The 56,521-nt window shown below is 62.2% G+C and carries 55 protein-coding genes and 6 pseudogenes (1 of these 61 cut by a window edge); 23 read left to right on the top strand and 38 right to left on the bottom strand.

From position 1 onward, the window contains the following. Positions 1 to 272: the start of a dihydrodipicolinate synthase family protein gene (locus I6F16_RS34890; RefSeq protein ID WP_225174445.1), read on the bottom strand. It extends 694 nt beyond the left edge of the window; only the first 272 of its 966 coding nucleotides appear in the window; it begins with the start codon at positions 270 to 272; its stop codon lies off the left edge, out of view. A gap of 196 nt (positions 273 to 468) precedes the next feature. On the opposite strand from I6F16_RS34890, the gene I6F16_RS34885 reads away from it, so the two are divergent. The 6 genes from I6F16_RS34885 (at position 469) to I6F16_RS34860 (ending at position 7,036) form a co-directional block, all read left to right on the top strand. Next, positions 469 to 1,260 (top strand): FCD domain-containing protein, encoded by a 792-nt coding sequence (locus I6F16_RS34885; protein ID WP_225174444.1) that lies wholly within the window; start codon positions 469 to 471, stop codon positions 1,258 to 1,260. 485 nt (positions 1,261 to 1,745) lie between these two features. After that, positions 1,746 to 3,182 carry a sugar ABC transporter substrate-binding protein gene (locus I6F16_RS34880; protein ID WP_225174443.1) on the top strand — a complete coding sequence of 479 codons (1,437 nt, stop codon included), beginning with the start codon at positions 1,746 to 1,748 and terminating at the stop codon, positions 3,180 to 3,182. 61 nt (positions 3,183 to 3,243) lie between these two features. Beyond that, positions 3,244 to 4,167 (top strand): sugar ABC transporter permease, encoded by a 924-nt coding sequence (locus tag I6F16_RS34875; RefSeq protein WP_225174442.1) that lies wholly within the window; start codon positions 3,244 to 3,246, stop codon positions 4,165 to 4,167. Further along, positions 4,164 to 5,003, top strand: coding sequence for a carbohydrate ABC transporter permease (locus I6F16_RS34870; protein ID WP_225125208.1), 840 nt, complete (start codon positions 4,164 to 4,166; stop codon positions 5,001 to 5,003). Before I6F16_RS34875 ends, I6F16_RS34870 begins: the two co-directional genes overlap by 4 nt. A gap of 10 nt (positions 5,004 to 5,013) precedes the next feature. Next, entirely contained in the window at positions 5,014 to 6,114 is a 1,101-nt protein-coding gene (locus tag I6F16_RS34865; protein WP_225174441.1) for an ABC transporter ATP-binding protein, read from the top strand. A gap of 31 nt (positions 6,115 to 6,145) precedes the next feature. Further along, the gene (locus tag I6F16_RS34860; protein WP_225174440.1) at positions 6,146 to 7,036 is read left to right on the top strand and encodes an SMP-30/gluconolactonase/LRE family protein; all 891 of its coding nucleotides are present in this window, start codon (positions 6,146 to 6,148) and stop codon (positions 7,034 to 7,036) included. A gap of 45 nt (positions 7,037 to 7,081) precedes the next feature. Here the strand turns inward: I6F16_RS34860 and I6F16_RS34855 are convergent, their stop codons facing one another. The 5 genes from I6F16_RS34855 to I6F16_RS34835 form a co-directional block, all read right to left on the bottom strand. Then, entirely contained in the window at positions 7,082 to 8,974 is a 1,893-nt protein-coding gene (locus I6F16_RS34855; RefSeq protein ID WP_225174439.1) for a TRAP transporter large permease subunit, read from the bottom strand. Continuing rightward, positions 8,971 to 9,996: a TRAP transporter substrate-binding protein gene (locus tag I6F16_RS34850; protein WP_225125202.1), complete on the bottom strand. Its 1,026-nt coding sequence runs from the start codon at positions 9,994 to 9,996 to the stop codon at positions 8,971 to 8,973. Before I6F16_RS34850 ends, I6F16_RS34855 begins: the two co-directional genes overlap by 4 nt. A 178-nt stretch (positions 9,997 to 10,174) precedes the next feature. Beyond that, a complete protein-coding gene (locus tag I6F16_RS34845; protein WP_193374973.1) occupies positions 10,175 to 11,185 on the bottom strand; it encodes a transketolase family protein in 1,011 nt (336 codons plus the stop codon). Next, positions 11,182 to 12,021, bottom strand: a complete 840-nt coding sequence (locus I6F16_RS34840; RefSeq protein WP_036008392.1) for a transketolase — start codon at positions 12,019 to 12,021, stop codon at positions 11,182 to 11,184. Before I6F16_RS34840 ends, I6F16_RS34845 begins: the two co-directional genes overlap by 4 nt. A gap of 24 nt (positions 12,022 to 12,045) precedes the next feature. Next, entirely contained in the window at positions 12,046 to 12,795 is a 750-nt protein-coding gene (locus tag I6F16_RS34835) for an SDR family oxidoreductase (protein ID WP_225125200.1), read from the bottom strand. A gap of 108 nt (positions 12,796 to 12,903) precedes the next feature. Here I6F16_RS34835 and I6F16_RS34830 point away from each other — a divergent pair, with 108 nt between their 5' ends. Next, on the top strand, positions 12,904 to 13,800 hold the full coding sequence (locus I6F16_RS34830; protein ID WP_225125198.1) for a LysR substrate-binding domain-containing protein: 897 nt from the start codon (positions 12,904 to 12,906) through the stop codon (positions 13,798 to 13,800). Between the two features lie 107 nt (positions 13,801 to 13,907). Here the strand turns inward: I6F16_RS34830 and I6F16_RS34825 are convergent, their stop codons facing one another. The 12 genes from I6F16_RS34825 to nac form a co-directional block, all read right to left on the bottom strand. Further along, entirely contained in the window at positions 13,908 to 14,753 is an 846-nt protein-coding gene (locus I6F16_RS34825; RefSeq protein ID WP_225125196.1) for an ABC transporter substrate-binding protein, read from the bottom strand. A gap of 40 nt (positions 14,754 to 14,793) precedes the next feature. Beyond that, complete coding sequence (locus I6F16_RS34820) at positions 14,794 to 15,528, bottom strand: amino acid ABC transporter ATP-binding protein (RefSeq protein ID WP_225125194.1); 735 nt, start codon at positions 15,526 to 15,528, stop codon at positions 14,794 to 14,796. Between the two features lie 38 nt (positions 15,529 to 15,566). Then, positions 15,567 to 16,319 (bottom strand): amino acid ABC transporter permease, encoded by a 753-nt coding sequence (locus tag I6F16_RS34815; protein WP_225133420.1) that lies wholly within the window; start codon positions 16,317 to 16,319, stop codon positions 15,567 to 15,569. Between the two features lie 8 nt (positions 16,320 to 16,327). Beyond that, entirely contained in the window at positions 16,328 to 17,029 is a 702-nt protein-coding gene (locus I6F16_RS34810; protein ID WP_225125192.1) for an amino acid ABC transporter permease, read from the bottom strand. A gap of 14 nt (positions 17,030 to 17,043) precedes the next feature. Further along, positions 17,044 to 17,811: an SDR family oxidoreductase gene (locus I6F16_RS34805; RefSeq protein WP_225125190.1), complete on the bottom strand. Its 768-nt coding sequence runs from the start codon at positions 17,809 to 17,811 to the stop codon at positions 17,044 to 17,046. 89 nt (positions 17,812 to 17,900) lie between these two features. Continuing rightward, positions 17,901 to 18,689: a 5-oxoprolinase subunit PxpA gene (locus I6F16_RS34800; RefSeq protein ID WP_225125188.1), complete on the bottom strand. Its 789-nt coding sequence runs from the start codon at positions 18,687 to 18,689 to the stop codon at positions 17,901 to 17,903. Beyond that, positions 18,686 to 19,105: a biotin/lipoyl-containing protein gene (locus I6F16_RS34795; RefSeq protein WP_225125176.1), complete on the bottom strand. Its 420-nt coding sequence runs from the start codon at positions 19,103 to 19,105 to the stop codon at positions 18,686 to 18,688. Before I6F16_RS34795 ends, I6F16_RS34800 begins: the two co-directional genes overlap by 4 nt. Then, complete coding sequence (locus tag I6F16_RS34790) at positions 19,102 to 20,088, bottom strand: biotin-dependent carboxyltransferase family protein (protein ID WP_225125174.1); 987 nt, start codon at positions 20,086 to 20,088, stop codon at positions 19,102 to 19,104. Before I6F16_RS34790 ends, I6F16_RS34795 begins: the two co-directional genes overlap by 4 nt. Next, positions 20,085 to 20,744, bottom strand: coding sequence for a 5-oxoprolinase subunit PxpB (pxpB, locus tag I6F16_RS34785; RefSeq protein ID WP_225125172.1), 660 nt, complete (start codon positions 20,742 to 20,744; stop codon positions 20,085 to 20,087). The genes I6F16_RS34790 and pxpB overlap by 4 nt, the downstream gene beginning before the upstream one ends. Then, on the bottom strand, positions 20,741 to 22,093 hold the full coding sequence (gene accC, locus I6F16_RS34780) for an acetyl-CoA carboxylase biotin carboxylase subunit (RefSeq protein WP_225125161.1): 1,353 nt from the start codon (positions 22,091 to 22,093) through the stop codon (positions 20,741 to 20,743). The genes pxpB and accC overlap by 4 nt, the downstream gene beginning before the upstream one ends. 4 nt (positions 22,094 to 22,097) lie before the next feature. Continuing rightward, positions 22,098 to 22,538 (bottom strand): acetyl-CoA carboxylase biotin carboxyl carrier protein subunit, encoded by a 441-nt coding sequence (locus I6F16_RS34775; protein WP_225125123.1) that lies wholly within the window; start codon positions 22,536 to 22,538, stop codon positions 22,098 to 22,100. Between the two features lie 112 nt (positions 22,539 to 22,650). After that, positions 22,651 to 23,589, bottom strand: a complete 939-nt coding sequence (gene nac / locus I6F16_RS34770; protein ID WP_225125121.1) for a nitrogen assimilation transcriptional regulator NAC — start codon at positions 23,587 to 23,589, stop codon at positions 22,651 to 22,653. Positions 23,590 to 23,730: 141 nt separating this feature from the next. Between nac and I6F16_RS34765 the strand changes: the two genes are divergently transcribed. Then, complete coding sequence (locus I6F16_RS34765; RefSeq protein ID WP_225133379.1) at positions 23,731 to 24,939, top strand: aspartate transaminase; 1,209 nt, start codon at positions 23,731 to 23,733, stop codon at positions 24,937 to 24,939. 21 nt (positions 24,940 to 24,960) lie between these two features. Next, positions 24,961 to 25,626, top strand: a complete 666-nt coding sequence (locus I6F16_RS34760) for an RraA family protein (RefSeq protein ID WP_225125118.1) — start codon at positions 24,961 to 24,963, stop codon at positions 25,624 to 25,626. A gap of 525 nt (positions 25,627 to 26,151) precedes the next feature. On the opposite strand, the gene I6F16_RS34755 is transcribed toward I6F16_RS34760, so the two are convergent. Then, positions 26,152 to 27,243, bottom strand: coding sequence for a recombinase family protein (locus I6F16_RS34755; protein WP_346656595.1), 1,092 nt, complete (start codon positions 27,241 to 27,243; stop codon positions 26,152 to 26,154). An 18-nt stretch (positions 27,244 to 27,261) separates the two neighbouring features. Here I6F16_RS34755 and I6F16_RS34750 point away from each other — a divergent pair, with 18 nt between their 5' ends. The 3 genes from I6F16_RS34750 to I6F16_RS38110 all read left to right on the top strand — a co-directional run bounded on the left by I6F16_RS34750 (position 27,262) and on the right by I6F16_RS38110 (position 28,831). After that, positions 27,262 to 27,591 (top strand): hypothetical protein, encoded by a 330-nt coding sequence (locus I6F16_RS34750; protein WP_225133381.1) that lies wholly within the window; start codon positions 27,262 to 27,264, stop codon positions 27,589 to 27,591. A gap of 3 nt (positions 27,592 to 27,594) precedes the next feature. Then, the gene (locus I6F16_RS38275) at positions 27,595 to 27,768 is read left to right on the top strand and encodes a hypothetical protein (RefSeq protein WP_346656597.1); all 174 of its coding nucleotides are present in this window, start codon (positions 27,595 to 27,597) and stop codon (positions 27,766 to 27,768) included. A gap of 934 nt (positions 27,769 to 28,702) precedes the next feature. After that, positions 28,703 to 28,831, top strand: coding sequence for a hypothetical protein (locus I6F16_RS38110; protein WP_276573576.1), 129 nt, complete (start codon positions 28,703 to 28,705; stop codon positions 28,829 to 28,831). 176 nt (positions 28,832 to 29,007) lie between these two features. Here I6F16_RS38110 and I6F16_RS34745 read toward each other — a convergent pair whose 3' ends face one another. Next, entirely contained in the window at positions 29,008 to 29,460 is a 453-nt protein-coding gene (locus I6F16_RS34745; protein WP_225174438.1) for a hypothetical protein, read from the bottom strand. Between the two features lie 6 nt (positions 29,461 to 29,466). After that, positions 29,467 to 29,688, bottom strand: coding sequence for a hypothetical protein (locus tag I6F16_RS34740; protein WP_225125100.1), 222 nt, complete (start codon positions 29,686 to 29,688; stop codon positions 29,467 to 29,469). A 703-nt stretch (positions 29,689 to 30,391) separates the two neighbouring features. On the opposite strand from I6F16_RS34740, the gene I6F16_RS34735 reads away from it, so the two are divergent. From I6F16_RS34735 to I6F16_RS34725, 3 genes are read left to right on the top strand one after another with little or no spacing between them, the layout of a single operon-like run. Next, positions 30,392 to 30,676 (top strand): hypothetical protein, encoded by a 285-nt coding sequence (locus I6F16_RS34735; protein WP_225174437.1) that lies wholly within the window; start codon positions 30,392 to 30,394, stop codon positions 30,674 to 30,676. After that, positions 30,677 to 32,359, top strand: a complete 1,683-nt coding sequence (locus I6F16_RS34730; RefSeq protein WP_225133383.1) for a DNA polymerase/3'-5' exonuclease PolX — start codon at positions 30,677 to 30,679, stop codon at positions 32,357 to 32,359. A gap of 37 nt (positions 32,360 to 32,396) precedes the next feature. Next, positions 32,397 to 32,720, top strand: coding sequence for a hypothetical protein (locus I6F16_RS34725; RefSeq protein WP_225174436.1), 324 nt, complete (start codon positions 32,397 to 32,399; stop codon positions 32,718 to 32,720). A 369-nt stretch (positions 32,721 to 33,089) separates the two neighbouring features. Here the strand turns inward: I6F16_RS34725 and I6F16_RS34720 are convergent, their stop codons facing one another. The 3 genes from I6F16_RS34720 to I6F16_RS34710 form a co-directional block, all read right to left on the bottom strand. Then, the gene (locus I6F16_RS34720) at positions 33,090 to 33,509 is read right to left on the bottom strand and encodes a hypothetical protein (protein WP_225133385.1); all 420 of its coding nucleotides are present in this window, start codon (positions 33,507 to 33,509) and stop codon (positions 33,090 to 33,092) included. Between the two features lie 14 nt (positions 33,510 to 33,523). Beyond that, a complete protein-coding gene (locus tag I6F16_RS34715) occupies positions 33,524 to 33,718 on the bottom strand; it encodes a hypothetical protein (protein WP_225156309.1) in 195 nt (64 codons plus the stop codon). Positions 33,719 to 34,286: 568 nt separating this feature from the next. Continuing rightward, entirely contained in the window at positions 34,287 to 34,832 is a 546-nt protein-coding gene (locus I6F16_RS34710) for a TlpA disulfide reductase family protein (RefSeq protein ID WP_225133387.1), read from the bottom strand. A gap of 408 nt (positions 34,833 to 35,240) precedes the next feature. Between I6F16_RS34710 and I6F16_RS34705 the strand changes: the two are divergent. The 4 genes and pseudogenes from I6F16_RS34705 to I6F16_RS34690 form a co-directional block, all read left to right on the top strand. Next, positions 35,241 to 35,475, top strand: a pseudogene (locus tag I6F16_RS34705) (winged helix-turn-helix transcriptional regulator); the annotation flags it as partial. A gap of 405 nt (positions 35,476 to 35,880) precedes the next feature. Further along, positions 35,881 to 37,065, top strand: a complete 1,185-nt coding sequence (locus I6F16_RS34700) for a TlpA disulfide reductase family protein (protein WP_085969022.1) — start codon at positions 35,881 to 35,883, stop codon at positions 37,063 to 37,065. Positions 37,066 to 37,792: 727 nt separating this feature from the next. Continuing rightward, on the top strand, positions 37,793 to 37,984 hold the full coding sequence (locus tag I6F16_RS34695) for a hypothetical protein (RefSeq protein WP_225156303.1): 192 nt from the start codon (positions 37,793 to 37,795) through the stop codon (positions 37,982 to 37,984). Between the two features lie 81 nt (positions 37,985 to 38,065). Then, entirely contained in the window at positions 38,066 to 38,464 is a 399-nt protein-coding gene (locus I6F16_RS34690; protein ID WP_225174435.1) for a hypothetical protein, read from the top strand. A 995-nt stretch (positions 38,465 to 39,459) separates the two neighbouring features. Here I6F16_RS34690 and I6F16_RS34685 read toward each other — a convergent pair. Further along, on the bottom strand, positions 39,460 to 39,666 hold the full coding sequence (locus I6F16_RS34685) for a cold-shock protein (protein ID WP_036008407.1): 207 nt from the start codon (positions 39,664 to 39,666) through the stop codon (positions 39,460 to 39,462). A gap of 116 nt (positions 39,667 to 39,782) precedes the next feature. Between I6F16_RS34685 and I6F16_RS34680 the strand changes: the two genes are divergently transcribed. Next, positions 39,783 to 40,007: a hypothetical protein gene (locus I6F16_RS34680; RefSeq protein WP_225174434.1), complete on the top strand. Its 225-nt coding sequence runs from the start codon at positions 39,783 to 39,785 to the stop codon at positions 40,005 to 40,007. Between the two features lie 105 nt (positions 40,008 to 40,112). Next, complete coding sequence (locus I6F16_RS34675; RefSeq protein ID WP_050992071.1) at positions 40,113 to 40,871, top strand: class I SAM-dependent methyltransferase; 759 nt, start codon at positions 40,113 to 40,115, stop codon at positions 40,869 to 40,871. A gap of 38 nt (positions 40,872 to 40,909) precedes the next feature. On the opposite strand, the pseudogene I6F16_RS34670 reads toward I6F16_RS34675, so the two are convergent. The 12 genes and pseudogenes from I6F16_RS34670 to I6F16_RS34605 all read right to left on the bottom strand — a co-directional run. Beyond that, positions 40,910 to 41,349: pseudogene (locus tag I6F16_RS34670) on the bottom strand (hypothetical protein). A 178-nt stretch (positions 41,350 to 41,527) separates the two neighbouring features. Continuing rightward, a pseudogene (locus I6F16_RS34665) lies at positions 41,528 to 41,752 on the bottom strand (4-hydroxybenzoyl-CoA thioesterase); the annotation flags it as partial. Between the two features lie 459 nt (positions 41,753 to 42,211). Continuing rightward, complete coding sequence (locus I6F16_RS34660; RefSeq protein WP_225174433.1) at positions 42,212 to 43,099, bottom strand: hypothetical protein; 888 nt, start codon at positions 43,097 to 43,099, stop codon at positions 42,212 to 42,214. Beyond that, on the bottom strand, positions 43,096 to 44,643 hold the full coding sequence (locus I6F16_RS34655; protein WP_225174432.1) for a hypothetical protein: 1,548 nt from the start codon (positions 44,641 to 44,643) through the stop codon (positions 43,096 to 43,098). Before I6F16_RS34655 ends, I6F16_RS34660 begins: the two co-directional genes overlap by 4 nt. 193 nt (positions 44,644 to 44,836) lie before the next feature. Then, positions 44,837 to 45,835, bottom strand: a complete 999-nt coding sequence (locus I6F16_RS34650; protein ID WP_225174451.1) for a polyprenyl synthetase family protein — start codon at positions 45,833 to 45,835, stop codon at positions 44,837 to 44,839. Between the two features lie 154 nt (positions 45,836 to 45,989). Continuing rightward, positions 45,990 to 47,333, bottom strand: coding sequence for a cytochrome P450 (locus I6F16_RS34645; RefSeq protein WP_225174431.1), 1,344 nt, complete (start codon positions 47,331 to 47,333; stop codon positions 45,990 to 45,992). Beyond that, on the bottom strand, positions 47,333 to 48,178 hold the full coding sequence (locus I6F16_RS34640) for an SDR family oxidoreductase (RefSeq protein ID WP_036046362.1): 846 nt from the start codon (positions 48,176 to 48,178) through the stop codon (positions 47,333 to 47,335). Before I6F16_RS34640 ends, I6F16_RS34645 begins: the two co-directional genes overlap by 1 nt. A 4-nt stretch (positions 48,179 to 48,182) precedes the next feature. Then, on the bottom strand, positions 48,183 to 48,473 hold the full coding sequence (locus I6F16_RS34635) for a ferredoxin (RefSeq protein ID WP_225133389.1): 291 nt from the start codon (positions 48,471 to 48,473) through the stop codon (positions 48,183 to 48,185). Between the two features lies 1 nt (position 48,474). Next, entirely contained in the window at positions 48,475 to 49,764 is a 1,290-nt protein-coding gene (locus tag I6F16_RS34630) for a cytochrome P450 (protein ID WP_225174450.1), read from the bottom strand. 81 nt (positions 49,765 to 49,845) lie between these two features. Beyond that, a complete protein-coding gene (locus tag I6F16_RS34625; RefSeq protein ID WP_225174430.1) occupies positions 49,846 to 51,048 on the bottom strand; it encodes a cytochrome P450 in 1,203 nt (400 codons plus the stop codon). Positions 51,049 to 51,898: 850 nt separating this feature from the next. Then, positions 51,899 to 52,067: pseudogene (locus tag I6F16_RS34610) on the bottom strand (IS256 family transposase); the annotation flags it as partial. 69 nt (positions 52,068 to 52,136) lie between these two features. Continuing rightward, positions 52,137 to 52,496: pseudogene (locus I6F16_RS34605) on the bottom strand (transposase); the annotation flags it as partial. Between the two features lie 1,064 nt (positions 52,497 to 53,560). On the opposite strand from I6F16_RS34605, the gene I6F16_RS34600 reads away from it, so the two are divergent. Beyond that, positions 53,561 to 54,886: a DUF3422 domain-containing protein gene (locus I6F16_RS34600; protein WP_036008464.1), complete on the top strand. Its 1,326-nt coding sequence runs from the start codon at positions 53,561 to 53,563 to the stop codon at positions 54,884 to 54,886. A 147-nt stretch (positions 54,887 to 55,033) separates the two neighbouring features. After that, positions 55,034 to 55,297: pseudogene (locus I6F16_RS34595) on the top strand (transposase); the annotation flags it as partial. Positions 55,298 to 55,330: 33 nt separating this feature from the next. Here the strand turns inward: I6F16_RS34595 and I6F16_RS34590 are convergent. After that, a partial coding sequence (locus I6F16_RS34590; RefSeq protein WP_225174429.1) for a thioesterase domain-containing protein occupies positions 55,331 to 56,521 on the bottom strand: 1,191 nt, incomplete at its 5' end.

Raw genomic sequence — 56,521 nt, 5'->3', positions numbered from 1 at the left:
ATGGTTTCTTCCACCGAGGGACCCGAGATCACCACGGAAATCCCAAGGCGCCCCCCCGCCTCGTCCGCAATGACCTCTATGACACGCTTTCTCTCCTGCAGCGTGAGCGACCAGACTTCGCCGATCAGCCCATTGCAGAACACGCCCGCCAATCCGGTTGCGATGTAGTGGCGGACGTTCCGGCGGACTCCGGCCTCGTCGATGGCACCGGAGGCGTCGAAGGGGGTGTGAATCGCCGCCCAGATTTCCGGGATGTTCTGCCCGATCGACATGCTCGCTCCCCTCATCCGACCGGTCTATTCTATTTATCATGATAAACCGGATTTGCATGAATATGCCTATTATGAGAAAAGTGTCAATCAATGAGTCGGGTCTTTCTCTGGCCACACGCCTAGTTCCCGCCAGAACCAACCTTGGAACTCATTGGTAGCTTTGGAGAATTCGGGAATGACGATGGAGTTAGAAAAATTGCCGCGGCCGGGGGGCCGGCTGAAAATTCAAAAGCGCGCCGACCTCGTTACCGAAGAGATCAAGCAGCTGATCACCCAGAAGAATCTCCGTCCGGGCGACAAGCTTCCGATGGAGAAAGAGCTTCAGCGGCTGTTTTCGGTCAGCAAGAGCACGATCCGCGAGGCGCTCAAGTCCCTCGAGGTGCAGGGACTGATCACCATCAGCACCGGCCCGACCGGCGGGGCGACGATCATGGAGGTCCCGCTCGAGCGCACCTTTCAGCTGTTGCAGAACTACCTGTTCTTCAAAGAGGTCAGCATGGAGGACATCTATGCGGCCCGGCGCTTGCTGGAGCCGGAACTGGCTGCCGGCTCGGTGCCATTTCTGTCGGACGAGCAGCTCGACGCGCTCGAGCAGAACATTGAAACATGCCAGCCGGCCTCGCAGGACCCGTCCCTTCTCGTTCGTCAACGCCAGGCGGATCTCGACTTTCACGACATCCTGGCTGCAGCAAACCCCAATCCCTTCCTGCGCTTCGCATGCGAGCTGATCAACGAGATGCTCCGTCGGCTGGTTGTCTTCAGCACCCAGACGCCTCCGGAAGAGCACACGCGATTTGGATGCGCCAACGTCAAGATTCACATGGAGATCGCCAAGGCCGCCCGTGCACGCGACAGCGAGCGCGTGCGCGCGCTCATGAAGGCGCATATGGAGGAAGCTTCGGAATACGTGAAGCGGTTGGATGGCCGTCTCGACGGCCGACTGATCCTAGACTCGGAAATGGCGCCGCGCCCGCGACCACTGTCCTGAAGCGCGGCCTGTTCCGCCACGATTGCACCGGCGCGAGCTTGCGCGAGCATTGCGTCTGGACAGTCCTGTGAGCCTGTTCTCCTGCCCGATCTAGCAACCGCATGATTGGCTCGCTTTGCTTCCGAGAGACCTCAGCAGATAGGTGACTGCGGTTCACCGATGCTTGCAAAGTTCTCATTTGTCGACCAGTTCCGCCTCGACGCAGACTAGCCCCAAAGTCAACGCTCTCGAGCGTTTTGGGGAGGATACGTGCTTCTACAACGCCAGCTGGCGTCCATTCAGGTTGCGGGCGACAAGCCCGGACCCGCGATGCGCCTGCGCTGCAAATCCTCGACATAGATGAATTTGTTTCTCTCGGCCAGGATCGCCGCCGACAGCGTCCGTTCACGCCGGCGGCTGGCTAACCGGGCAGAGATCACGTGAGAAGCGCTCCGAAGCCGGCTCTGCTGCTGGACTCCGGACGCTCAGGAGAGGAGGAGGAAGGGATGAAGTTCAGGACATTTCTCGGCGCGGCTGCAGTGCTAACGCTGGCTGCTGGTTCGGCGCTGGCTGCCGACAAGGATGCCGCCGACACAGCGGTGGAAGCCGCGAAGAAGTACGCGGGTACAACGATCAGCATCGTCTGGGAGGCTGGCCTCCAGTCGCTCGACCCGCTGAACTATTCGGGTCCGCAATGGGAGAAGCTCACCGGCATCAAGGTGAAGGTGGTCGAAGTGCCGACCGACCAGATGTTCACCAAGATCATGCAGGATTTCAAATCGGGCGCCGGAGCTTATGACGCACTGAACGTCATTCCGTCCTGGATGCCCGATCTTGCGCGTGCAGGCGCGCTCGAGCCTCTCGACAAGTATGTTGACAAGTTCGGCTACCGCGACGAGCTGCAGGACATCGCGGCCGCGTACCGCGATAACCAGATGCAGTATGACGGGAAGATCTACGGCTTCCCGGACGACGGCGACGTTATGTTGCTCTACTACCGCAAGGACATCTTCGACGATCCGAAGATGAAGGACGAGTTCAAGGCCAAGTTCGGCTATGAGCTTGCCCCGCCAAAGGACTGGAAGCAGTTCGACGAAATCGGCCAGTTCATCACCGACAAGATGGCGCCGAAGGTCTACGGCGCCGGATTCTTCCGTACCGCGCCCTATCCGCAATACATGTTCCAGGAGCGCTTCCGCATGGAAGGCGGCAAGTTCTTCAATGCCGACACCATGAAGGCCGCGGTGAATGGCGAGGTCGGTCTCAAGGTGTTCAAGCAGATGGTGGCGGAGAACAAGTTCATGCCGCCGGGCGTGGAGCAGTGGAATTTCGTCGACAACCTCGCCGCGTTCCTTCAGGGCACGACCGCGATGACGATCTCCTGGCCGCCCTACGGCCGCTGGGCCGCGGGCTATGGCTCGGGCGAGCAAGCTTTGAAGTGGGTGCCGAAATCGCAGGTCGCCGGCAAGGTCGGCTACGCGCTCACGCCTCTCGGTCGCCCGGAGCTCGGCGTCGGCTTCGACTTGTCGGTGTCGGCCACCAGCAAGAACAAGGAGGCCGCGTATCTGTTCATCCAGTGGCTGAACAGCAAGAAGACCAGCCTCGAGCGCGTCCAGCTGCCCTATACGCTGCGCGATCCGTTCCGGCTCTCGCACTACGCGAGCGAGAAGTATCGTGCGCTCTGGCCTGACGCTGCCGCCTATCTCGACACCATCAAGACGTCCGGCGAGAAGGGGCTGCTCGACCTGTCGCTGCTGCAACAGGACAAGTACGACGAGGCAATGACCAAGGCGATCTCGAGCCTCTGGGCCGGTGAAGATCCCAAGGCCATTCTCGATCGCATGGCGCAACAATTCGACGCCATCACCGAGAAGGTCGGCGTCGAGAACCAGAAAGCCGTCTACAAGGTCTGGGCCGCAAAGCCCGGCGCCTACCCGCAATAACTGACTGGATACCGCACGGGAGGCATCGCCCTCCCGTGCGGTGCCGTTTTCCGGACTGATGATGACAGTTTCTGTGAACCTCAATGGCGCCGAGCAGCGCCGCCCCAGCCGCTTCGGGCGCATGCTCGAGGACCGCCTGCCCTATCTCATCGTTGCGCCGGCCATTCTGATTCTTCTCCTGGTCGGCCTGTTCCCTCTGATCTACTCGCTGATCGTGAGCTTCCAGCGCATCACGATGACCGAGAACGACACCTCCTTCGTTGGCTTCTTGAACTATGCGGAGCTGTTCAGGGATGCCCGCCTCTGGGCTTCGCTCGGCCACACCGCCATCATCACCGCGATCGCCCTCCCCTTGGAGCTGCTGATCGGGTTCCTGATGGCGCAACTCTTCATCGATCGCATGCCGGGTCGACAGCTCTTCGTCGCGCTGCTGGTGCTTCCGACGGTGATCTCTCCGATCGTCGCGGGTGCGACCTGGCGTCTGATGTTCGACGTCCGCTTCGGACCGATTGGCCAGATTCTGAGTTTCTTCGCCGGCGAGCAAGTGCGGATCCTTTGGACCGTCAATCCCGCCTTCGTCTATCCGGCGATCATCATCTGCGAGGTCTGGCAGTGGTCGCCGTTCATGTTCCTGCTGCTGCTCGCCGCACTATCGAATGTTGACCAGTCGCAGCTCGAGGCTGCCGAGATCGATGGGGCGTCGTACCTGCGCGTGCTTCGCGCGATCGTTCTGCCGGCGATCGCGCCCGTGATCGCCGTCGCCTGCCTGATCCGCGGCCTCGATCTGGTTCGCATCTTCGATGTCATCTGGGCCCTCACCGAAGGCGGGCCGGGCTCGATGACCGAGACCATTTCGCTCTACACCTATGTGCAGGGCTTCTCGCAATTCGAGACCAGCTACACGGCCGCGATTTCCTTCCTGGTGATTGCGTTGCTGACGCTGATCACGACCCTGGTCCTCAAGCGCATGGAGCTTGCGCGATGAGGATCGGCAGGCTTCCGGCCAGAAAAACCCGTATTCTCGCCGTCCGCTATCTCGGCGCCTGCGTCGTGACCCTGCTGTTCCTGTTTCCAGTTTACTGGCTGTTCATGATTTCGTTCAAGACAGCGGACGAGATCTACCACGTCCCACCCTTGTGGATTCCCGGACAGATCCAGTTCTCAAACTATTACGTCTTGTTCAAAGATGGCGACGTCCTGGCGATCCTGAACAGCCTGATCGTCGCCGGCGTCAGCTCCGGCATAGCAATCGTTCTCGGGACGCTCTGCGCCTACAGCCTCGCCAGGTTCGGCACCGGCGGCGAGAACCTCGCGATGTGGATCATCTCCCAGCGCATGATCCCACCGATTGCGGTCGTCTTCCCGATCTTCCTGATCTACGTGTATTTCGGCCTCGTCGACAGCTATTTCGGGCTGATCCTGCTCTACACGGCCTTCAATCTTCCCTACGTGATCTGGATGATGCGCGGCTACATCGTCGACGTGCCGCTGGAGCTCGAGGAAAGCGCTCTCGTCGACGGCCTAAATCGATGGGAGGTGATCTGGAAGGTCGTCTTCCCGATGGTTCGCCCCGGCCTCATGGCGACGTCGGTCTTCACCTTCGTGTTCGCCTGGAACGACTTTCTGTTCGCACTCGTGCTCACGCGCACCGAGGTCATCACCTTTCCGGTCATGCTGACGCACTATTTCGGCGGCCAATCGAATTTCTGGGCGAAGATCGCGGCGATGTCGGTCCTGGGGACGTTGCCGATCTTCGTCGCGGTCTCGGTGATGCAGCGCTATCTCGTGCGCGGCATCTCGCTGGGCGCAGTCAAGGGTTAGGGAGAGCGGAGTGGCTGACGTCAAGCTGTCCGGAGTACACAAATATTACGGCAACGTGCATGCAGTCAGGGGAGTTGATCTCACCATCGCCGATGGCGAATTCGCCGTGCTGGTGGGGCCGTCCGGCTGTGGCAAGAGTACTCTGTTGCGAACCATCGCCGGCATCGAGGATCCGGATGGTGGAACGATCACCATCGGCGGCGCGGTGGTCAACGATCTGCGCCCGCGCGAGCGCAATATTGCGATGGTGTTTCAGAACTATGCGCTCTACCCTTATCTGACCGTCAGCGAGAACATCGCCTTCGGTCTGCGCGCGCGCAAGACTCCCGAGATCGAGATCAGGAAGCGGGTCGGTGAAGCCGCCGAGATGCTCGGTATCGGCAATCTCCTCCAGCGCTATCCGCGGCAGCTCTCCGGAGGACAGCGTCAGCGCGTCGCCATCGGCCGCGCCATCGTTCGCAAGGCCGACCTGTTCCTGTTCGACGAGCCGCTCTCGAATCTCGACGCTCAGTTGCGTGACGAAATGCGCACCGAGATCAAGCGCCTGCATCACGAGATTACGACGACCATGATCTACGTTACCCATGACCAGGTCGAGGCGATGACGCTGGCCGACCGCATCGTGTTGCTGCGCGAGGGACAGATCGAGCAGCAAGGCGCTCCGCTTGAGCTGTTCGAGCAGCCGCGCACGGGGTTCGTTGCCGGCTTTCTCGGCTCTCCCTCGATCAACCTCATCCCCGCGACCCTCAAGACAAACGGCCGCGACGCCGCAGTGGTGTTTCAGTCCGGCGGTGAACTGACGCTTCCGAGCGCGAAGGCGAGGCCGCTGGCCAGTATGGATAGGCGAGAGATTCTCGTCGGCATTCGGCCCCAGCACTTCAGTCGGGCCGGCGGGCCATTGCGCGAAGGCGCGGTCTCCTATTCGGCCACTGCCGATCTCATTCAGCCGACGGGGACACGCACCTTCACCACCATCAAGATCGGCGGCGTCGATGCGGTTGCCGAGCTGCAGGCCCACGACGTCAGCAGCCATGGCGAGCAGGTCGACCTAGCCATCGACCTCAATCGCGTGGTGCTGATCGATCCGGCCAGCGGCCTGGTCATCGCATAACGAGAGCAACATTCGAGAACGGGAGGGATGAATGGCGTCGAGACTGTTTGCAACGGGAATTGGCGCGCCGGAGGGTCCGGTGTGCCTGCCCGACGGCTCGATGTATGTCACGGAGATGTCCGCCTCGACCCTTTGCGTCACGCGGCTCGATCCTCGCGGCAATCGCCGCGTGATCCGAACGACGGGTGGCCGTCCGAATGGACTGACGATCGATGGCCACGGCCGGATCTGGATCGCGGAAGCCGGGCTCAGGGCGCTGATCTGCATCGACGAAAGCGGAAATGAGGTCCGGCGCATGCAGGGCGAAGGCGCGGACCGGTTTCTGTTTCCGAACGACCTCTGCTTCGGTCCGAACGGATTGCTGTACATGACCGACTCCGGAATGGCCGCCGAGGATTTCATCAACGGCCAGGCCTTCGTCGACGGTTATATGGACTTCGACTGGGACGGCCGTGTGTATGAGATCGATCCGGCAGCCATGAAGATGCTCCGCGTGCTCGATCGCAAGATCCGCTTCACCAACGGCATTGCCTTCGGCCCCGACAACCACCTCTACGCCAACGCGTCCTTCACCGGCGAGATCTATCGATATGACGTGCTCGGCGAGGCAGCGCCGAAACGCTTTGTCTTCGGCAACGTCCTGCAGCCGGATTCCAATCCGGATTTCAAAGGGCCGGACGGGATGGCCTTCGGAACGGACGGCCGGCTCTATTGCACGGTCTACAACCAGAAGAACGTCACGGTGCTCGACCGGCGGGGTGAGGTCGCCGATCGTCTGGTCCTGGATGGAGCCCAGCCGACGAATTGCGCCTTTACGCTCGAGGGCAGAAAGCTACGGGTGACGGAGGTCGGCAAGGGCCAGGTCGAGGAGATCGATATGCCCTGTGACGGCCTGCCGTTGCATTTGCCGAAATTCGCCTGACGGGATGCCCGCGCGATGTTTTCCGCGAGGGCGCCTCGCCCGTTATCAAAGGAAGCCGATCGATAGCCAGGGCACGGCGGCAACAATCAGCGTGCCGATCAGGAGCGCGATCATATAGCCCACGATCGGCTTCATACCCTCGTCCGGATTTATGCGGCTGATGGCGCAGGCCGCGTAGTAGCCGACGCCGAACGGCGGCGCGAACAGGCCGATGCCCATGGCGAGGACGACAACCATCGCGTAGTGGACATCGTGTACCCCGACCTGCCGCGCGATCGGGAACAGCAGCGGACCGAACAGGACGATGGCCGGGATTCCCTCCAGCACGCTGCCGAGGATCACGAAAGTCACGATCGTCACCGCTAGGAAGACCGGTACCCCGCCCGGCAGGCTGGTCATGAACTTGGCGAGAGAGGCAGAAAATCCCGACTGGGTCAGCGCCCAGGCCATGCCTGTCGCCGCGCCGATGATAAGCAGAATCGCCCCTGAAAGGGAGGCTGTCTCGACCAGCATCGGATAGATGCGGCGCCAGTCGAACTGGCGATAGACGAAGAGACCCGCACAGGCCGAGTACAGGATGCCGATGGTCGAGACCTCCGTTGCCGTCGCGACGCCTTCGACGACGGCGGTCCGGATCACGAATGGCAGCGCGATGGCCGGTATCGCGATGACGAAGGCCCGCCCGATTTGCAGGCCGGTAGCCCGCTTGACGTGAGACAGGTCTTCGCGGCGGTATCGCCACCAGACCACGGCCGCGAGCATGACCGCGAGCACCACGGCCGGGAGCAACCCGCCAGTGAAGAGCGCCGAGATCGACACGCCGGTCACCGAGCCGATCGTGATCAGGACCAGCGAGGGCGGGATCGTTTCGGTCTGCGCGCCGGTTGCCGCCAGAAGCGCAACGAGGTCGCCCGGCTTGGCCCCGCGCTGCCGCATCTCGGGAAACAGGACCGGAGCCACCGCAGCCATGTCGGCCGCTTTGGACCCAGAAATGCCCGAGACCAGATACATCGCTCCCACCAGCACGTAGTGCAGTCCGCCACGCACGTGGCCCAGCAGGCTCGCCAGGAAGCCGACCATGGCGCGCGCCATGCCCGTCATCTCGATCAGGAGGCCAAGAAAGACGAAGAGCGGCACGGCGAGCAGGATCAGGTGGCTCATGCCCTCGTCCATCCGTCCGATCACCACCACGTCAGGCGTACTGGTCGTCAGGGCGAGATAGCCGACCGTGGCGAGGCCGAATGCGAACGCGATTGGTACGGCTGCGAAGACCATCGCGCCGACCACGAACACGAAGAAGATCAAGAGATTCAGATTGCCTAGCGGCTTCAAAACGGGAGCGAGCAGAACGAACGCCCCGATGATGCCTGCGACCATTGCGACCGAAGCCAGCAGGTTGCGCAGGCTCGCGATGCGGATCAGCCGGAGAACCGCGGCGATCAGCATCAAGCCGATGCCGATCGGTAGCGCCGCCGCGCGCCAGCTGTTGACGATCTCGAGCGCCGGCGTCGTGACGAAGGCCTCGTCGGCCGCAAATTCGTAGGCCGGCCAGACAACGAGCGCAAGAAATGCCAGCGATGCTGCGGCCGCGACGACATCTAGGAACGCGCGATGCTCCGCACTGAGAACGCCAACGATAGCCGTCATCCGCATGTGTTCACCGCGCTGGAACGCGATCACGGAACCGAACATGGCGAGCCAGAGGAAGAGAATGCCGGCAAGCTCGTCGGACCAGATGATCGGCGAGCGGAACACGTATCGCCCCACGATGCCGGCAGACAGCACAGCGATCTCCGCCAGCACGAGCAGTGCTGCCGGAACCGCCACGACATGACCAAGCACCGTGTTCGCCGTTATCACCCAACTGCGCCGGCCTGCCTGCGGGGCGCTGGCCGCCACACCGGCATGGACGGGGGGCGGATGGCTCACGCTGGTCATGATAGCTGGCCCGCGGCTTTTTCGAGCTGCGACCATGCTTCCTCGCCGAATTTGCCCTTCCAGTCTGCGTAGAAGCTGGTCTTGGACAGGGCCTGGCGGAAGGCGGCGCGATCGACGTCGATGAATTTGAGGCCCTTGGCCGAGAGATCGTTGCGCAGCGACTGGCTGAGCTTCGCGATGTCGGCACGCTGATCGACGGCGGAGCGGTCGAGCTCGCGCGTCACGATCTCCTGCACGTCCTTGGGCAGGCGCTCGAAGGCGCGCTTGTTGCCGAGGATCCAGTAGCCATCCCAGACGTGCCCCGTTAGACTGCACGTGCTCTGCACCTCATAGAGGCGCGCGGTCGCGATGATGGGCAACGGATTCTCCTGGCCATCGACGACCTTGGTTTGCAGCGCGGAATAGACCTCGTTGAAGTTGATCGGCGTCGGGCCGGCGCCGAGCGCCTTGAAGAGCGAAGTGAGCAGCGGCGCGGGCGGAACGCGGATCTGGAAATTCTTCAGATCATCCGGGGTGCGCACCTCGCGGCCGGACGAGGTCACCTGGCGGAAGCCGTTGTCCCAGGCCTTCGAGACCGCCATGATCGGTGTCTTGGCGATCAGCGCCCGGATGTAGGTGCCGAGGTCGCCGTCCATCGCCTTCCACACGCTGTCGTAGTCGGTGAACGCGAACCCGGTGTTCACGATGCCCGCGCTCGGCACCAGAGTGGCGAGGATCGAGGAGGATTGATTGAAGAACTCGACGCCGCCGCTGCGAACCTGGGTCAGCAGCTCGGTGTCGGACCCGAGCTGATTGGCCGGGAACAGCCTGATCTCCAGCCGGCCGCTGGTTGCTTCGCGGATGCGGTCGATCGCCTCTTGCGCGCGGACGTTCACCGGATGGGTCGGGTCCTGTCCGGTTGCGAACTTGTAGACGAACTCGGCGGCAGACGCTGGACGGGTCAGAATCGCGCAGAGAGGTACGGCGCTCGCCCCCACCAATAGCGAACGGCGGCTGATGCGTCCGAGCTTCGAGACAGTCATGTTTTCCTCCTGATCCTGTATTGACGTTGTGCGGCTGCATGAGCCTGCGCTGGCTTTCAGCTCTCCGGGCTCTTCGACCGCCCGCATTCGGGCAACAGCCGTCGCTCGCCCGCTGCAACATGCAGCGGGCGGAACTCTTCACTCGGATTCGGCGTGACTGGCGCTTAGTGCTGGTGCGCTAAAGCCACTGCTTGATCTGCCTTGCGACCTCGGCGGTGGAGATCCCGTAGCGGTCGTGCAGCGTCGGAAGTGCGCCGGCGTCAAGAAATTCGTCCGGCAATGCGATCTGGCGGAACGGCGGATGGATGCCTGAACGCAGCAGGAGTGCGGCAACCGCCTCGCCGAGACCGCCAATCGTCGTGTGGTTTTCGGCGACGACGACCAAGCGGCCTGACTTGCCGGCTTCACGCAGTATCGTCTCGGCGTCGAGCGGCTTGATGGTCGGAACATGGAGCACCGCAGCATCGACGCGGTCGTTCTTCAGAGTTTGCAAAGCCTCGAGCGCACGCATGGTCATGATGCCGGATGAGATGATTAGAACATCCTTCCCGTCACGAACCAGCTTGGCTTTGCCGAGCTCGAACTTGTAGTCGTATTCATCCAGCACGACCGGCACCTGGCCTCGCAGCAGGCGCATGTAGACCGGCCCCTGATGCGCCGCGATCGCGGGCACCAGCTGCTCGATTTCATGAGCATCGCAGGGATCGATGACCGTCATGTTCGGCATCGCGCGAAACAGCGCGAGATCCTCTGCGGCTTGATGACTCGGGCCATACCCCGACGTCAGGCCGGGCAACGCGCAGACGATCTTCACGTTGCGGTCTTCCTCCGCGATCGTCTGATGGATGAAGTCGTAGGCGCGGCGCGAAGCGAAGACCGCGTATGTGGTTGCGAATGGCATGAAGCCTTCGGCGGCAAGACCGGAGGCCGCCCCGAACAGAAGCTGCTCGGCCATGCCCATCTGATAATAGCGGTCCGGAAATTCCTTCGCGAAGATGTGCAGGTCGGTGTATTTGCCAAGATCGGCCGTCATGCCGACCACATCGGGACGGCTGCGCGCGAGCTCGACGAGCGCGTGTCCAAACGGCGCCGGCTTCGTCTTCTGCCCCTCCGCCGCGATCGAAGCGATCATGGCTGAGGTCGTCAGGCGCGGCTTGCCCGGCTGAGGTGCTGATCTGACGGTCTTCATGCCTGCCTCCCGGCTTCCAGCGCGGCCAGCGCGAGCTGCCATTCGTGCTGCTCGACCCGGATGAAATGGTTCTTTTCGCGCTGCTCCAGGAAAGGAACGCCCTTGCCCATCAGCGTGTCGGCGACGATCATGCGCGGCTTGGGCGCTGGGTGAGACTTGGCGGCATCGAATGCCGCAACCACGGCATCGAGATCATTGCCGTCGATCCGCTGCACAAACCAGCCGAAAGCCTGAAGCTTCTCGACCAGCGGCTCGAACGCCATCACCTGCGTCGAAGGACCGTCCGCCTGCTGATTGTTGACGTCGACGATGCCGATCAGATTATCGAGCCTGTAATGGCCCGCCGACTGGATGGCTTCCCAGACCGAGCCCTCGTCGAGCTCGCCGTCGGAGAACAACGTGTACACCCGCGCCTCGGATTTCTTGCGCTTGAGCCCCAGGCCCATGCCGACGGCGATACTGAGCCCAAGCCCGAGCGAGCCGCCCGACATTTCCATTCCGGGCGTGTAGGACGCCATGCCAGACATCGGCAGGCGGCTCTCGTCGCTGCCATAGGTTTCGAGCTCGTCCTCGGGGACGATCCCCGCCTCGATCAAAGCCGCATAAAGCGCGATGGCGTAGTGCCCGTTTGATAACAGGAAGCGGTCGCGGTCTTCCCAGGAGGGATCTTCCGGCCGGTAGCGCATTGCGTGAAAATAGGCCACGGCAAGGACGTCGGAGATGTCCAGCGCCTGTGCGATATAGCCTTGCCCCTGGACCTCGCCCATGCGCAGCGCATTGCGGCGAATGTTATAGGCGCGGTCCGTCAGCTTGGGCGTGTTGGTCAGCGTTTCCATCGATCTGGACCTTGTCTTGCTGGCTCAGTGGATCAGCATGCCACCGTTGACGTCGATCACGGCACCAGTCACGTAGGCGGAGAGATCCGAAGCCAGGAAGGTGTAGATGCCAGCGACGTCGTCTGCCGTGCCGAGGCGATTGAGCGGAATGCCTTCCAGGATCTTCGCCCTCATTTCGTCGGTCAGCTTGCCCGAGGTGATATCGGTGCCGATCAGGCCCGGCGTCACGCAATTGACGCGGATGCCGTCCGGGCCGAACTCACGGGCCATCGCCTTTGCGAGACCGAGCACGCCAGCCTTGGCCGCCGAATAATGCGGGCCGCCAAAGATTCCGCCGCCGCGCTGGGCCGAAACCGAGGACATGCAGGCGATCGATCCGGACTTGCGTGCGCGCATGTGCGGGATCACCGCCTGGGAGAGGAACAGAATGCCCTTGAGATTGACGTCCTGAATGCGATCCCAATCTGCCGGCGAGATATCCAGGAACTTGACCGGCTGGGTGATGCCGGCGTTGTTGATGAGAATATCGATGCCCCCGAAGGCTTCCATCACGCGAGCGACGGCCTGCTCGCAGGATGATTTATCGGCGACGTCGCATCGCAGCCCAATGTGGGACGTGCCAAGCGACGCCGCGGCGTCCGCCGCCGCGCTCGCGTCAACGTCGAGAATGGCGACGCGGGCGCCCTCGGCGGCGAACCGCCGTGCCGTGGCAAGCCCGATGCCGCGCGGCGATGCCGCGCCCGAAATGATGGCCGCCTTAGTGCTGAGCAGCATCAGTTCCTCCCGCGAATTTTTTCCCTTGGCAGGCCAAGAATGAACCGCGGAGGCGCAGCAGACAAACGCACAGTTGTCACGGATCGATGAATCTGGTTCACTTATGGAATGCTGTCGAATGTCCCGATATCGGCAATTCGCGCCTTTGAAGCCGCTGCTCGCACGGGATCATTCCGTGATGCCGCGAATGAGCTTCACCTGACGCCGAGTGCGGTCAGTCATGCGATCCGCAAGCTGGAGGACACGCTCCGCACCGTTCTGTTCGAACGCAGCGCGCGATCAGTGCGGCTCACGCCGGCCGGCGAAAATCTGATGCGTCACACGGGAGCGGCCTTCGATCAGCTTCGCCGTGGCCTCGAGGAAGTCGCCGCGCGCGGACCACAATTGGTGCGCGTCCATTCGGCACCTAGTTTTGCTGCGCAATGGCTGGCACCACGCCTCGCACAATTTTTCGCCGCCTATCCGAAGCTCGAAGTGCGGCTGGCTGCGAGCACGGACTACGCTCGCTTCAGCAACGATGATTTCGATATCGATATCGTCTACGGGCCGCCGCGCGCGGAGGGCGTGGAGGTTGTTCCTCTCCCCGAGGAGACGGTCACCCCGCTCTGCTCCCCTGCTCTCGCAAAATCGATCAGGAAGCCTGCCGACCTTCTCGATCAGACGCTGATCCGCTCCGACGTGAAGCAGGTGCAATGGCACCAATGGTTTACCGCCAACGGATTGGAAGCCCCCGCCCTGCACGGCATGAGGTTTGATCGCAGCTTTCTGGCAATCGCAACGGCAGCGGAGGGATTGGGAGTAGCGTTAGAATCAACGCTTCTGGCCGAACGCGAACTGGCGAGCGGGCGATTGGTTGCGCCGCTGGCAGGACGCGCCAACGATATCCGCTACGTCGGCCATCGCCTGATCTACCCGCGCGCCAGCCGACAGAGATCTGCGGTACGAGCCTTTGCAGATTGGCTCATGGCGCAACTCGATGGCGAACATGCCATTTCCCCGCGCTGAAGTTCTTCGCAGCACGTTCGATAGGATACACGCCGGCGAAAGAGCAGCGACGGGCCCCTAGTCGGGATAAAACCTGCTCCAATCGATGTGAATGGCCAACTCAAAAATCATGGGAGAGGCGTGAACTTCAACTGGCTGAGCGGCGCGACCTTGTCGGTGCGTGTCATCTTAAACTCGGTGCTCGGACCGAGCCACTTGTCCCAGAGTTGGTTGATCTCGCCGGCCCGGTCCATCGCGAGTAGGGTCTCGTTGATCTTCGCGAGCAGCGCCGGCTCGTCCTTCTTCATGCCAACGCCGATCGGCTGCAGGACCATCGGCTCCTCGATCATCTTTAGCGGCTGCCCGGCCTCCTTGGACTGGTTCACGAGCTTGGTAATGGTCATGGTATTCGCGACCATTCCGACGGCCTTGTTCTGTTGAACCGCCATGAAGGCCGAACCAGTATCGACGAAAGTCAGCGGGTCGGATTCGTTCATCTTGATCGCGAGTTCCGACGTCGATCCCTTGGTCGACGCCAGCCGCTTGCCCTTGAAGTCGGCTTTGGCGGTCCCGGGGTCGCTCGCCTTTACTGCCAGCATTTCCTTGGCGATATAATAAGGATCGGAAAACTGGATCTGCTCGGCACGTCCCAGCGTGTAGGCGAGGTTCGCCACCGTGATGTCGACGTGACCGAGCTTGACCTCGGGCACGCGCGCCTCGACCGAGAGCGGAGTGATCTTGGCGACAACGCCCCAGCGTTGGGCGATGGCCTTGCAGAGGTCGACGTCAAAGCCGACCATCTCACGCGTCTTGGCATCAGGGGCCGCAAACGGTGGTACGTCCGCGAAGGTTCCGCAGCGCAGTTCCTTGCGCTGCGTGATGTCCGAGAGCTGGTCGGCGCACGCCATCGACGCGATCCCGGCAAGGCCTGTGAGCGCTGCCACCAAGCCGATCGAACGGTTCTTGAAAGACATTCGTACTCTCCTTCTGGTTGATCACATCAAGGCAATATGGTCATCGGGTGTGCAGGTCCGATAGGAAGCGCTGTGCACGCGGATGCTGTGGTGAGCGGAAGAAGTCGCCCGGAGCTCCCGTCTCGAGCACCCTTCCGGCGTCCATGAACCAAACACGGTCGGCGACATCGCGCGCGAAATTCATCTCGTGGGTCACGCACATCATGGTCATTCCATCACGTGCAAGCCTGCGCATGACCGAGAGCACCTCGCCCACCATCTCCGGATCGAGCGCGCTGGTCGGTTCGTCGAACAGCATCGCCGGCGGCTCCATGGCGAGCGCTCGCGCGATTGCGACGCGCTGCTGCTGTCCACCGGAGAGCTGGGCGGGGTAGTTCTGCGCCTTGGCCGAGAGGCCTACGCGGTCCAATAGCCGAAGCGCCGTTTCGCGCGCGTCGCTGCGTTTGACGCCGTTCACCTTCATCGGTGATAGCATGACGTTGTCGAGCGCGCTCAGGTGCGGAAACAGGTTGAAGCTTTGGAAGACGAAGCCGATGCGGCTCCGGAGGTGGTTCAGCGCGGAGCCACGCAGCTTGGCGTGGACGTCCTTGCCCTCGAACAGCACCGAGCCGGACTGGATTTCCTCGAGCCTGTTGACGGTGCGGATCAGCGTCGACTTGCCCGAACCGGATGGCCCGCAGACCACTACCACCTCGCCTTTCTTGACCTCGGCGTTGACGTCGGTCAGCGCGGCGAGCGCCCCAAAGAACTTGTGGACAGCGATGAATTTGATCATCGGATCGGCATCTCCGGATGGTGTCTCACGGGACATGGTCATGCCCCTGATGCGCTTGCGGCTGTGGCAGGCATTGCAGACTCGGCAGCCACGCTTGCGGTTCGGCGCGCGGCAATCCGCCGCTCGATCATGTTGATGGCCTGCGTCAAGCTCCAGCAAACGATGAAGTAGCTGATGGCAAGGATGAAGTAGACTTCGAACGGCTTGGTCAGCAAGCGGTTGTTGATCTGGCCGGCTGCAAAGGTGAGCTCCGGGACGTTGATGATGTAGCCGAGCGTGGTCTCCTTGATGGTGGAAACGAACTGGCTGAGGATGCTCGGGATCATGTTGAACAGCGCCTGCGGCAGAATCACGTAGCGCATCGCGCCGAGATGGCTGTGTCCGAGCGCGCGGGCGGCGTCCATCTGACCTTGTGGCAGCGCCAGAATGCCGGCACGCACAATCTCGCTCAGGAATGCGGCTTCATAGCCGACCAGCGTGACCAGCATGGTCGCGAAAGCCGGTACGCTATGACCGATCAAGAGCGGCAGCACGAAATAGACCCATAGGATGATCAGCAGCAGCGGCACGCCGCGGGTGATGTAGACCATGGCCATGACCGGCCAGCGCAGCGCGCGCCACGGCGACAGGCTGGCGAGTGCCATCGCTACGCTCAGCGGAAACGCCAAAGCAATGCCGAGGACAGAGAGAATGAGGGTGGCCGCGATGCCGCCAAGCGGGCCGTTCGGATACTGGCCGACGAGCAGCAACAGCCAGTTGTCCCTGACGATATCGATCATGCTCGGGAGCAGCGACATGATCAGACCGCTCCGGCCATGCGGCTGCGCTGCTCGAGATAGTGACCAAGCCACATCAGCAGCAGCGAGCAGACGAGGTAAACGATCGTGGCAATCAGATAAGTCTCGAACGGTCGAAAACTCTGGTTCTCGACCTCCTTGACGGCGTGGGTGAGCTCGGCGACGCCGATCGCCATCGCAAGACTGGAGTTCTTGAACAGCGAGACTGTATGGTTCACCAGCGCCGGCATCGCGTTGCGAACCGCCTGCGGCAGCAGGATGTAGGTCATTGCTCCGACGTAGCTATGCCCCAGGGCACGGGCGGCTTCCCACTGCCCCCTCGGCACGGCGCGCAGACCGGAGCGTTGATCTTCGCTGAAATACGCAGCCTGACACAACCCCAGAGCAACGACCGCAAACACCGCTTCGCCATTGTGATCGCCGAGCCACATCTGAACGGAGCCTGGCAGCAGGCTCGAAATGCCGAAATACCAGAGCATGAGCTGCACCAGCGTCGGCACATTGCGGTGGTAGGAGACGTAGATCGCGACAAAACCGCTGGCAATCCGGCCCGGAAGCATCCGGACCGCAAGAAGGATCATTCCGAGACTCATCGCCAGCAACCATGAGCCAATAAAGATGATAAAGGTCATCTTCACCCCATGGACCAGCATCCGGCTGAACTCCGGATTGAGCAGGACGGCCATGAGGTCGAAACCCTTCATCGCGCGCCCCTCATCTAGGTCGGGAGAAAGGGTTTTGGGGAGCCCTCGGGGCGCGTGGTCGACAGGCCACCCGGCACCTGCAAGGTCGGAGTGATTTCGATGTAACCCACATTCACCGCTACGGGAGCCGCGATCGCAAACGCGATCGCATCGGCAATGTCCTTTGCCTCGGGCAGCTCAAAGCCTTCGATGAAGTTCGCGCGTGTTTCGGCGCTGTCGCCGTGGACATGGGCGAAGATATCGGTTGCAACCCGGCCTGGGCAGATCTCCGTGACGCGCACGCGCTTGCCGAAGCAGTCGATCCTGAGCTGACTGGTCAGCATGCTGACGGCCGCCTTGGTCGCGTGGTAGCTTGAATTGCCCGCGAAGTTGTAGGCGCCGGCGATCGAGGTGATGTTCACCACGTGACCGCGATCGCGCTGAGCCATGCCCGGCACGAGCAGGCGGCAGAGATGCAGGATCGCGCGCAGGTTGACGTCGACCAGGAGATCGATGTCCTCCGCATCCGCCTGAAGAAATTTCTTCGGCCGGTCGACGCCCGCGCTGTTGACGAGCACGTCGACTTCGATGCCCTGAGCAAGCTTGCTGATAGCCGCGATATCTCTGACGTCGACCGCGTGCGGGATGCAGCCGGTGCGATCGGCCAAAGCTCTCAGCGCATCCGCACTCCGGGCGAGCGCATGGACCATCAGGCCTTCACGCGCCAGGCGCTCGACAACCGCCAGGCCGATTCCTGACGAGGCGCCGGTGACGAGAGCAGTCCTGTAGTCCGAGAATGGCATCTGGTTCCTCACCCTCTGAACACGCTAAACGATCCCGTAACTTCACCGCCAAGACGGATTAACTGTGGTGGGATAAGGTCCCCTTATGATCATCCACGCGCTCCGCCGGAGCCCGCCACAAGCCGGGAAACCGGCACGATTTCCCCGCCGGTCGCCTCGATCGAGGCGCGAATCCCTCGGGCCAGCTCGACGGCGCCCTGGGTATCCCCATGCAGCAGGATCGATTTGACCGGCATCGCGAGCGCCTTTCCGCTGGCGGCGATGACCACTCCGTCACGCAGCAGACGCTCGACCCGCTCGGCGACCACCCCGGCATCGTGAATGACCGCACCGGGCTTTGCCCGAGACACCAGCAGGCCCTCGTCGTCATAGGCCCGGTCCGCCAGAAACGTCGTGGCGACCCTGATCCCGCACTGCGCCGCCGCCCCCTCGATGGCGCGGCTGCTCGAGGAAACGATCAGGAGATTGGGATCGAACGCGGCGACCGCGCGGACCAATGGCCGGGCAAGATCGGCGTCGGCAGCCGCCATGTTGCCCAGCGCCCCGTGAAAGCTCATATGCGTGACGCGATGCCCGACGGCCCGCGCGATGCCATCGAGGGCGCCGAGCTGGTACGTGACCATGGCGGCAAGCTCGGTGGTGTCGATCTGCATCACGCGCCGGCCAAATCCCTGACGGTCCGGAAATCCGACATGAGCCCCGAGGTCGACGCCGCGCGCCTTGGCGCGCTCCGCCGTGCGCTGCATGATCAGGGGATCGCCGGCATGAAAGCCGCACGCGACGTTGGCCGAAGACACGAGGTCGATCAGCGCTTCGTCGTTGCCCATCGGCCACGGACCAAAACCTTCGCCCATATCGGCGTTGAGATCGATCTTCATGATGTCTCACCTTCGATCGGCTGCAGTGCGAACAGCGGCGTGCCGTAGCCAACGATCGTGCCGTGCGCGACCAGCACATCGGTCAGCGTTCCTGCCCGAGGCGCGGGCACGGCCAAAAGCAAAGGACCGATTTGCAGGAAGCCGAGAGGATCGCCAGCCCGGACATCGGCGGCGACCAAAGCGATTGCGCGCTCGTGAAGCGGGTGACGATCCAGAAAGATGCCCGGCGATGGAGCGCGGACCGTAATTGAGGGCTCGTCGACGGACGCGATCTCCTCGCCATCAAGGACGCGCACCGATGCACCATCGTTCACCAGGCGCAACGTAGCATTCGGACCACGCAGCTCGAGCAGCCCGAGATCGGCGTCCTTGAGCCAGGCGCTCAACTGCTCGACGTGATCGAGAGGCGTGCTCATCGACCTCTCCCTTCGCGGCAGTGAAGCTCGACCAGACGACGGGCGTTTGCGAGCCAGCGGCGGATGTCCGCCGAGGCATCGAGCGCTTCATCCCAGCTACAGCGTATGAAGCGAACGCTGCTCCCGATCGGGGCTTGGCCGAGACGCCAGAGGTCTGCCTCGATCACCGTGCCGATTTTGGGATAGCCGCCGGAGGGCTGTGCATCGCGCATCTGGATGATGGGCTGGCCGCCATGGGGCACCTGAATGACGCCGGGCACGATGCCATGCGAGCGCAATTCCAGTGGACGCAGCGGGTTGAGCTCACGGCCGGCAAGCCTGTAGCCATACCGGTCGCTCTGCGCGGTGATTTTCCAGGCCGTCGACCACAATGCATCGTGCGATGAATTGCTGAAGCAGTCGTACTCGGCAGCCGGCAACACGCGAACGGCGGGCATGCCATCGGCCTCAAGGGGAAGCGCCAGGCCGGGCGGAACTAGACCGAAGCCAGACGCGGCCCGGTCGTTCGAACGGCCGGTCGGCAGTTCGTCACCGTCGCGGAGCGGCCGCCCCTCGTGGCCACCAAACGAGCCTCTCAACTGCGTGCTGCGCGAGCCGAGCACAGCCGGCACGTCAATGCCATCCGCGATGCACAGATAGGCGCGGGTCGCCCGCCATGTCGTCTGTTTGGGAAGCGAAAGCGACAGCACTTGTCCCGCTTCGGCGCGATGCACCCACCACGGCAACACCGGCGCTTCATCGAGCCGTCCCGCGCAGTCGGCGCCGGTGACGGCAAAAACGGTCGAGCGCTCGAACCGGACCTTGAAGGGAAAAACCGGGATCTCAATGGCCGCTGCGTTCTCCTCGTTGCGCAGCAGAATGTTGCCACCGGCGAGCGCGAGCGGATCCATAGCGCCCGATGTTCCGACGCCAAGATTGAGCCCACCGGTACGGCCGAGATCCTGGACCGTCGCAAGCGCGGCCGCTGACAAAACCCTGATCATCGCAGCACCCGGGCGGCCTTGAAGCGGACGCTGTCGCCCGGCTGAAGTAGCGCGGGCGGGCTGCGATTCACATCGAAGAATGCGACCTCTGTACTGCCGATCGTGTTCCATCCGCTGGGTCCGTCGGAGGCAGACACGCCGGTCTGACTACCGCCGATTGACACGGCTCCACGCGGAATCTTCAGCACCGGCACCTTGCGGCGCGGGGTCGCGATGCGAACATCCATGCCGCCGAGGTAACAATAGCCGGGGTGACTTCCGAGCGCAAATACGGTGTAGGTCGGCGCGCTGTGGCGTTCGACGATCTCATCGACACTCATGCCGGTGTATTCGACGACATCGGACATATGCGGTCCAGCTTCGCCACCATAGACGACGGGCAGATCGATGCAGCGCCCGGCGATCGGAAGCGGCGCGACGACGTTCCAGAGTTCGATCAGCCTTTGTTCGATCTCCTCTGGCCGCCGCGGCGGCTCGACGAAAGCCAACATAAGGTTGTTCATGCCTGGAACAGCTTCGCGCACGCCGGGAAATCCGGCAGCCTCGTGCGCCATGGCCCAGATCCGCCGCTGCGTTTCGAGCGAGGTCTCGCCCGGCGCCTCGAACAGCAGGGCCGTCGTCCCGAGCAGGCTTGTGCGAGGCCGATCCGTCGTCATGGCTGCCCGCTCCGCCGAAAATTCGTCTCGAGATGGTGGATGCTAACACCGCCGCTGATAAAATCGGGATCGTCGACGAGGCGCCGGTGTAGCGGCAGGTTGGTTGCAATCCCCTGGATTCGGGCCTCGTCGAGCGCCACCCGCAACCGCGCCAACGCCTCCTCGCGCGTCGCGCCATGGACGATAAGCTTGCCGAGCAGCGAGTCGTAGTACGACGACACGCGGTAACCGGCACTCGCGTGACTGTCGATGCGCACGCCAGGTCCACCCGGCATCTGCCAGATATTAATCACACCGGGCGAAGGCACGAAGCTGTCCGGGTCTTCGGCATTGATGCGGCACTCGAACGCATGACCGTGACAGGCGATGTCGCCCTGCCTGAACGGCAGCCTTTCACCCTGCGCCACACGGATCTGAGCCTCGACGAGATCGATCCCGGTGGTCATTTCGGTAATCGGATGTTCTACCTGAAGGCGCGTATTCATCTCGATGAAGTAGAACGCGTCATCTTCGACCAGAAACTCGAAGGTGCCGACGCCGCGATAGCCGATCTGCCGGCAAGCCTCCGCGCAGCGCTCGCCGATTTCGCGGACTAGTGCATCCCGAATCAGCGGGGCTGGCGCCTCCTCGATCACCTTCTGATGTCGCCGCTGTAGCGAGCAATCGCGGCTGCCAAGCCAGACCGCGTTACCGTGCGCATCGGCGATCACCTGGATCTCGACGTGGCGCGGGCGACCAAGGAATTTCTCGACATAGATTTCGCTGTTGCCGAACGCCCGCCGCGCTTCTTCTCGAGTTAGGAGCAGCGCATCGCGCAAGCCGTCTTCGCTCTCTACCATCCGCATGCCGCGACCGCCGCCGCCGCCCGCGGCTTTCAGGATCACGGGATAGCCGATCTCGTGTGCCGCCATGCGCACGACATCAATATCCTCAGTCAGGGCCGCATCGGGACCGGGGACGCATGGAACGCCCGCCGCTCTCATGGCGCGCTTGGCCGCGATCTTGTCACCCATGACGCGCATGCTCGCGGCGGCCGGACCAATGAACTTCAGCCCCGCGGCCTCGACCTGCTCGGCAAAGCTGGCATTCTCGGACAGAAATCCGTAGCCGGGATGGACCGCCTCGGCACCACTGACCTCGGCCGCAAACAAAATCGCCTTCTGGTTCAGGTAGCTCTGCGCGGCCGCGGCCGGCCCGATACATAGCGCCTGGTCGGCATGGCGCACATACAGCGCCTCTCGATCGGCTTCGGAATGGACTACGATCGTACGCAGCCCCAGACGCCGGCACGTCCTCTGGATGCGCAGAGCGATCTCTCCCCGGTTGGCTATGAGAACCGAGTTAAACATGGGATCACGCAAACCGTATCAGTTCTTGTCCGGCCTCAACTTCCTGACCAGATGCAACCAGGATCGCGGACACCGTGCCGTCTTGTTCGGCGCGAACCTCGTGGAACATCTTCATCGCCTCGATGACACAGAGTGGTGTTCCGGCCGTCACAGCCTGCCCTACCGAAACGAAGACCGGCGCATCCGGCGCCGGCTGCAGATGGACAATTCCGAACAGGGGGGCTGCGACGTTCGCCTCGCTCTTCGGCGTTGCATCGGGCTCGGCACGAGTCGGCCGCTGTGTGGCGTGTGCGGACGGGGCCTTGTTGATCGGTGCCCGGACCATATCGTTCGGCTGCTCCCGACGAACCAGCCTGAGCGACCAGCCGTCTTCGCTGAACTCCATCTCGTTCAGATCAGACGCAGCCATCGCATCGATCAGGCACTTGATCCGGTCCAAATCCATGTTCCGCCCCCCATACGGGATCGTGGCCCTGCACATGCAACGCCGAACTCGACGCTAGCGCTATCGATTCCTGCCGACCAAGACGGATTGGCTTTGCCCCTATAAGGGAGCGCTATGACGCCTTTTGAGACCGCTCTTCAGGCGCTACGAGGTTTCCCGGCAGACCGGCCACAAGCTCCAGCAGAATCTCCTTGATCGCCTGCGCCGGTTCGGACAGCGGCAAGTGATCGGACTGGCACAGCGCCAGCGGGGCCTCGATCACCGGATCGATAATGCAGGATTGCCAGGCATCGCAGGACGAAGCGACCTGCCGTGCCATCGATTCGGGCAGGATGGTGGCGCCAAGTCCATCGGAGATCACGGCAGCCAGGGTGCTGGCGGATTCGATTTCCGCCACGACTTTCGGCACCTTGCCGATAGCCGCGAACGCGTCGTTCACCATCTTGCGGACCACATTGTAGGGACGCGCGAGGTAGAGCTCGGTGTCCACGAGCATCGCGAGCGGCACTTCGGCCGGTGGCGCCACCATGCTGCCGCGGCCGACAAGGTAGAGCGGCTCGCGCAGCAACGGCTGGAAGGCTAGACCGTGGACGGCAGTCTTGCCGCCGTAGAGAACCGCCAAGTCCATGCGGCCGTTCATTACGAGCTCGGAAAGCGTGGTGCCATAGGTCTCGTTCAAATAGAGCAGAATGCCGGGGTGCCGCGCCCGTACCGCCCGCAGCAGCGGCAAAGCCAGTCCTGCCGCGGCAGTCCCTGGCGCGAGTCCCACGGCCACGGCCCCGGAGATGTTCTTCGCGGCCGCATTCATGTCGACACGCGCCTGGTCGCATTGCCGGAGGATGACCTGGGCGTGGCGATACAGCACCTTTCCGGCCTCGGTCGGCACTACGCCGCTTTTGGTGCGCACCAGAAGCTGCTGACGCACCTCACCTTCCAGGGTCGCGAGCTGTTGACTGAGCGCCGGCTGCGCCACATGCAGCACATCGGCCGCTTGCGTCAGGCTGCCGACGTCGACGATCTTCACGAAATACTGCAGTCGCCTGAGATTCATGTCGTCTCCTCAGACCACCTTCTGCTCTGACCGGGAGCAGAGTATCCATAAGATATGCCTATCAGGCCAGATTGAACTCGTGTTGGCCAGCGGCCGGCTGTGTCTCTAGCGTCGCACCTCGCTTAGCCAGGGTCAATCACTATGAACCATCCTCGGATCTCCGCACGCGTGAAGCGCATCAAGCCTTCGCCCAGCTCGGCGGCAGCCGATCGGGCAACGACGCTGAAGCGGGAGGGCAAGAACATCGTCAGCCTCGTCGTCGGCGAGCCGGATTTCGATACGCCCGCGAACATTCGCGCCGCGGCCTCAAAGGCAATGGACAAGGGCGCAACCCGCTACACGATGTTGGCCGGCTCCGTCGATCTGCGCCAGGCGATTGCCGCGAAACTGAAGCGCGAAAACAATCTCGTCTACTCACCTTCCGACATCATCGTCACCAACGGTTGCAAGAGCGGCATCTACAGCGCGCTGGAGGCGACGATCGAGGCCGGCGACGAGGTGATCATCCCGGCGCCCTACTGGGTGTCGTACCCCGATATGGTGATTGCCTGCGACGGCGTTCCGAAGATTGTCGCGTGCCCGGAAAGCCAAGGCTTCAAGATCTCACCGGCGCAGCTCGAAGCGGCAATCACGGGCAAGACACGATGGCTGATCATCAACTCGCCTTCGAATCCGACAGGCGCGAGCTACTCAGCTGCGGAGTACCGCATGTTGGCCGAAGTCCTCGCACGGCATCCCCACGTACTTGTCATGACCGATGACATCTACGAACACATCCGCTTCGACGACCGCGCAACGCCGCATTTGCTGAACGCTGCACCCGAGCTGGCGGACCGCGTGGCTGCGGTCAACGGCGTGTCGAAGACCTACGCGATGACCGGCTGGCGGATCGGCTGGATCGCCGGGCCCGCCGATCTGATCCGTGCGCTGAACACGCTGCTGTCGCAGGCAGCCGGCAACGCCTGCTCGATCAGCCAGGCCGCCGCTGTCGAAGCGCTCAACGGTGATCAGAGCTTCGTTTCCGAAAGCGTCGCGATTTACCGTACCCGCCGCGACCGCGTGCTGACGCGCATCAACCAGATCGAGGGCTTGAGCTGCCTGCCGCCCGATGGCGCGTTCTATCTCTACGTCAATTGCGCTGGCCTGATCGGTCGAACCACTCCGGCCGGGGCGCGCCTCGAAACCGACAGCGACGTCGCCATGTACCTGCTCGAAAGCGTTGGCGTTGCGGTAGTTCAAGGTAGCGCCTATGGGTTGTCGCCGTACTTCCGCATCTCGATCGCCACGTCGCTCGATGTGCTCGACGACGGCACCAATCGTATCGCTCGCGCTGTTTCCGAACTCCGCTGACACCCCCATCGAAAGCATCCCATGTCAGACGCCGGCATCGCAAAGAACCCCTCAGCCCCGCAAGTCGATCCTGCGGTGATCGCAAAACTGATGACTATTCCGGTCGCCTTGCTCAGCGATCAGTTGCACCGCAATTGCGGCAGCATCGGGCTAATCCCCTATCACTCACCGGCGCCGCTGGCGGGCACCGCGGTGACGGTGAAGACGCGGGGCGGCGACAACCTCGCCATCCTGCGCGCCTACGACTTTTGTCGTCCCGGCGACGTGATGGTTGTCGATGCCGGCGGCGATATCTCCAACGCACTGGTCGGCGGCATCATGACGTTGGGCGCGGCCTCGCTCGGGCTTGCCGGCATGGTGCTCGACGGCGCCATTCGCGATCTCGCGGAAATCCGTCAGCGCACTTTTCCCGTGTACGCGCGCGGTGTGACCCATCGCGGTCCCTACAAGGATGGTCCTGGAGCGATCAACGTCCCGATCACCGTCGGCGGCATGCCCGTGAACGCGGGCGACATCATCGTAGGTGATCAGGACGGCCTTCTTGCATTCCCACCCTCCCTGGCTGCAACGGTCATCGAGAAAGCACTGGCCCAGGAGCAAAAGGAACACGGTACCATCCACGCGATCCGTGAGGGCCGATGGGATCGCGCTTTCGTCGATGCGCTCGAGGCTCGTTGCGCGAACTGAGCGGCAAATGACGACATTCTGATCGCGCGGCAGTCCGGGTTGCTCGCCTCAGTATCCTCGACGACGCGCACGGGGTCGAGCCAAGCGAGCGCAGCGCCGATGTCCTGCTTTGCCGTCCAGGCGCCCTCAACTGAACTTTCAAATCGAGCTTGGAAAGGCCGCCCATGTTCAAAGGTAATCTTTGGTCGGCCGCGCTCTCGCTGATCAGCGACATAAGCTGATGCCTGCTTCTTGATATCGGCGAGAGGTAGCGCCGCTTGCAGAACTCTTACACGCTCTGCGGCGAGCGCCTTGATCTGCGCTCGCAGGTTCGACACCGCTTGCGCCGGGGTTGCCTTCGTCCCCTCAGGCTTGGCGCGACTCGGCTTTGCCATCTCATAGGTCCCAGCCGCGCCCAAGAGCCAATGCTTGATGTTGGCGACGAGGTTCGCCAGATTTCGATGCTGCTCTTGAAGATCGGTGAGCCGCCCTTGAAGACGCGCTAGCTCTTGATCCATTGACGCCAGCTCGGATGCGGGAGCCGTACTACGCGCTCTGGAGAGTTCGGAAGCTCGGCGCGCGACCGAGGCGGAACGAGCGCGCGTTAATCATCGTTCTCGCAGCTTCGAAAAGCTCGCGTTCGACAAGCGGATCGAATGCATTGTACGCCCGAATCCACATGCCCGGTTCGTTGCGCACTCGCCTTTTCTTCAACTTGGAGGAACAACGATTCCAAACGTTGTCGCCGGCATATTTCTCATTGATCAGAAGTTGATGGACCGTACCCCTGGTCCAGGGACGCCCAAGATCGGTTGTGATACCCTGTTCATTGAGATCGGCAGCAATCTCTCCCTCGCTGCGACCCTCATGAACGAAAGCCTCGTAAACATTGCGGACGAGAGCGACTTCTTCCTGGGGGCCGAGGGTCAAGATCACGTGATCAGTCTGGATACTCTTTTGCTCGCCGCGCCCGAGAACTCCTTTGATCGCGCCACGTTCGTCGATCAAGGTTCGCCGCAAGCCAAATCCTGCCGCACCACCCTGACGGTAGCCCTTTTCGATCAGTCGCCCCTGACCCGCAAACACTTTGGTAGAAAGCTCGCGGCTATATTCGCCGGCCATCGCGCGCTTGACGCCTTTGACGATGGTCGAGATCGGGCTGCCGTCATTGTCAAACTGCTCCGCGCAGTACTCGACGGCGATGCCCGCGCGACGACAGATATATTCATAATAGGCGCTTTCGTCGGCATCCTGAAATCGGCCCCAGCGGCTGACATCATAGACAAGAACCAACGTGAAATCGCAGTTGCCGGATTGTACATCTTCGATGAGCTGTCGGAGCGCATCACGCCCCTCGATCTTCAAGCCGCATTTTCCCGCGTCGACATATGTTCGTACAATCTTGATCCCGCGGGCTTCGGCATATTGCTTGATTGCGTCTGACTGATTTTCTGTCGAGTACTTCTGGTGGTCCGTCGACATGCGAACGTATTCTGCGGCCCAAATAGGACATTCCGGCTGTTCCAACTGGTTACTTTCGTAGAAGGTCCGGCTCGTCACAACTTGCGCCTTCTGATTTCCGGCAACGGAGGTCCCGGCGAATTTCCGCCACTGCGCAAGGAGCACGGTGACAGCCATAGGGCGGTCAAACAACTCATGCACCAAACCGACGCGAGCGAGAGAAGCGTCAAGCACTGGCTGTCGGCACAGCATGGCCCGGATACAGTGTATTTCCTACGTCTCGTGGTTTCGTCGCCCATCATCAGGGCTTTCGTTCTTGGTCTGATCGAAAGCCCGGCGGCACGTCCGCCATCCGATCCGGTTGATCGCTTCTCGCTCGCCACAGCTCGAAAGGCCTATGTCGCTGGCGAAGCCGCTGGCAGGAAGCCGCTAGCAATTGCGCAAAAAGATGACCCTGAACGTGTCCCTAAACGTGTCCCCATAAATGTCCCTGATCAAATTGAGCTCAGCGAACGACAACGCTGATTTCTGGCACGTCTGGCGGAAGGAGGTCGGTGCGGCGCCAAGGAAATCGTAGCGGAATGGGAGGTATGTCTGAAAACTGCGCGTCGGGACATTGGTGCTCTTCAGAAAGCGCAAGTCCTTGAGTATGTCGGATCGCGCAGAAAAGGACGATATCGGCACAAACAGACGGCGTCGTAGCTACCGTGACGGCCACTGGCTTCATCGACGCTGCGGAGGAGAGCCAAGTCGTTTCTCGGGGCCTTCGGTTTCGAGGGCTCTCACGGGGGCCCCGGCGCCGAGCAAATGCGCCTCGCTAACAAAGTGGTCGCTGGTTCTGCCGGACCACGGATTGCCTTAGCGGGACGGCCAACGCTGCCCCGCGTGGACGTCCGAGAGCTAAGGATTGGTTTGACGGTAGATTTGGTATATTGGCGTCGCTGTCGGTTTGTGTCTGGGCGCTCCAGTCTTGCACCGTTCAGTGACTACACCCTGAACCAGCCCGGGCGCCCCGGTGAGCATTCGAGGGAACTTTGACACCCGCGATCTTCGCGGCTGTTCGATGTTTCCGCAGCTCGGCCCGGTAGCCCACCCTGAAGACATCACCAGCTTCGAAGTCGCTTCCAAACTGAGGAGTGAGCTTCAATGTTGATCATTGACGATGATGTTGTGAAGGCTGAGCTTGGGCTCAGTGAACTGCCCCGGGCTCAGTCCTAGTCCCATGAACGTAGCCTGGCCATCATCCGGCACCTCGCCAATAACACCGGCAACAATGGCTCACGGACGATCCGCATCGAGAATGCTCAAGCCGACGCATGGCTAAGGATCTGCGCGATTGGGCAAGCCATCGAGAAGGAAGGCCGATGTCCCGATGACGTGTGGGACAAGGCAATTGCGTTGACGCGGTATTGGCGGTCCCCTTCTGCGTCATAGTCAATCACTTGGGAAGGGCCCGCACATCGGCTGCTGACGGACACTCTTGGCAAGCCGCAAGGCCCGCCGCGCCTTCTCAACCGCATTTATTGTTTAAAGGTGCGCGGCGAGGCTCTCGACAGTTGCTGCCCGATATCATCCTCTAACCGTGACGCCGCGCTCCCATACCGGCGCGCAGCGGATCACGCAAAAGGAGGCATCCATGTCCCGTTTGGAATTTCTTTTGGAGACGGCACAATACATCGTCGATTTTGCGCGTTCCCTCGCCGAGGGCCCCGCCGAGCCGCGGCTGGTGATCACCAGCGCTCTCGCGACGTCGGCGTTGATCTGATCGCTATTCGGTCGTACGTGCACGAGCGCAAGCAGCGTGCCTCGTGACGGCACCGGAGCGTTTTGTTGGCCGCGCTCGCGCGCCAGCTTCTCGGCCGCCGCGACGCTGCGGGCCTCGCGCACCACGCTACCGGCCGCCGCACAGAAGGCTGGCCCGTCGGCGACGCCGGTCTGCCTCTACCCGACACGTCCGAGCGGAATTCTCCCCTCGGGCGGACGAGTACCGGGTCGGCGCCAACGGATTGGCCCCGGGAAGCTATTGGCGATGCTCAAGACCCGTGCCTCATCCGTTTCAAGAGCTATTTTTTGGGCGAGCATGACATCGCCCAGGACCAAACCACCCACCGGAACGAAGCACCACCCTGTCCCGAGCCGCCCGTATTCGTCGATCTCGTTGACGTTGCCGGACGTTCCCAGCCGGATGCGGTACCGCTTTCCGGTATCGCACCCCACGACGTCGAAATATCCTTTCCTATCGAATTCGACCCTTTGCTGGGGCGAAAGCCAAGAACGCAGCAGTCGCAGCGCTCGACCCTGAACCGTTTTCTCCTCCTTTGCTGCTTGATAAAGCCTACCAACGGCCAAGCTCCGGTCGGTCCACGGGCCGATGCGACCGATCCTTTTCTTCACCGGTGCTCACCCGCCCACTAGCCGCGGGAAGAACAATGTCTCTTCGGCCGTCGGATCGAACGCGGTGATCCGGGTTACCTCACCGGGCCCCTTCCGGACCGCCGCGGTATATCCTTTGCTGGTAAATTGGAGAAAAAGTCTTTCCGCCTCTACCAATGCTTCTGCATTGGAGTTGTCGAAGAAGTGCTGGCTGTCGCCGCTGTGATCCATCACGATTTGCACTGCCATGCTGAGACTCCCGATTGCACGTCATAAGCAATGTGGAGTCCGAGCCCTCGTTCCTAACTGACCCAATCGCCACTGCGACACCTTCTACGCTCTGCATCATGGGCATAGGACGGTGCAGTGGCTTTCTCCGACGTCCCTGACGATCGCCTCAGCTTGGTCGAGCTCGACCGAATATCGACATAACGGTGTCGGGCCGTGGCGAGCAGTGCGGGGTTCTCAACCTATCGATTGCGTGCTGCCGTGCAGCGTCTCACTGCCGCACCTATGTTAAGTTCACCGCTTTGTGACCCGTGTACTAAAGACCCCCACGGGAGGCTGACCGGCTGGGCCTTTGTGTCGATCACAACGGGTTCGCGGAGATTGCGATCGACCACTGCAGGTTCCTTTGATTTTTCCCGGACTACAGCTAGTGAACACACGATCGGGCCCCAGCGAAAAGCGGCCTTATGGATCGCTTATGACCCGTCACGGGCCGCTCGGCGTGCTTGCAAGCAAACGAGCAAACCGCCACCGATTTAGGACGGATTGAGCGCGAGCCGTGGAGCCGGATGAGAGAACAGCGAAGTCACTCGCCGAGGTCGAGTATCGGCAAAGCCAGCGCAGGTGCGGCACCCGCCTTTTAAGGACTACCCGGGGGCCTTTGACAGGCGCGTGTGACAGCCTTGGCGACAGAACTATCGGCGGGAACAGGCGTTTACCGATCATGTCAGACGCATTCGACTATTTCCGCGCCTACGCCGTCCGAGCTCTTTGCAAGGCCCGATCGATGCCGAAGGGTCGGATGAAGCACCTGCAGCTTGTGGTCGGCCGGATCTATAACCTCCTCAAGAAGGAGGCGGCTTACGGCCCGAACACGCAACACCTGGAAGACTTCCGGGCAGCGCAGAAGCTCGAGAGATCTCTGGACAGTCGGCCCAACGACGACATGGCCCCTCGAACTCGCTTTGCCGCAACGAGTCCTCATCGCACCGGGCAGGAGGTTCGTTGAGTGACTTCCCTGGACGCTCGCACCGTAGCAGAACTCCTGCGGGAATATGCGCAGCGCACCGCGTTGCGTGGCGGCAACCCCTACCGGGCAAAAGCCTACTCTCGGGCCGCCGACAGCCTAGCGGCTATTGCCGTTCCTCTGGATGCGCTCATCGCCGAAGATCGTCTGACTGAGATTCCGGGTGTCGGCGATGCGATAGCCGACATCATCACCAAGCTTCACAAGACGGGCACTCACCCGAGTCTCGAAAAGCTGCGGAAGGAGATTCCCGAGGGGGTGCTCGAGATGCTTGCCGTTCCGGGTCTGCGTCCGGAGAAAGTGCTGCGCTTCTACAAGGATCTTGGCATCGGCTCGCTCGCGGAGCTGGAGGCCGCCGCCAAGGAGGACCGCATCAAGAAGGCCAAGGGGCTCGGAGCCGCGCTGCAGACCAAGATCCTGCAGAATCTGGCGATCGCCAAAAGCGGAGAAGGCCGCCTCCACCTGCACCGTGCCGCCGCTCTGCTTGCGCAGGCGAAGGATTCGATCCGAAAGGCCCATCCCGAGCTGAAGCGCGTGACGCTCGCAGGCGACTTCCGGCGCGGTTGCGAGCTCGTCCGCGAACTAACGATCGTTGCGGAAGCTCCCAGGGGTGGCAAGACATCGGAGCCTGCTCAGACCGATGGGCTGCGGATCCGCTTGTCCGACCGCAAACACTTCGGCGCCGCCCTTCTCTTCGCCACCGGCTCCACCGCTCACATCGAGCAGCTCCGAGAGATAGCCTCTAAGAAGGGAATGCGGTTGGAGGCCGACGGCTTGCACAAGGGCCGCCCGCTGATCGCCGGCGACGAACCCGACATTTACCACGCTCTCGGGCTGCCCTTCATTGATCCCGAGCTCCGGGAGGGGCGCAACGAGGTCGAGCTGGCTCTGAAGGGCAAGTTGCCGAAGCTCGTCACCGACCAGGATCTGCGCGGAATCCTTCACTGCCACACCGATGCTTCCGACGGCATCGAGACCCTGGAGTCGATGGCGAAGGCAACCCGCCAGCGCGGCTTCGAGTATTTCGGGGTCGCCGACCATTCGAAGTCTGCCCACTATGCCGGAGGTCTCTCCGTTGAGGAGATCGCGCAGCAGCACCGGGAAGCGGATCGACTGAACAAGCGCTTCGTCAAGGACTTCCGAATCCTCAAGGGTATCGAGTCCGACATCCTTGCGGACGGGTCGCTCGACTATGACGACGACGTTCTAGAGCGCTTCGATTTCGTGGTCGCCAGCATCCATGGGCGCTTCAAGCTGGATCGCAAGGCGCAGACGCAGCGCCTGCTTCGGGCTATTTCCGACCCTCACACCACCATCATCGGCCACATGACGGGGCGACAGCTCCAGCGGCGGCCGGGCTACGAAATCGACGTCGAGAAGGTGCTTCGGGCATGCGCGAAGCACGACGTCGTCGTCGAGATCAACGCTCATCCGTGGCGTCTTGACCTGGATTGGCGCTGGCACCAGGCCGCCCTCGAATTTGGCTGCATGCTGAGCATCAATCCGGACGCGCACTCGATTCCCGAGCTCGACCACATGCACTGGGGCGTCCAGATGGCCCGCAAGGGCGGCGTCCCTGCCGACCGGATCCTGAACGCGATGACGTTGCCAGAAATCACGCGCTACCTGCGACAGAAGCGGCGCTCCCTCGCCCGCGCTGCCTGATGTCGCACGCGCACGACCTCTCGCTCGAGGGAAGGTGGTGGCGGTCGCCGCCGATCGCGGGCACCACTTCAGCAAGCCGTCACGGGATCAGATCGTGCTGGTTGAAGGCCGTGGCGTCGAAGGCGACGCCCACGCCGGCCCCTTCGTCGGGCACCGCTATCTCGCCCGGCGCCGACCCCGGCTTCCCAACCTGCGGCAGGTCCACCTGATCCCATTCGAGCTCTTCGCATCCCTCTCGAAGGCTGGTTTGGTGGTCGGAGCCGGAGAGCTCGGCGAGAACATCACCAATGCAGGCCTGGACCTCGAACGGATGCCGCTCGGGACTTCATCGAACTCGGGCCCACAGCCATCGTCGAGTTGACCGGCCTCCGGACGCCCTGTGTCCTGATAGACCGCTTCCGGGCGGGCCTTAAGCGGCGCGTGCACTCGTCGGCGGAAAGGGGCCCTGCATTCAGATGTGGGGTGCTGGGCGTGGTGCGGGTTGGAGGGGCGGTCGTGGCCGGCGATATCGTGCGGGTGCGCCTCCCGCCCACTTCGTTTCTGGCCCTACCGGGCCTGTAAGAGCTCGGTGCACAACTCGGCCGCCTGATGGCCGAATCGAAAAACGGTCGGTAGATCGGGCCGGCATGACCGCAAACAAGGTAGCGGCGGTACGCTTTGGGGCTGGGGAGGCAATCGACAGTCCGGGACTATTAAGCCGCCGAGCTCCGCTGGCGGCTTTTTTCTTTGACTAGGAGGCGTTCGCCCTGGCTCGTTCGCGGGCTTCGCGGCGGCGTTCACGGCGTTCGCGCCGCAGCTTCGCACGGTCGGCGGGCTGCGTCAGTGGAGGAACCGCCGCTATTTCGGCTACCGGCGGGGTCGTCTCGCTGGCCGCCGCCGCTTGGATTGGCTCCGGCATCGGTCGGGCTTCCATAAATTCAAGCACTTCCCGCCCTTTGGAAGTCAGCCTCCAACCACCGCTTGTGCGTTCGATGAGCCCTTGTGACCAGATGTCGAGATCCGGCACCCGCGCCGCGAGGCGTCTGGTCCGGTCCGCCCAATCGCGTCCGCTGGTCGCCAGGATGGCCATGTCCCTCTTGAGGTCCTCCATCACGGCAAACCCATCCGGATATGCCACCAGGATCTTGAGGACCGTGACTTGGAAGTTCACGTCCGCCCCCCCGATCAACGCCACATCGTGGGCGCGTGCGAAAGGGCATCTCGCCCAATCTGCCTAAGCCTCTCGCGAGAGACTTCGCCCCCGGTTTCCAGGATCTTCGAAGCAACGTGCGTACGTGCGCCGATCTGTCGTCCTAAGACGCTTTCGCACACTTGATCAAGGACCGCGCGCAAAAGCGCGATGGTTGCCGTATCGAACATGAGGTGCCCCCAGAAGGGAAAATCCAATCTTAGCCCGGTTTTGCCGGCGTGTGGATTCGGGCATGTTAGCCTTTGTGGAAAATACGACCGAACTAGAAACGGGTGCAAGATTACGGGTGCCGATGCCCCGCTCGCAAACCTATTCGGTTCGAAGCAGCGTTCGCGCAAAACAACGCGCGGTAACGATTCACGACAACCCACTCTCACTGTAATTATCGTGTCTCACTGCAGGGGTGCAGTCCAGTCGTGGGGACAGCGCTAGCTTTAGGCGCCACCGCTGATGAACCACTTTTGTAGGCGGGCCTCTTGATGACTCGCACACGCATCCTTTGTCGCCAATGGGACCGCAGGCACTCGTCCCCCTTCCATCCACAGCCCACAGTATTTGTCGATCACCGCGAACAAATTCATTCGCAGCTGGAAACCCGGTCCGTTCGAAGCAACGGATCCGCATGGAGGAGACGGACTCTAAGCTCATCCGGCCTTAGAGCGACGCCTCTTCGAGGGCAGAACGCGGCTTCGCCCAATCTCTCCATCGCTAGCCTAAGTTTGGCGAAAAGCGGCTCAGTCAGGCTTGTTGCTCCATTTCGCGCATTATACGCTCGTTTTCGGCAATCCGCTCTGTTTCGGCGGCTTTAGCTTCATCGCTGGTCCGCCAGCTGCCGGTCAGAATTTTCGGCAAAACGTCATCGAGCTGTGTCGGAAAGCCGACAAAGGCGATGCGGCCGTCACGGTCGACCACGAACGAGGTGGGAATCCCGACAGACAAGCTGGCATCCAGCCAGAGCTTTTCCATTTCGCCTGTGTAGTCGAACCCGATCCGGTAATTGAGATTCGGTACCTTTTCAGTCAACCAGGCGTCCAACTTGTCTCGGGCCTCGTCCGCTGTTTGAGCGCGTTCAAGAGCCGCGAGTCCGAGGACCTCAATGCCGCTGTTTTTGTATTTCTCTTGCAACTGCACCAGTTCCGGGACCGCCGCGACACACGGTCCGCACCAAGTTGCCCAAAACTCGACGATGTACACCTTCCCAGGCTGGAAGCTCGAGAGGGGCTCGCCGCGCAGCCAATTCTCCACTTTGATCGGAGGAGCTGGAGATTCTAATCCGAGCACCATGTTACTCTCCAAAACTTAGTGCCCGACCTTGGGCGACTTTTTGTGTAGCTGATCTCTGATCGCAGGCGCGACCGGCTTGCCGCATGGGGGCTTCCCAGCGAGATCCGCGGCGAATGTCGGTGCCGCCGCTAAGCGCGAGGACGATCCAAGTCACAAGCAGGAAGGTTTTCCCTCATGAGGGGTTACATCCGTTCAAGGAAGCAGAGCTTCGGGTGGTGCGCATCTGTTTGCACCAGCACTCGTTCGCTATTGCCGCACTCCAGTAGCAAGGTCTGTGAGCAAGGTCTGTGCCATGTCGTCTGCGTGCATTGTCCTGAACCTATTTGCGGCGCACTTTCCCGAGGTTTGGACGATTTCCTGCATCGCATAGAATTTCACGGCGGAATTCACCTCAGGCGGGAGCTGATCATGCGATATGATCGAGTAGACGCCCACATCCTCGAGATTGTGCGAAAGAACAACCGCCTAACTTCCGAGGTGCTCGGCGAAATGGCCGGGCTTCCTGCTACCGCCCTGTCAACGACGACTGAAGAGGCTCCGCTCTGAGGGCATCATCGAAACCGACGTCTCAATCGTCTCGCCGAAGGCGGTGGGAAGACCTATTCAAATGCTTGTGCTGGTCACCCTGGAACGGGAGCGCGCCTCCCTTGCGAAATCGATCCTATCTGCCATTGCTACATGATGCGTTAGGGCGGCGGCAGTCCTAGACACGAGATCTTGCCGGATCGGATCGCATGACCAAGCGCTCACCCCTCTTGGATTCCGTGTCCAACGTCTGACACGGGACAAATTTGTCAGGTTCAAAACACCGGCTGCGTTTGGGGCGCCTTGGAGTTTTCAAAGCGTAATCAGGCGCTTGATGGGTGCTGACCGAGATGGCACGCTTGTTGCTATTTGGATGCAGAAACACGGAGTGAGGGCTGAGCGCACATCAGATGCGCAAAACGAGTGATGCTCTCCTTCTCTTGAAGGTGTGTGCTCCGTTTCTGAGAGAGACGGGCTAGCGCACAAAGTCGCGCAACGAGTGGCAATAGTTTTGGTGAACAACATGGTGCTGCGCATGGAGTCCCCGGCTCCTCCGATCAAGGTGGAGAATTGGCTGCGCGGCGAGCCCCTGACGAGCTTCCAGCCCGGGAAGGTGTACATCGTCGAATTTTGGGCAACTTGGTGCGGGCCATGTACGGCAGTGATGCCTCATCTAGTACAGCTGCAAGAGAAATACAAAGACAGCGGACTTGAGCTGCTCGGCGTCGCAGCTTACGAACAAGCTCCAACGGCGGACGAGGCCCGAACAAGCTTGGACGCGTGGTTGACCGACAAGTTCTCGAACCTGAACTTTCGGATCGGGTTCGACTCCACAGGCGAAATGAACAAGCTTTGGATGGATCCCAGCTTTTCTGTCGGGATTCCCACCTCGTTCGTCGTTGACCGTGACGGCCGCATCGCCTTTGTCGGTTTTCCGACACAGCTCGATGACGTCTTGCCGAAAATTCTTAACGGCAGCTGGCGCACCAGCGATGAAGCTAAAGCCGCCGATACAGAGCGGATCGACAGCGGACGACGCGAAATGCGCGAAATGAAGCGCAAGCGGGCGCTGATTGAGCCTATACTCGCCAAGCTTCAGCCGGCGATGGAGGCGGAGGATTGGGCAAAGGCGCTTTCGACGGTTGAAGAGGCCGTCGCGGTGATGCCGGACGATCTCCGCTTCCGCGCGCTCCATGCGGAACTGTTGCTTCACAAACTGCGCAACTTGCAGACCGGCTTGCCGGTTTTGAGGCAATTCGCTCGCGACGCGATCGACAAAAACGATGAGCAGTGGATGGAGTGGGCGCTGCGCCAACTCTTTGATCCGGCGAATGACAACTCCCACTTCCCGTCAGCCGAGCGCCTCGCGATGGGCAAAGAGTTGTCCGAACACATTCTTGCGCTGAATCCTCCGCAAGGGGACGGTGGCTTTAAGTACCTGTCCTATGGGACGGTCGCTCAGTATTATTATGAGAGCGGCAACAAGGATCGCGCGATCGAATTGATCGAGGTGGCGTTGAACTCGCTAGGAGGTCCTGAGCCTATCCCCGACGAACTGAAACAGGACGTCATGTCGACGTTGGTCGAAGCGCTGGCCAACTACAAGGGTGAGAAGGCTTGCTATGGGACTGTTTGTGCAACTCCGCAAGACGGGTTTCCGACAGCGTCAAAGCGCAGGCAACGGAGCAAACAACAAAAAGAAGGGTGAGTGTCGGAATTGCTCGCTGGCCATCATCCATTTCTCTGGCGGCCAGTGGTCGTTCAAGGTTCATCCAGATTTGCACCTTGCCTCGGCTGGAGTGTTCCTTCGATCAAGATTTCAACATTGCCGCCGGCGCCTGTTAAATGCCGCGCCTTGACGAGCAAGGCCTAGATGATGCGCGGCAAATCTTGTTAGCGAGTGCCACGGATGCGACCATGATCGGTGGTCTTTGCAGTCCGAATGCAGAGCGGCGCATTCAACTCGTCAAGCAACTTGAATCAAGGTCGCACCAACGATCAGCAACGTCCGAAGTCGTCCATTCCGCCCTTTGATGTCGCCCCAAGCCGCTGCGTTTGGACACCGACAACGAAAACCTCGTCCCGCCTAGCGGGCCGGTTGTCAGTTCGGCAACAAAGTGTCACCAAGTGGACGATACGTAGGGTCAGAAAAACGAAAAATCAACAATCTTCAACGCCTCTTGCCTTGTTCACGGCGTCGGTACCGATCGCTTGTGAGCCCGAGATGGTTGGCGACTTTGAGCAAAGGCACGGAGACTGGCTGTGTCGCGAACTGACGTAGAGCGATTCGTCGACGATCTGGGGAACGAGGGTGTCTGCTCGAACGCGTAAAACCAACTGCTACCGGCCTTGCATCGATTGTCGCGATCCGAAAGAGCCTCGGCTACAGCTTCACACTTGATGAAGCTAACAGTTGCATTCGAGCTCGACAGAAGTTGACGACTAAACGGCTCGCCGGTGGCACTGTTTATTCGAGTGATACGATCTCGACCGGCGCTGTGCAGGCCGTTGCGGAGGTGGCCACGAGCGGCGCGCAAGCCGCGGAAGCGGCCGCTGCCCACGCCAACGCAGTTGATCTCGTTGCAGTTGTTGTGGTTGTTATTGTTGCGGTCGTGACCGAGGTCTGACATGGCTTCGCTCCGACCCGCATCGGCGGGTTGCTCGAGGAGGCCATGAGTGCGATGAGAACATGAAGTAAGCTTCGTCAAATGACACACGCTGCCGCCGAACACTACCGACAGATTTTTGACCGGCGTACCTCGGAGCAACTGTGCACGCTGTCGCACCTCAAACGCTTCATGGAGCGGTTAGTCGGTGATGTGGAGTTCCGCAGGGCACTCGCGGAGGCAATCGCCACCCCTCGAGCGGTAACAGAGCGGTACGGCATCAAAGTGGATCCAATGGAGGTGCTGCCGCTCTGGCGCGGTGGCTACCAACAATACAGTTTCAAACCGGAGTCTGCGCCGTGGCCGCAGGCTGTGATGTGGGATGAGTATCTCCGCGAGATGTTGCGTCATCGCGACCTTCTTGCGCGACGAAGGCGAGATGTCAACGATCAATCCTCGCTTTCATGCCTGGTGCGAACGGCAAATCCGGCGGTGCAATGACCAAGCTCAGCGGAGGATGGCAGCCAGGCGACTTTCTTATTTCGCGAGGAATGACGGCGCAGCCGGCAGGGGAAGAAAGTCGATCGGCGCCGTTGCGCCAAAGGCGGTCGAGGCGTCAGCCGTCATTCGGCCAGATCAATCCATCGAAGAGGCCGTTTGGTTGCGCGCGGTCCGAACAGAGCTGACATCAAGGAGGACGTGGCGATCTGCGAGTCCACTGAAAGAGTTGGCTCAACCGAATCCAATGGTGATGAGCTCTCTTTATTGCAGGTGGACGGATCTCCGCTTCCACGATCGCGCGTCGACAGCACACCACATTCACGAGAGCGGCTGGCCGTATCTGTGATCCGTCGCCGTTTGGTCGATGCCGCATACGACCGCCACGAAACTGCCACTCTGCGATGATCGGTCGAGGCTCGACGCTTGGGCCGCTCTGAGTGTAGCTCAAAGATAACAATCACGAGCACGCTGGATGCCTGATCCGCCCTTTCAATGTGACCTATCGGCCGGCGCGAGGCCTTTCCCTGAACGGCGCAGAGGTCACGACATATTAGCCGTGCAGCCCGGGGAGGATCTCGTGCAGGACGGCACCCGTTAAGAGCTCGAGGGAGAAAAAGAATCGGATGAGCGACAATAGCAACCTCGAAGACAGAACCATCGAAGCGATACGCACTATCGCGAGGCCCTCGCCGTGGTCGACGGCCTGGAGCGAAAAGAACGTTCCGCGCATCGAGCGCTGACCAGGATACTGCCTGAATTGGGGCGCGCCTTACGCAGCCAAGACACGCGGTGTCTTAAGAATAGCCGTAAGATCGGCTCGGCAGCTGTCTCGCGGCAGAACGAAGCGTGGGCCAACCTAACTGAGGCGACCGCACATTTGGATTCAGCCCGCTCGACTTTGGCCGCCCTCGAGCGCCAACTGGGACATCTTCCAAACGTCTCAAGAGCGCGAGATTCGGACTAGCTCAAAGAACGCCAGGACGTCGAGCCCCGCCTCATCCTAGGCGGAGATTTTCTGCGGCTTGTTTGCCGCTGAGGTTCGTCACCAGCTCGTAGCTGACCTTCGCGCCTTCAACAAGCGAGGTATAGCCCGCCTTCTCTACCGCAGAGATGTGCACGAAAACATCTTTGCCACCATCGTCCGGCGCAATGAATCCATAGCCTTTCGTCGGATTGAACCACTTAACAGTCCCTAACGCCACGTCATTTGCTCCAAAAGAAAAAACACCTTCTCATCTAAATCAATCAAGGACCGTGCGGCAAGTCTCTGCGCGAGGTGGCAAGGGATCTGTTGTCTCGCCTGGTCGTAGGCCTTGGAATGCCCGGCGTGATCGTCGTGCGAAGTACAAACACCTTGAAATCCGCCGATATTCAAGAACGACGACGCGAAGGTCACATTTTCTTCGAAAACCGCGTGCTAACTGTCGCTTGGTTGTCGCGGCCGGATGTACGCCGTGGCATCAACGGGAGCCCCGGCTTTCATGCCGGGGTTTTTCGTTTTCGGCGCGAGAAGTCCGGCCAAATCAAGACGCCTTTTGTGTAGCTTGATTTGAGTAGGATCATGACGCCTCGCAGCCCACCGCGACAATTCTGTTTTGATCTGCAGGAACCGTCCGGGGCAGAGCGAAAAGCCGAGTAGTAGGCAGACATGGCGCAGAATATTTACGACGATCCCGATTTCTTCGCTGGCTACGGCCAGTTGCCCCGACAGGTGCATGGGCTGGACGGCGCCCCTGAATGGCCCGCGATCCGGGCTATGCTGCCCGATCTGGGCGGCAAACGTGTCGTCGATCTGGGATGTGGCTTCGGCTGGGCCTCGCGCTGGATGCGCGAGCAGGGCGCGGCCTCGGTTCTGGGTCTGGATCTGTCGCAAAACATGATCGAGCGTGCCAGGAGAGACACAGCGGATACGGCCATCGAGTATCGCATCGCCGATCTCGACACGCTGGACCTACCTGAGACGGCTTTCGACCTCGCCTACAGCGCGCTGACCTTTCACTATGTTCAGGATTTTGGCCGCCTCGTGCATGTGATCCGCAAAGCACTGGTTCCTGACGGGCATTTTGTCTTTACGATTGAGCATCCGATCTTCATGGCAGCGGCGCATGCGCACTGGATTTCCGATGAGGAGGGCCGCAAAACTTGGCCGGTCAATCGATATTCCGTCGAGGGTGAACGTCGGACGGACTGGTTCGCCAAGGGCGTTCTGAAATACCACAGGACGCTTGGCACTACCCTGAATACGCTGATCAGCGCGGGTTTTCAGATTCGGCAGGTCGAGGAGTTTGCCCCGACACGCGAGCAGATTCAGCAGGTGCCGCAATTGGCCGAAGAACTGGAGCGTCCTATGATGCTGATTGTGTCTGCGTCCACATCGATCGCCGGTAGTGCTTCGAAGTCTTTGTAATATACGGTCTGACTAGGTCTTGCCGGCCAGTACTGATGTCAGCCCCGCGTCACGCGTTGTCTTGCTGGTTCGTCTGCGGCCATCCCGGTGAAGCGAACCAAGGCCGTGTTGCTGACGGCAACAGTCCCGACGACTGCGAAAACCGTCTGCCACGGGGGTGAAGATATCCCCATCTGGGCGATTCCGTGCGTCGCGCTGTAAGCGGCGAAGGTAGCAGGCGCGACATAGATGAGGATGATCAAGATTCTAAGCCAAGTCCATGGGAGGAAGGCGAGCGCGAGTTGGCCAATGCAAATGGTTGCACCGCCCGCCATGAGCCTTGCTACTGCGCCACCGAGCACTCCGGCGCCGGTGTGGAAGGTCCAGGTGCCGATCGTCAGGCCAACGAAGAAGGGCAGTGCGAAGACAGCGAGCGTAAACAGCAGCCAGCAGAAAAAGCCGATGCCGACGAGGCAAGCAGTGGTCCGAAGATGATCATGGTGGTGGTCTCCGTGAGATAAAAGTCTGACGGTCGCGCCTTCCATACGTGATCGGCTAGAATGGATAGTGAGTCGATGTGCGGTTGGGCGGCCGATCTGGCGGAGTTCAAGGGCACACCAACCGCTCGCTGATCACCATGCTGGAGATTGCCGGATGTGGTGCTGCTGCACGACGGAGGAACGGGCAACGAAGGCGAAGCCTGGCGCATCGTTCCGCGTTTCCTTGAGCAGCGCCTTCTGATTGGTGCCGAGCAGGCGCAAGTAATTCGTTCTGCCACGTTCCATGAAACGCAAAAAATTTGCGTGATAAACAATCTGGCCGGCGTCGGTATCTTCAAAGTAGACACGGACCTGCATGTAGTGCCGTCCGTCTCGAACTTTGCCGTCAAGAGAGACTGTCACAGCGCGGTTCCTCTTATTGCGCGTACAGGGACACTTGTCTCACACAGAGGCGGTCTTCTGAGCAAGCGCCAAAATCTTGAGCTTGGCTCGAGCTGCCGGAAGCTGAGTCATGGGCCTGAATGCGGCAGGCGTTGCGCTGCTGACGTCGACTTCGGACGAATATATCGAAGATCTATCGTCAACGCGTATTGCGGGCATCCAACCACAGCGCGCACAAGAACGTAAGCGGAGTTCTGCTGCTGCCGAAGCCGCATCTCTGGGATTTCGCGATGAGCGATGGCAGCCCCTTTCATCGGCAATCCATAGACCAACTATCCACTTCCCAAGGACTCTCTACCACTGCGTATTACATGGTGGACAACGAGGGCATCCGTCGCATCGGGCGACGGTGTTGCGTCGGATCGGACCGACGGCAGCACGCGCACGCCGCCGCATCCCGTGCGTTCAGGCCGGCGCACATTAGCCTCCTCCCACAGCGTCGCTGCGGTAGCGGCTCGTCGAGGTCTGGTAGTACTGCGCGCGGATGGTCGCCATGGCCTCGATCAACGGTGCCCAGGGCGCAGGAAAGCGTTCTTTGGCTATCACCCGATCCAGCATGCGCGTATGCCCGGCCAGCTCGTCGTTCAGGAACTCCACCACAGGCATAGCCGGATAGCGCTGCAGCAGCAGGATCGCCGCGTTGTCGGCTTCGCCGGCCGAGCTGTCCATGTCGCGTCCATGCAGATCGTTCTGCAGACGCCCTATCACGGAGATGAGCCGCAGGACCTGGCGAAACGCCGGACGCACGCGCAAGGTCGCCATGTCCAGTCCCCACAGCAACGACAGGCAACAGAACACGTTCGCGTAGGCGATCGAATCGATGCCGTTGTGCAGGTACTCGGCGTAGGACCAGCGTCCAGCCCCTGCCGCCTGTGCGTGTCCAGCGCGCAGCGCCGCGCAGTAGCACCGGGTATCGTCGAGAAGCTGAGCATAGTCGCGACGATCGTAGGCGAGCGCGGCCAGCGAAGCGCGCAGCACAGCGCAACCCTCGAATCCGGGGAGCGCGCACGGCACGCCCTGCCCCAGTGCCTGCTCCACCGCGGCGAGCTGCTCCGGCGCGATCAGGCCAAGGTCGTTGCAATCGTCGAGCCAGAACAGCAGCGCCAGTTCGCGATAGAACGCCACGGTCAGCGTTTCGTCCTGCGGATCGCGGCCGGTGCGGGCGCTGATATCGTGCAGGCTCGGGTGGATGCGCTGCAGGATGTACTGGCCGCCCCTGACCGCTTCCACGGCGTGCTCATCGGCGAACCCGGTCAGGGAACGCCCCCACTCCAGCACCTGCTGCAGCGCGCGTTCGGTCTGAATCATGGCGCCGCTCCTGTTCCCTCGGCCAGGACGTGCCGCCCCCAATGAAGCGCCAGCCACAACCCGGCGAGTTCGGCCACGCGCACGACCCGGGTGGGGCAATACAGTTCCTTGCCGATCCACAGCGGAGTCTGCGGCAATGCATGCGCCGCATGGCGGGCGAGCATCCACTCCAGCGCACGCGCCACCGCCTGCGCAATGCGCCGCCGCCCTGCCGGCTCTTCGCTCCCGTCCATCACGTGCAAGGCGAACAGCGCATAGGCAGTTTCCTCGAATGTGGACGCGCGACCGGCGCCCCAGCCGCCGTCGTCGCGCTGCGCCTGCAGCAGCGCCGCCAGCGCGCGCTCGTCGCGCCACCGCGGCTTGCCTTGCGCCAGCGCTGCGACCGCATGCGCGGTGGGATACAGCCACGAAACGTGCCATTTTTCGTTGTCCCAGAGACCGTGCGGGTTGCGATTGGCCTCGACGTAGGCGCTGGTGCCGGCGGCGGGCTTTCCCAACAGTCGCAACGCATGCAGGGCATGGATGTTGGTCGACACCGAGGCATTGCGCTCGCCGGGGAAGGTGACGAACAGCTCGCCGATTTCGAAATGGCGCAACGCATCGAACGCCCGGGCGCGGCCTGCAAGGCGCAGGACGCACAACGCAACGGCGGTGTCGTCCGCATCTGCCGCGAAGTGCACGGCCGGGCCCAGACCGCGCACGCCCAGGCAGGCATCGAGCTGCGCGACGATCACGCGCACCGCCCCGGCGAGCGCGGGATGCGCGAACAGACCGGCCAGATGCAAGGTGTACAGCGACCAGCATGGCTCGAACACATTGATCGGCCAGACGTTGGGAACGACACCTTCGATGCCGCTGCGCGTCGCTCGCGATGCCGCCTGCAGATACGCGTCGGCGCGCCCGACCTGCGGCGTGCTCCCCTGTGTCACGGCGTGCGCACGCCACGCGGCGGTGGCCGCCGGACTGATGCCGATGCTGCCGTCATCATCTGGCCATGCGGTGGTCGGCGACGCCCCCCAGGCTTCCCAGGAGTGCAGCAACGGATGGCCGCTCGGCAACGTCGCCACGGCCCCCAGCTTGACCCGCGCTTGCCGCAACGGCAACAGCGCCGGGTGGCGCGGAAACGCCTCGCCGCCCGGCAAGGATGTGGCCTCGTCGCAAAACCGCGGCAGGATGAGCTCCGCGCCGATCGGCGCGTCGTCCGGCACCGCATGCGCATAGGGATCGGGCTGGCGCTGGAGGAACCGCGTTGCAGCCTGGACAGCGTCGGCAGCGCCGGGAAGAGAGTCGACACGCTGCAAAGCCAGCAACGCCGCCCACGTCGGCGCATGACGGAACAGCGGGAAGTCCGCGCTTCCCCATCCGCCATCGGCCTGTTGCTGCGCGATGAGCCACGCGTATGCGTCCTGCCGACCGGTGACGTTGCCGTGGAACTGCAGAGCTCGCGCCGTGTCGTAGACGGATGGACCGACGCTGCCGCCATCGCGCATCTCGCTTAGCAGGTGGCGCAATTCGGAAAGGATCTGTTCAGCCAGCGCGTTCACGCGGGATGTTCCTTCTGCAGACGGTTGACGGGAACCAGATCGGGCAGACGCCGCGCACGTCGCCGCAGGCCCGTCGCGGCCGTGCTGGGCAACCGCTGCGATCGGCGCCGCGGACTCGGACACAGTGCAGCATGCACCGCTGCCGCCGGCCGATCGCAGCGGCACAGGGCCGACGCCATGCGGACGGGTGCGCTCATGCGCATGGCGCGTGCTTGAACAGATACGCGTTGGCCCGCTGCAGGATCTGCGCCAACCGTTCCGCACGCGGCCCCAACGGGGCGACGGCCTCCCCCGCGTCGCGCAACAGATCCAGCACGAACTGGCGCGCTGCCTGCAGCCCCATGATCGACGCGCAGGTCGGCTTCCGCGCCGCCGCGTCCTTGCCGGGGGTCTTGCCCAGCGTCGCGGTATCCGCTGTCGCGTCGAGAATGTCGTCGATCACCTGCAACGCCAGGCCGAAACAGGCGCTGTAGCGATCGAGCGCACAGTACAGCGCAGCGTGCGCGGCATCCTCCGCGATGGCGCATAGCGCGCCCATGCGAACGGATGCGCGCACTAGCGCTCCGCACTTCATCCGGTGCATCACCAGGATCCTGTCCAGCTCGACGTGCTTTCCAACCAGCGACAGATCCATGGCCTGCCCGCCCGCGGCACCCTCGGCGGACACCGCCTGCGCCAGTTCGCGCACGAGCGCGATACGGTTGTCGCCCGGCGCATCCAGGCTCGCCAGGGTCAGGAAGGCGTGCGCCTGCAGCGCATCGCCGACCAGGATCGCGGTGGCTTCGCCGAACTTGACGTGCACGGTCGGAAGGCCGCGGCGAAGCACGTCGTCGTCCATCGCGGGCAGATCGTCGTGGACCAACGTACAGGCGTGCATCATCTCGATGGCGGCACCGACGTCGTCGAGGATGTGCGCCGGCGTGTCGGCCAGTGCGCCGGCAGCCAAACAGAGCAAGGCGCGCGTGCGCTTGCCGCCATGCAAGGTGGCGTAGCGCATCGCCGCCATCAGCTCGGTCTCACCGTCGTCTTCGGCGCAGAGAAGACGCGCCAGCGCCTGTTCGACCCGCTTTGCGCCGTCCTGCATCCAGATCTCGGGCAGCAGCCTGCCGGATGCGCCGCGCGCCTGCGCGCCCAATCCGCCGTTCGCGGAAACGCCAGCTCGGTCGTCGTTTGGCGTGGAACCGGTCTGCATGTTGTTCATGTCCTTGTACCTGCCAGGAGACGGCCACGGCGAGCGGCGAGCCGCCGCGGTGTTGCGGGCCTCGCACCGAGCGCGCGGGCCGAGTGCAGCAATGCCGCGCGTCGCCGGCGCCGCTGCCTCACCACACGGGGCATGCGATGCCAGCTCATGAGAATCCGATGCGGATAGTCATGGACGGATGTGCGGTCGGGTAATAGCGCCGGCCTTTTTCGACGCCGCTCAGCAACCGCGGTCGCACCCCGGCCTCGTGCATGGTCAGCGCCAAGGCGATACAGAACTGCACCAGTTCCAGCCATGCCAGGTGGTAGCCCATGCAGACGTGTGGGCCGGTACCGAACTGCAGCATGTCCACCGGCCGGATGGGTTCGGTGCGTTGCAGCCACCGCGCCAGCCGAAACTGATCGGGCGCCTCGTGCAGCAGCGCCGAGGTCGAGAAATGCAGCAGCGGGATGCACAGATCGGTGCCCGCAGGAATGCGCCGTTGGCCGAGTCGCAATTCACGCAGTGCGCGACGCACTAGGAGCGGCGTCGGCGGATGCACGCGCAGCGTCTCGCGGAACAGCGCCTCGGCGACCGGACACTGCACCAGGTCCGCGTGCCGGGTCGGCACCCCGCCTACGCGTTGCGCCTCCTCGACCAGGGCGTCCCACAACCCAGGCTGCCGCGCTAGCTCGATCACCATCCAGGCCATCGTCGAGGCGGTGGTGTCGTGACCACCAAGCAGCAGCAAGCGGATATTGGCGACCAGAACGTCATCGGAAAGCGCATCGTCGCTGCGATCGAAGGCGCTCACCATGTCGTTGATCAACCCGGTGCGCGAGGCATGTTCGCGCGCGGCGCGGACGAACTCGCGCAACCGCGCATCGATCCAGTCGCGGGCGGCACGGCCGCGCCGCAAGGGCAGTCCGGGCAGGTCGACCGGGGGCGCGATGATCAAGTGCAGCAGTTGCCGGTACTTGCGATGCCATCCCGGCAGGTCCTGCGCGGGGATTCCCATGAGACTGAAGATGAGCTTGAGCATCAGATCGCCGGTTTCGCGCAGGATGGTGACGTCGCCCTGGTCGCGCCACCTCTGCACGCGCGCCCGGATGACAGGCGCGAACAGCTCGCCGATGCCGGCCTGTGTCAGCCCCTTGGGCAGAAGCGCCGCCTGGATCGCATCGCGCGCCTGCCGGTGCGCGATGCCGTCCTGGGCGACCAACGTTCCGCCAAACAATTCGGGCGCGATGTCTTCGATCAGCGCCGAGGACACGTCCTTGTGCCGGAGCAGTGCGAGAGCATCCGGATCCATGCAGGTCATCAGGTGGCCGACAGGGCCAAAATCCAGCCAGAACTGGCTACCCAGCCTCCGTTCCGCGCGCCGCAGCAGGCGCGGCAGGTCTCTGGCGATGGCGGGAAGATGCCCGACCAGCGGGAAAGCGCCGGGCACGACCGGGATGTCGTGCCGCAGCCGATGCCGACGGTTCAGCGGGTTGAGCAGCATGTCCATCAGCAGCGCGGCGCCGCGTCCGCTTCGGCGGTCTCGCCGGCAGGCCGCGCGGCGCGGCTGTTGCCACCGTCGGCGTATGTCGGCACATGCGCCAGCATGCCGCCATCGATGCACACGACCTGGCCGGTGATGAACGCAGCATCGTCGGAGAGCAGGAACGCCACCAGCGCGGCCACGTCCTCGGGGCGGCCGACGCGCGGCAGGAGCTGGTGGCGCCGCAGATGCAGTTGCATGCACGCGTCCAGCTTGGCGAGGAGTCGCTCAGTCATGATGAGACCCGGCGCAACCGCATTGCAGCGGATCTGCGCATGACCGTACTGGGTGGCGAGTGAGGCCGACAGCATGTTCATCGCCGCCTTCGACGCGGCGTAGGATGTCAGCGCGGTGTCACCGCTGAGCCCCTGGCACGACGACATGTTGACGACCGCGCCACCGCCGCGGGCGATCATCCGGGGGATGGCCTGCCGGCAGCAGAGCAGCGTGCCACGCAGATTGGTCGCCATGGTCTGATCCCAGACCGCTAGGTCCAGCTCAAGGATCGCGCGGTCGCGCGGGGTCAGATGCATCGCGCTCGCGTTGTTCACCAGCAGGTCGACCCCACCAAAGTGCCGCTCCGCCGTCTCGAACAGCGCTGCCACCGCCTGCGCATCGGCGATGTCGATCGCCAGGGCGAGCGCGTGGCCCGCTTCGGCCGCGATCTGCGCGGTGCAGGCGATAGCCGCCGAGCCCTCAATGTCGGCCACCACCACTCTGCCGCCCTCGCGCGCGATGGCGAGGGCGCATGCCTTGCCGATGCCGGCGCCGGCGCCGGTCACCACGGCCACTTTGCCTTCAAACCGTCCCATCGTGTCATCCTAGATTGTGCTGGTCTTTCGCGGCATGCCGCTCGGCCTCCGCTGGAGAAGGCGCAGGGTCGGCGCCGGCGCGCTCGCCATCGCCAAAGTCGCTTTCGATGACCCGAATGGCGGCGACCGGGCACTGGCTGGCCGCGAGCCGCACGGCGGCGTGCAGCGCCTGCGGGACCCTCGCCACGCACACTTCGGCCACGCCGTCCGGTTCGCGCTGGCGAAAGGTGCCCGGCAGCGTCAGCACGCACTGCCCGCTGGTTCCGCACAGATCCTGGTCGACCGTGACGCGCATCTCAGCTCCCGTGCGCATGCAGCCGCACCGGCAGCGCGCGGAACGTCCGAAGGAATGCCGAGGGCTCCCGGGTCGGCTGCTCGGCCAATGCCAGCGTGGGGAAGCGGGCCTGGATCCGCGGCAGGCTCTCGGCCAACTGCACCCGGGCCAGTTGCGCACCGAGGCAGAAGTGAATGCCGTGGCCGAAGCTCAGCATGATCTTCCCGTCGGTCGACATGCCTGGACTGGTGCCGTAGAACCGCGCGGGATCGAAGCGATCGGGATCGGCGAAGGCGTCCGGGTCGCGATTGCCGGACGCGATCAGCACGCGCACGTCCGCGTTCTTCGGGATCACCACGCCGCCCAGTTCGATGTCACGCTGGGCGATACGCGGAATGGAGCTGAACATCGCGGGCGCGTCGCAGCGCAGGACTTCTTCGACGAATGCCTTCACCCCCGCGGCGTCTGCCTGCAGCCAGTGCCGCTGTTCGGGATACGCCAGCATCGCCAGGACCGCATGGTCGATGGTCGCAGCAGTGGTGGCGAAGCCGCCCAGCAGCATGCCCCACAACATGCTGACCAACTCGGCATCCGACAGCGTGTCGGCATCATCATCATGTGCGCCGACCAGCATCGACACGATGTCGTGGCGGGGATCGGTGCGCTTGCGCTGTATGAGGCAGCTGAAGTAGGCCTGCACTCTGGCACTGGCCGCGTCCGCCGCGGTGAGTTGGGGATCGCTGGCGTGCGGGCTCAGGCCTTCCAGAATGCCGCCGATGCCGGCGGCGAGCCCGAAAATGTCGTCCTGGGGCATGCCAAACAGTTCGGCGAAGACCAACATGGGCAAGGTCAGCGCGAATTCCCGATGCAGGTCCACCGCCTCCCCGCGCTCCAGCGCGGGCGCCATGCCGTCCAGTCGCGCAGCGACGATGCGCGCTATGCTCGGCCGCAGGTTGTCGATCTGGCGCATGGTGAAATCGCGCGAGATCAGCCGGCGCAGACGCGTATGCGTCGGTGGGTCCTTCATCGCAAGCGTGGACGCCAGCAGATTGAGCGACAGGCTTCTCGCCGCACGCGGGAAATGGCGCGCCAGTTCGCCAGGCGCCGGTCCCCGAAACGCATCGCCCGTGGCCTTGAACACCCAGGAGATATCGGCGTGGCGGCTCAACAGAAAGAGGCCCGACGCCGCGCGATGCACCGGATCGTGCTCGCGCAACCACCGCATGAACGGATACGGGTCGTGGATGCGGGTTGGCGACGCCAGTTCGGCGAAGGCGTCCCGGCATGCTGCCGTGGTTTCTTGCACGTTGATGGTTACCTGTTGGCTGGCTGATCTGACGGGCGCGCGCCAGGCGCGCCGACAGTTGCGGAGAAGATCGCGATCCGCGGCGCATCACCAGAGCACCGGGAATTCCTCGAACCCACCAGTGATGATTTCCTTGCGCAACTTCAATTCTTCGGGCGACACGGCTAAGCGCAGCGCGGGAAAGCGCTGGAAGATCGAACCGAACACCACCTTGAGTTCCAGCCTGGCCAGCGCCGCGCCGATGCAGGAGTGAGACCCGGAAGAGAACGCCAGGTGCGGCTCTCCGTCGCGTCCGATGTCGAAGATTTCCGGGTCGACGAAATGGCGCGTATCGAACGACGTCGCCGGCAGGCCGACCAGCACCTTGCTTTCCGGGGGAATATGCACGCCCGCGATGGTCACATCGGTCCTCGGATAGCGCATGATGCCGTCCCAGCCCGCGCCCGGCGGGTACATACGCAGGATTTCCTCCACCGCCTTGTCCACCAGCGATGGATCGCCGACCAGGCGTTCGCGCTGTTGCGGATGGCGGAACATGGCCAGCAGGCCGAATTCGATCTGCGCGACGGTGCTCTCGTGGCCTGCCACCAGCATGCCCGCCGCCAGGCCGATCGCCTCTTCCTCGGTCGCCTTGCCCTGGTCAACCGCCGCGAGCAGATCCGTTAGCAGGTTGTCGCCCGGATCCTGGCGCTTGTCCCGCATCTTGCCGCGAATGTAGGCGCGCAGTTCTTCCCAAGCCAGGCGCGACGCGCTGCGCGGGCCGCTTTCATGCTGGTGCGTCATCACCTCGTCGGACAGCCCGGCGAACAAGGCGTGATCCTCGTAGAGCACGCCCATCAGCGCGCTGATGACCATGGCCGGAAGGGGAAATGAGAGGTGGCGCCGCAGGTCGGCGGGCTGGGGCTGGGCCGCCAACGTCTCGAACAACTGCGCGGCGATCGCCTCGACATGCTGGGCGAGCAGCTTCACCCTGTGGTTGCTGAAGGCCGGTGCCACGATCGTGCGTAACCGGGCATGCTCGCCCCCCTCGTGCGAGACCAGCCAGCCCGGCGAACCGAGAATCACCGAATCTGGGGTGAATGCCGCCGGCGGCATTCCCGCGGGCCGGAACGCCGCGTCACACAGCACCGCCTTCACCTCGTCGTAGCCTGTCACCCACCAGCCTTCGTGCCCGGACGGGAAGCGCACGCGGTGGATCGGACCGTTGGCGCATAGCGCCAACATCTCGGGCGAGGGCTCGATGTGATCGACGCGCCACATCGGCAGCGTCGGCAAGGGTTGCACGGACATGGTGGCACTTCACTCTCTGAGCGATGGAAGGGCGGAAGGTGACCGGCAGGCGCTGCGGGCAGCGAATGACGTAAAACGGCATGTAGACGACGTCCTCCGCGGCGATGATCAGCGCTAGATCCTCCAGTCGCACGAACAGCGCGGGGACGGCGCATCGCAATTGCAGGCGGGCCAGCGCAGCGCCCAAGCAGAAATGCGGCCCGTGGCCAATCGACAGGTGCGGGTTGTGCCGGGTGACATCGAACCTGTCGGCATCGCCATAGATCGACTGACCGCAGGGATTGGTGAAGGAGGTTCGACCGTACCTGTCCGCCAATATAGCCCCCGGACCAGTCCCACACCGCCGGTGGTAGTTTCACTCCGGGCTCAAGGTTCGCCGTTTTGGTTGCACCGCTTGCGACGGGCCCAATTGTTGCGGCTTCCAAAAGAAGCACTCTAGATCGCATCCAACACTTGCCTGCATTTCTCAGTCAACAACCGAGCGCCAAGTCACTGCCACAGCAAACCGTCGGAGGGGACCAGACGCGAACGCGGCGGTCGGTCCCCGAAGACCATCGCAGTGCGATTGGCGACGATGCCGTGAACAGAGCAAATCGCGTGCCGAAGTGAATTCGCAGGCTCAGCAGACACTTCGTAGCGGCGCGTAGTGTCAGGTTTCTGGCATTGAGTCTTAATGTCGACAACCGGCCCAGCAAGTGCCCGACAAAGGCCTGCTCTCGCGCTGAGAATGCGGGGCAGCCCTTGCGCGAATTTCAAGCATGCGGATTGGCTGCAGCAGGTGTGGTTCGCCGGAAGCCACTCCGATGTCGGCGCTAGCTATTACGGAAAACGAAGTCCACCTCTCCTAGCGGTTGCGCTGCGCCAGCCGCTCGGGATCCTCCTGGCCGTAGGCCGCTCCGGTCTGGCCTTGCACTTCCAGCTCCATCAGTAGCTGGGCGGCAAGCCGATCATCTCCCGCCGCAGATCCGCATCAGGGGTCTTCTCCACGAGCGTCCGAGGTTCATCATCTCGTCGGGCATCGGTAGTTCCTCGAATCAGGTTGGTGTCAACAACCCGACCCTACCGGCGAATCGCCGGACCACCGGCCAGCGCGGACCTTTGGTCCCTTCGCCGGACGCCGAGCGGTGCCAGGCCTTCTTGGGAAGGCTCTGCGCGATCGCGGAGGCGGTGCCGGCGACAGGCTGCTGCTTGCCCCAGGAACGAACACGTGATTGTAAGAACTCCAGATCATAGCCTTTTCCCGCCTTGCGCAGCAGGGTTTCGATCTCACCCGTGCCATACACGCTGTCCGCGGCCGCGAACGAGAACGGCACCTTTGCGGCGACGGCGCGAGCGACCATTCGACGCGCGATCTGCGGCTCCGTCGCAAAGCCCGCATCGATCGGGACATGCGCCGCTTTCAGGCGAGCGGGGTCGTCCGTCCATTCATTTGGCAGATAGAGCGCCCGGACTTGTTGTTGCCGGTCGTCTTGAAGGTGCCGATGGTCGCCATGGTAGTCCTTCTTGGCCTCTGTTTTCCGAGCCCGCACTTTGCGGCCTCGATGGTGATCGACAGGCCGGAGGCGATCGACGGCGCACCCCGCAGGGGCTCGACAGCAAAGGAGTAACTTTCTTGTTTCTCGAGGAATGACGGCGCAGGCGGCAGGGGATGAACGTTGTGACGCCTCTGTTGCGCCTTCGGCCAGATCCACCGATCGAAGAGGCCACTTCGTGCGCTCGATCCGAAACAGAGTTGACATCAACGAGAACGTGGCGATCCTCGCGTCCCGCAAAGACCGGCGCGAAACCGGATCTCGGCCGGATGGCTACGACGAATCAAAACCTCCGCGACCGCACTCGAGCAATACGCCCGCCAAGTCGAGTCGGCCGTACTTGTGATCCGCCGCTATTCGGTCGATCGCTCACGACATTCACCACGTATCTGCCTCACTGCGGTCGAGCCGCGGCGCTGCACTGCCCTGAATGTCACCTCAAAAAACGATGACGGCGTGCGCTCCGGCTGCGTGATCACGTCAACCTCACGCGACGGAACATTATCAGCCCATCGGCCAAGCCTTGCCCGCCTGGTCCGGGCGCGGTCAGTCGCCGCCTCTGCATGGGCAAATCCGTCCACAGCATGGCGTCTCAGATAATGTAGCCGCTTGGCGAGCGATCACGGTGCGAAGCAGGCAATTTCCTGTGGCCTGCGCCCCGTACGCATCCTGTCAGAATACAAGCGCGCTTCATGTCTAAAACCTGCCTCCAACTGTCTTCGAAAGCCACATTGCGCCAAAGGACACGAGCATGCCCCTTCTACAGTGCTGGCCCAAATCCTGCACCGCCTCTCCGCGTCAGGGCGCGGCGGCAGCAAGATGGGAGTCGTGTTTGGGCCTCGATCTGTCAATCGACAATGTGGTTGCCGCACCGGAGGTCGCCTGTCTGCACCCCGCTGGCGGAACGGAGGACGCTCCTGCTTGCCACGGCCTCGCGCGGCTGACGGTTGCTTGCTCACCCTGAAGAGAGGCGTCAATACATGGTCGATGAATTGGATCTGCGAACCTTCACGCCACATCCGCAACGCGACGCCGTGCTCGGCGAAGTGCACGCGCGCCCTTTTACGCGCCTTGTTTCGCCATTCAGCGTGATCCACTTGGCTTTTCTTGCGCAGGGTGAGGCGGCCACAAGCGATCGCTGCCGCTTTATCGATTTTTGCCTCGAGCGCAATCTTCCGCCACCTGAGCAATCGGCGAAACTTCATCAGATTGTCATCGGGCCCGCTATGCTACGCTGGGAGCAGCATTCGGAATTCACAACATTCACCTGGATCTGGAGTAACACAAATGCTTCCACCGCAGACCGATTTGACAAAGTTGATGGTACCGTCCGATCGCTGATCCGCGCGTTGCGTCAGACCGGACAGTTGCTGGTCGCGATCAGGCTAGAAGTGGAGCAGGACGCCTCGCCGACCAGGCGCGCCGAACAGGTTTTTGACAAGAACAGCCTGGCCATGGTTGCCACAAAGAGCGGCGCAGGCGTTGCCGCCTCAGACTTCCGCGTAGACGAAAAAGGCTTTACGAAAATCCTCGTCTGCGACCTCGGATTGACGTCGCACGATCTCGGAGCGCTGGTGCAACGGCTCCTGGAGATCGAGACCTACCGTCCACTGGCGCTGCTTGGCCTGTCGGCGGCCCTTGAGCTTGCACCTTCCGTTGATCGCATCGATCGCCGGCTTGTTGAGGCGCTCGAAAAAATGCAAAGCGGTGAGGGGCTGCAGTTCAACAACCATCTTCTTGCTGAGCTGACGGCGCTGGCCGCCTCCTTCGAAAAAGGCGCGACCGGCAGCCTGTTTCGCTTCGGCGCCAGCAGGGCCTACAACGAGCTGGTCCAATCGCGACTGTCCATCATTGAAGGCAACGATGTCTCGGGCTATCCAACCTGGTCGTCGTTTCTGGCGCGCCGCATGGCGCCCGCAATGCGAACCTGCGCGACCGTAGAGGATCGTCAGGCAGCTCTGTCGGTCAAGCTCGCGCGTGCCGCCGATCTGTTGCGAACCCGTGTCGACGTCGAAATCGAACGACAACATCGTGACCTGTTGCAGGCTATCAACGAGCGCGCGAGACAGCAACTTCGGCTGCAGTGCACGGTCGAAGGATTGTCGGTCGGGGCGATAGGATATTATGTGGTCAGCTTGTTTAGCTATCTTGCCAAGGGCGCGCATGACGTCGGACTGCGAGTAGAGCCCTCGTTCCTGACCGCAGCCTTCGTGCCGATCGCGGTCGGCGTGATCTGGCTCGTGAGTTACAATGTCCGAAAGCGACACCTCAAGCACGACAACGCGCCCTCGGTTGCTTGCGACTGAAGCTCCTTAAGGGAATCGGTGCGTCCATCCTGCGAAGCTCGCATGGTCGGTGAGACGCCGCCGCAAGATCGCAGCCGGCTCCTGCGCAAGTATCTCAAGCTGGTCCGCCAACTGGTTAACGCCGAAATAAGCGCGAAGCGATATACCTTTGCGCGCGAGCCGCTGATGGCGTGGTGCGAGGACAACCACGTGGATTATCTGTTCGGGTTCGCCCGCAACACGCGGCTACTCGCCATGATCGCGGACGAACTGACGGCGGCCCAGGCTACGGCCGAGAGGACCGATCAACCCGCACGCCGCTTCAAGGACTTTCAGTGGAGCTTCAAAATGAACGCCTTCTGGGCGCCCGAAAACTTCGAGCCTTCATCGTTCTTCGCTCCTCCCGGCCGGGGAAATCGCGAAAAACTCTAACCAAAAATGGTCCAGTTCGCCGGCGGCCTCAGATCACGTCGGTGAGCTATTTAAGGCTCTTGATAACGAGCGTGCCAGGACTTTGCGGTTTTCTGGAGTGTTCATCATCGTCGCGTGATTGCCTGGAATCGGTGTGGTATCAATGGCCGCTGCACTCAAAACCCTGTCCCAGCCTCGCATCGGCGAGCTCATCTCTGGAGCTATTGAGCTCTTGTCTAGTCGTGCGCGACAACTTACGGAAGAATCCGTCGCGTAAAACTGATGTACCTCAATTGGCAGCGACGGAGCCCGATATAGCTGCAGCGCGCTTTGAAACTGCTCAATTCTCTCGTACATCAAAGCATCATTGTGATCCGGAGGTATAGCTCCTATTTGATGAGCCTTCTCAATTAGTTGAGCAATTGAACTGTGCCGTGCAAAGCGCTTTAATAGTTTAAAGTGCTCGTCCTCAAGGGGTTCAAGAGTTTCCAGCACCACTTCGCATACCATCTGGGTGGGCGTCATGCCGGCTGGCTTTGCGGGTAGCCTAACATCAATGAACGCCATAAATGAGACAGTTTCATTGAGGCTCAGTAAGTGCTCGGCTATGGCGTAAGCCAATATTCCGCCTGATGAGTATCCAGCAAATCGATATGGACCCCGGGACCGTATCTCCCTGATCGCCGGAATGACTTGCGAGGCTATCGCTTCAAGAGTTGGTGAACAAACTTCCCTGAAAGAAGGCCACGGTAGACCATAGATTGGACAGTCCGCGTCCATTTCCTCCACCAAGTTGAGGATATAGGAACAATCTCCTAAGCCTGTCGGAACAAAGAACAGCGGCGGCTGAGATCCGGTTGCGCGAACACAAATCACTCCCGGACTACTGGGCTGTGGCTCCAAATGAACCTTCAATGCAAGTTCCTTCAGAACAGGAGCTTGGAAGAGATCGGCGGCGGTAAACTTGAACCCGGCATCGAGCGCTCGACTGAGAAGCCGCACCGCTAGCAGTGAGTGCCCGCCCAGTTCGAAGAAGTCGTCGTGGCGTCCGACCCGCTCAACACCCAGAAGCTCGGCCCAGATCTGTGCCAGCGTGGTCTCGATCTCGCCTTGCGGCGGCTCATAGGCGCGATGCGCATACGCCTCATCGTCCGGCGCAGCCAGCGCCTTGCGGTCCAGCTTGCCATTCACCGTCAGCGGCAGCGCCGCCAGCCGCACGAACGCCGATGGCACCATGTAGTCCGG

It is taken from the genome of Bradyrhizobium sp. IC4060 (assembly GCF_020193715.1).
GTDB classification, from domain to species: domain Bacteria; phylum Pseudomonadota; class Alphaproteobacteria; order Rhizobiales; family Xanthobacteraceae; genus Bradyrhizobium; species Bradyrhizobium yuanmingense.
Note: the sequence above shows the minus strand (reverse complement) of the source record. Positions and strands in the feature narration are given on the sequence as shown.

What these genes read in the sequence shown, in the direction of transcription:
- I6F16_RS34880 (WP_225174443.1), top strand. Translation starts at nt 1,746, where the DNA reads ATGAAGTTCAGGACATTTCTCGGCGCGGCTGCAGTGCTAACGCTGGCT.
- I6F16_RS34875 (WP_225174442.1), top strand. Translation starts at nt 3,244, where the DNA reads ATGACAGTTTCTGTGAACCTCAATGGCGCCGAGCAGCGCCGCCCCAGC.
- I6F16_RS34870 (WP_225125208.1), top strand. Translation starts at nt 4,164, where the DNA reads ATGAGGATCGGCAGGCTTCCGGCCAGAAAAACCCGTATTCTCGCCGTC.
- I6F16_RS34860 (WP_225174440.1), top strand. Translation starts at nt 6,146, where the DNA reads ATGGCGTCGAGACTGTTTGCAACGGGAATTGGCGCGCCGGAGGGTCCG.
- I6F16_RS34855 (WP_225174439.1), bottom strand. Translation starts at nt 8,974, where the DNA reads ATGACCAGCGTGAGCCATCCGCCCCCCGTCCATGCCGGTGTGGCGGCC.
- I6F16_RS34850 (WP_225125202.1), bottom strand. Translation starts at nt 9,996, where the DNA reads ATGACTGTCTCGAAGCTCGGACGCATCAGCCGCCGTTCGCTATTGGTG.
- I6F16_RS34845 (WP_193374973.1), bottom strand. Translation starts at nt 11,185, where the DNA reads ATGAAGACCGTCAGATCAGCACCTCAGCCGGGCAAGCCGCGCCTGACG.
- I6F16_RS34840 (WP_036008392.1), bottom strand. Translation starts at nt 12,021, where the DNA reads ATGGAAACGCTGACCAACACGCCCAAGCTGACGGACCGCGCCTATAAC.
- I6F16_RS34835 (WP_225125200.1), bottom strand. Translation starts at nt 12,795, where the DNA reads ATGCTGCTCAGCACTAAGGCGGCCATCATTTCGGGCGCGGCATCGCCG.
- I6F16_RS34830 (WP_225125198.1), top strand. Translation starts at nt 12,904, where the DNA reads ATGCTGTCGAATGTCCCGATATCGGCAATTCGCGCCTTTGAAGCCGCT.
- I6F16_RS34825 (WP_225125196.1), bottom strand. Translation starts at nt 14,753, where the DNA reads ATGTCTTTCAAGAACCGTTCGATCGGCTTGGTGGCAGCGCTCACAGGC.
- I6F16_RS34820 (WP_225125194.1), bottom strand. Translation starts at nt 15,528, where the DNA reads ATGATCAAATTCATCGCTGTCCACAAGTTCTTTGGGGCGCTCGCCGCG.
- I6F16_RS34810 (WP_225125192.1), bottom strand. Translation starts at nt 17,029, where the DNA reads ATGAAGGGTTTCGACCTCATGGCCGTCCTGCTCAATCCGGAGTTCAGC.
- I6F16_RS34805 (WP_225125190.1), bottom strand. Translation starts at nt 17,811, where the DNA reads ATGCCATTCTCGGACTACAGGACTGCTCTCGTCACCGGCGCCTCGTCA.
- I6F16_RS34800 (WP_225125188.1), bottom strand. Translation starts at nt 18,689, where the DNA reads ATGAAGATCGATCTCAACGCCGATATGGGCGAAGGTTTTGGTCCGTGG.
- I6F16_RS34795 (WP_225125176.1), bottom strand. Translation starts at nt 19,105, where the DNA reads ATGAGCACGCCTCTCGATCACGTCGAGCAGTTGAGCGCCTGGCTCAAG.
- I6F16_RS34790 (WP_225125174.1), bottom strand. Translation starts at nt 20,088, where the DNA reads ATGATCAGGGTTTTGTCAGCGGCCGCGCTTGCGACGGTCCAGGATCTC.
- pxpB (WP_225125172.1), bottom strand. Translation starts at nt 20,744, where the DNA reads ATGACGACGGATCGGCCTCGCACAAGCCTGCTCGGGACGACGGCCCTG.
- accC (WP_225125161.1), bottom strand. Translation starts at nt 22,093, where the DNA reads ATGTTTAACTCGGTTCTCATAGCCAACCGGGGAGAGATCGCTCTGCGC.
- I6F16_RS34775 (WP_225125123.1), bottom strand. Translation starts at nt 22,538, where the DNA reads ATGGATTTGGACCGGATCAAGTGCCTGATCGATGCGATGGCTGCGTCT.
- nac (WP_225125121.1), bottom strand. Translation starts at nt 23,589, where the DNA reads ATGAATCTCAGGCGACTGCAGTATTTCGTGAAGATCGTCGACGTCGGC.
- I6F16_RS34765 (WP_225133379.1), top strand. Translation starts at nt 23,731, where the DNA reads ATGAACCATCCTCGGATCTCCGCACGCGTGAAGCGCATCAAGCCTTCG.
- I6F16_RS34760 (WP_225125118.1), top strand. Translation starts at nt 24,961, where the DNA reads ATGTCAGACGCCGGCATCGCAAAGAACCCCTCAGCCCCGCAAGTCGAT.
- I6F16_RS34755 (WP_346656595.1), bottom strand. Translation starts at nt 27,243, where the DNA reads ATGGCTGTCACCGTGCTCCTTGCGCAGTGGCGGAAATTCGCCGGGACC.
- I6F16_RS34750 (WP_225133381.1), top strand. Translation starts at nt 27,262, where the DNA reads ATGCACCAAACCGACGCGAGCGAGAGAAGCGTCAAGCACTGGCTGTCG.
- I6F16_RS38110 (WP_276573576.1), top strand. Translation starts at nt 28,703, where the DNA reads ATGTCCCGTTTGGAATTTCTTTTGGAGACGGCACAATACATCGTCGAT.
- I6F16_RS34740 (WP_225125100.1), bottom strand. Translation starts at nt 29,688, where the DNA reads ATGGCAGTGCAAATCGTGATGGATCACAGCGGCGACAGCCAGCACTTC.
- I6F16_RS34735 (WP_225174437.1), top strand. Translation starts at nt 30,392, where the DNA reads ATGTCAGACGCATTCGACTATTTCCGCGCCTACGCCGTCCGAGCTCTT.
- I6F16_RS34715 (WP_225156309.1), bottom strand. Translation starts at nt 33,718, where the DNA reads ATGTTCGATACGGCAACCATCGCGCTTTTGCGCGCGGTCCTTGATCAA.
- I6F16_RS34710 (WP_225133387.1), bottom strand. Translation starts at nt 34,832, where the DNA reads ATGGTGCTCGGATTAGAATCTCCAGCTCCTCCGATCAAAGTGGAGAAT.
- I6F16_RS34700 (WP_085969022.1), top strand. Translation starts at nt 35,881, where the DNA reads ATGGTGCTGCGCATGGAGTCCCCGGCTCCTCCGATCAAGGTGGAGAAT.
- I6F16_RS34690 (WP_225174435.1), top strand. Translation starts at nt 38,066, where the DNA reads ATGACACACGCTGCCGCCGAACACTACCGACAGATTTTTGACCGGCGT.
- I6F16_RS34680 (WP_225174434.1), top strand. Translation starts at nt 39,783, where the DNA reads ATGCCCGGCGTGATCGTCGTGCGAAGTACAAACACCTTGAAATCCGCC.
- I6F16_RS34675 (WP_050992071.1), top strand. Translation starts at nt 40,113, where the DNA reads ATGGCGCAGAATATTTACGACGATCCCGATTTCTTCGCTGGCTACGGC.
- I6F16_RS34660 (WP_225174433.1), bottom strand. Translation starts at nt 43,099, where the DNA reads ATGATTCAGACCGAACGCGCGCTGCAGCAGGTGCTGGAGTGGGGGCGT.
- I6F16_RS34650 (WP_225174451.1), bottom strand. Translation starts at nt 45,835, where the DNA reads ATGCAGACCGGTTCCACGCCAAACGACGACCGAGCTGGCGTTTCCGCG.
- I6F16_RS34645 (WP_225174431.1), bottom strand. Translation starts at nt 47,333, where the DNA reads ATGGACATGCTGCTCAACCCGCTGAACCGTCGGCATCGGCTGCGGCAC.
- I6F16_RS34640 (WP_036046362.1), bottom strand. Translation starts at nt 48,178, where the DNA reads ATGGGACGGTTTGAAGGCAAAGTGGCCGTGGTGACCGGCGCCGGCGCC.
- I6F16_RS34635 (WP_225133389.1), bottom strand. Translation starts at nt 48,473, where the DNA reads ATGCGCGTCACGGTCGACCAGGATCTGTGCGGAACCAGCGGGCAGTGC.
- I6F16_RS34625 (WP_225174430.1), bottom strand. Translation starts at nt 51,048, where the DNA reads ATGTCCGTGCAACCCTTGCCGACGCTGCCGATGTGGCGCGTCGATCAC.
- I6F16_RS34600 (WP_036008464.1), top strand. Translation starts at nt 53,561, where the DNA reads ATGGTCGATGAATTGGATCTGCGAACCTTCACGCCACATCCGCAACGC.